This is a genomic window from Lentzea indica, from assembly GCF_012184385.1.
Taxonomy (GTDB): Bacteria; Actinomycetota; Actinomycetes; order Mycobacteriales; family Pseudonocardiaceae; genus Lentzea; species Lentzea indica.
Genome location: NZ_VSRL01000018.1, coordinates 1 through 57,671, shown reverse-complemented (window position 1 = coordinate 57,671; position 57,671 = coordinate 1). Strand labels below are relative to the sequence as shown.

At 67.1% G+C, this 57,671-nt stretch carries 50 protein-coding genes (1 of these 50 running past the window's edge); 25 read left to right on the top strand and 25 right to left on the bottom strand.

Annotated features, from left to right (window positions below):
* Positions 1–300, bottom strand: the beginning of a protein-coding gene (locus FXN61_RS07935; protein WP_167971718.1) for a HAMP domain-containing sensor histidine kinase. The gene continues 699 nt to the left of window position 1, outside the view; the window shows 300 of its 999 coding nt (coding positions 1–300); the start codon lies at positions 298–300; the stop codon falls past the left edge of the window.
* Positions 297–971: a response regulator transcription factor gene (locus FXN61_RS07930; RefSeq protein WP_167971716.1), complete on the bottom strand. Its 675-nt coding sequence runs from the start codon at positions 969–971 to the stop codon at positions 297–299. Before FXN61_RS07930 ends, FXN61_RS07935 begins: the two co-directional genes overlap by 4 nt.
* Before the next feature lie 116 nt (positions 972–1,087).
* Between FXN61_RS07930 and recD2 the strand changes: the two genes are divergently transcribed.
* Complete coding sequence (gene recD2 / locus FXN61_RS07925) at positions 1,088–3,268, top strand: SF1B family DNA helicase RecD2 (protein ID WP_167971714.1); 2,181 nt, start codon at positions 1,088–1,090, stop codon at positions 3,266–3,268.
* Here recD2 and FXN61_RS07920 read toward each other — a convergent pair.
* Positions 3,243–4,007 (bottom strand): alpha/beta fold hydrolase, encoded by a 765-nt coding sequence (locus FXN61_RS07920; RefSeq protein ID WP_167971712.1) that lies wholly within the window; start codon positions 4,005–4,007, stop codon positions 3,243–3,245. The genes recD2 and FXN61_RS07920 overlap by 26 nt on opposite strands.
* A gap of 362 nt (positions 4,008–4,369) precedes the next feature.
* Between FXN61_RS07920 and FXN61_RS07915 the strand changes: the two genes are divergently transcribed.
* The 4 genes from FXN61_RS07915 to FXN61_RS07900 all read left to right on the top strand — a co-directional run bounded on the left by FXN61_RS07915 (position 4,370) and on the right by FXN61_RS07900 (position 9,069).
* On the top strand, positions 4,370–5,647 hold the full coding sequence (locus tag FXN61_RS07915; protein WP_167971710.1) for a M14 family zinc carboxypeptidase: 1,278 nt from the start codon (positions 4,370–4,372) through the stop codon (positions 5,645–5,647).
* Positions 5,648–5,663: 16 nt separating this feature from the next.
* The gene (locus FXN61_RS07910; RefSeq protein ID WP_167971708.1) at positions 5,664–6,749 is read left to right on the top strand and encodes a serine hydrolase domain-containing protein; all 1,086 of its coding nucleotides are present in this window, start codon (positions 5,664–5,666) and stop codon (positions 6,747–6,749) included.
* Between the two features lie 62 nt (positions 6,750–6,811).
* Positions 6,812–7,903: a serine hydrolase domain-containing protein gene (locus tag FXN61_RS07905; protein ID WP_167971706.1), complete on the top strand. Its 1,092-nt coding sequence runs from the start codon at positions 6,812–6,814 to the stop codon at positions 7,901–7,903.
* A 77-nt stretch (positions 7,904–7,980) separates the two neighbouring features.
* Entirely contained in the window at positions 7,981–9,069 is a 1,089-nt protein-coding gene (locus FXN61_RS07900) for a serine hydrolase domain-containing protein (protein ID WP_167971703.1), read from the top strand.
* Between the two features lie 74 nt (positions 9,070–9,143).
* On the opposite strand, the gene FXN61_RS07895 is transcribed toward FXN61_RS07900, so the two are convergent.
* Positions 9,144–10,757 (bottom strand): glycosyl hydrolase family 18 protein, encoded by a 1,614-nt coding sequence (locus FXN61_RS07895; RefSeq protein WP_167971701.1) that lies wholly within the window; start codon positions 10,755–10,757, stop codon positions 9,144–9,146.
* 234 nt (positions 10,758–10,991) lie between these two features.
* On the opposite strand from FXN61_RS07895, the gene FXN61_RS07890 reads away from it, so the two are divergent.
* Positions 10,992–11,822, top strand: coding sequence for a helix-turn-helix domain-containing protein (locus FXN61_RS07890; protein WP_167971698.1), 831 nt, complete (start codon positions 10,992–10,994; stop codon positions 11,820–11,822).
* Positions 11,823–12,009: 187 nt separating this feature from the next.
* Here the strand turns inward: FXN61_RS07890 and FXN61_RS07885 are convergent, their stop codons facing one another.
* Complete coding sequence (locus tag FXN61_RS07885) at positions 12,010–14,418, bottom strand: ATP-binding protein (RefSeq protein WP_167971696.1); 2,409 nt, start codon at positions 14,416–14,418, stop codon at positions 12,010–12,012.
* Positions 14,419–14,622: 204 nt separating this feature from the next.
* Here FXN61_RS07885 and FXN61_RS07880 point away from each other — a divergent pair, with 204 nt between their 5' ends.
* Positions 14,623–15,336 carry a response regulator gene (locus FXN61_RS07880; RefSeq protein WP_167971694.1) on the top strand — a complete coding sequence of 238 codons (714 nt, stop codon included), beginning with the start codon at positions 14,623–14,625 and terminating at the stop codon, positions 15,334–15,336.
* 91 nt (positions 15,337–15,427) lie between these two features.
* The gene (locus tag FXN61_RS07875; protein ID WP_167971691.1) at positions 15,428–16,339 is read left to right on the top strand and encodes a DNA-3-methyladenine glycosylase family protein; all 912 of its coding nucleotides are present in this window, start codon (positions 15,428–15,430) and stop codon (positions 16,337–16,339) included.
* Between the two features lie 38 nt (positions 16,340–16,377).
* Here FXN61_RS07875 and FXN61_RS07870 read toward each other — a convergent pair whose 3' ends face one another.
* Both FXN61_RS07870 and FXN61_RS07865 read right to left on the bottom strand, forming a co-directional pair.
* Positions 16,378–17,259 (bottom strand): serine/threonine-protein kinase, encoded by an 882-nt coding sequence (locus FXN61_RS07870; protein ID WP_167971689.1) that lies wholly within the window; start codon positions 17,257–17,259, stop codon positions 16,378–16,380.
* A gap of 109 nt (positions 17,260–17,368) precedes the next feature.
* Positions 17,369–18,751 carry an HsdM family class I SAM-dependent methyltransferase gene (locus FXN61_RS07865; RefSeq protein ID WP_188134806.1) on the bottom strand — a complete coding sequence of 461 codons (1,383 nt, stop codon included), beginning with the start codon at positions 18,749–18,751 and terminating at the stop codon, positions 17,369–17,371.
* A gap of 52 nt (positions 18,752–18,803) precedes the next feature.
* Here FXN61_RS07865 and FXN61_RS07860 point away from each other — a divergent pair, with 52 nt between their 5' ends.
* Complete coding sequence (locus FXN61_RS07860) at positions 18,804–19,499, top strand: PP2C family protein-serine/threonine phosphatase (protein ID WP_167971685.1); 696 nt, start codon at positions 18,804–18,806, stop codon at positions 19,497–19,499.
* Between the two features lie 67 nt (positions 19,500–19,566).
* The gene (locus FXN61_RS07855) at positions 19,567–19,914 is read left to right on the top strand and encodes an antibiotic biosynthesis monooxygenase family protein (protein WP_167971683.1); all 348 of its coding nucleotides are present in this window, start codon (positions 19,567–19,569) and stop codon (positions 19,912–19,914) included.
* Positions 19,915–19,969: 55 nt separating this feature from the next.
* Here the strand turns inward: FXN61_RS07855 and FXN61_RS07850 are convergent, their stop codons facing one another.
* From FXN61_RS07850 to FXN61_RS07840, 4 genes are all read right to left on the bottom strand, one after another.
* Positions 19,970–21,742 (bottom strand): alpha/beta hydrolase, encoded by a 1,773-nt coding sequence (locus FXN61_RS07850; protein ID WP_167971681.1) that lies wholly within the window; start codon positions 21,740–21,742, stop codon positions 19,970–19,972.
* Positions 21,743–21,919: 177 nt separating this feature from the next.
* Complete coding sequence (locus FXN61_RS55165; protein ID WP_312877593.1) at positions 21,920–22,531, bottom strand: helix-turn-helix transcriptional regulator; 612 nt, start codon at positions 22,529–22,531, stop codon at positions 21,920–21,922.
* Positions 22,528–22,686, bottom strand: coding sequence for a hypothetical protein (locus tag FXN61_RS51630; RefSeq protein WP_246290965.1), 159 nt, complete (start codon positions 22,684–22,686; stop codon positions 22,528–22,530). The genes FXN61_RS55165 and FXN61_RS51630 overlap by 4 nt, the downstream gene beginning before the upstream one ends.
* A 167-nt stretch (positions 22,687–22,853) precedes the next feature.
* Positions 22,854–23,669 carry an oxidoreductase gene (locus FXN61_RS07840; protein WP_167971679.1) on the bottom strand — a complete coding sequence of 272 codons (816 nt, stop codon included), beginning with the start codon at positions 23,667–23,669 and terminating at the stop codon, positions 22,854–22,856.
* Between the two features lie 136 nt (positions 23,670–23,805).
* Here FXN61_RS07840 and FXN61_RS07835 point away from each other — a divergent pair, with 136 nt between their 5' ends.
* Genes FXN61_RS07835 through FXN61_RS07825 form a run of 3 tightly spaced genes read left to right on the top strand, consistent with a single transcriptional unit; the run spans position 23,806 to position 25,477 of the window.
* Entirely contained in the window at positions 23,806–24,333 is a 528-nt protein-coding gene (locus FXN61_RS07835; RefSeq protein ID WP_167971677.1) for a TetR/AcrR family transcriptional regulator, read from the top strand.
* 41 nt (positions 24,334–24,374) lie between these two features.
* Complete coding sequence (locus FXN61_RS07830) at positions 24,375–24,551, top strand: hypothetical protein (RefSeq protein ID WP_167971675.1); 177 nt, start codon at positions 24,375–24,377, stop codon at positions 24,549–24,551.
* Positions 24,551–25,477 (top strand): prolyl hydroxylase family protein, encoded by a 927-nt coding sequence (locus FXN61_RS07825; RefSeq protein WP_167971673.1) that lies wholly within the window; start codon positions 24,551–24,553, stop codon positions 25,475–25,477. The genes FXN61_RS07830 and FXN61_RS07825 overlap by 1 nt, the downstream gene beginning before the upstream one ends.
* Here FXN61_RS07825 and cobF read toward each other — a convergent pair.
* From cobF to FXN61_RS07800, 6 genes are read right to left on the bottom strand one after another with little or no spacing between them, the layout of a single operon-like run.
* Positions 25,456–26,199 (bottom strand): precorrin-6A synthase (deacetylating), encoded by a 744-nt coding sequence (gene cobF / locus FXN61_RS07820; RefSeq protein ID WP_167971671.1) that lies wholly within the window; start codon positions 26,197–26,199, stop codon positions 25,456–25,458. The two genes, FXN61_RS07825 and cobF, sit on opposite strands and share 22 nt — an antisense overlap.
* A gap of 47 nt (positions 26,200–26,246) precedes the next feature.
* Complete coding sequence (locus tag FXN61_RS07815) at positions 26,247–27,464, bottom strand: phenylacetate--CoA ligase family protein (RefSeq protein WP_223165342.1); 1,218 nt, start codon at positions 27,462–27,464, stop codon at positions 26,247–26,249.
* 3 nt (positions 27,465–27,467) lie between these two features.
* On the bottom strand, positions 27,468–27,800 hold the full coding sequence (locus FXN61_RS50555) for a hypothetical protein (protein WP_223165341.1): 333 nt from the start codon (positions 27,798–27,800) through the stop codon (positions 27,468–27,470).
* On the bottom strand, positions 27,773–29,941 hold the full coding sequence (locus FXN61_RS07810) for an acyl-CoA reductase (protein WP_223165340.1): 2,169 nt from the start codon (positions 29,939–29,941) through the stop codon (positions 27,773–27,775). Before FXN61_RS07810 ends, FXN61_RS50555 begins: the two co-directional genes overlap by 28 nt.
* A complete protein-coding gene (locus tag FXN61_RS07805; protein WP_167971669.1) occupies positions 29,938–31,077 on the bottom strand; it encodes a LuxE/PaaK family acyltransferase in 1,140 nt (379 codons plus the stop codon). The genes FXN61_RS07810 and FXN61_RS07805 overlap by 4 nt, the downstream gene beginning before the upstream one ends.
* Positions 31,074–32,201 carry a GNAT family N-acetyltransferase gene (locus FXN61_RS07800; protein ID WP_167971667.1) on the bottom strand — a complete coding sequence of 376 codons (1,128 nt, stop codon included), beginning with the start codon at positions 32,199–32,201 and terminating at the stop codon, positions 31,074–31,076. The genes FXN61_RS07805 and FXN61_RS07800 overlap by 4 nt, the downstream gene beginning before the upstream one ends.
* Before the next feature lie 418 nt (positions 32,202–32,619).
* Here FXN61_RS07800 and FXN61_RS07795 point away from each other — a divergent pair, with 418 nt between their 5' ends.
* A complete protein-coding gene (locus FXN61_RS07795) occupies positions 32,620–36,408 on the top strand; it encodes a CHAT domain-containing protein (RefSeq protein WP_167971665.1) in 3,789 nt (1,262 codons plus the stop codon).
* On the opposite strand, the gene FXN61_RS07790 is transcribed toward FXN61_RS07795, so the two are convergent.
* From FXN61_RS07790 to FXN61_RS07775, 4 genes are all read right to left on the bottom strand, one after another.
* Complete coding sequence (locus FXN61_RS07790) at positions 36,377–37,018, bottom strand: peptidylprolyl isomerase (RefSeq protein ID WP_167971663.1); 642 nt, start codon at positions 37,016–37,018, stop codon at positions 36,377–36,379. The two genes, FXN61_RS07795 and FXN61_RS07790, sit on opposite strands and share 32 nt — an antisense overlap.
* A 26-nt stretch (positions 37,019–37,044) precedes the next feature.
* Entirely contained in the window at positions 37,045–37,707 is a 663-nt protein-coding gene (locus tag FXN61_RS07785; protein ID WP_167971661.1) for a DUF2306 domain-containing protein, read from the bottom strand.
* A gap of 198 nt (positions 37,708–37,905) precedes the next feature.
* On the bottom strand, positions 37,906–38,268 hold the full coding sequence (locus FXN61_RS07780) for a hypothetical protein (RefSeq protein ID WP_167971659.1): 363 nt from the start codon (positions 38,266–38,268) through the stop codon (positions 37,906–37,908).
* A 17-nt stretch (positions 38,269–38,285) separates the two neighbouring features.
* Positions 38,286–38,555 (bottom strand): hypothetical protein, encoded by a 270-nt coding sequence (locus FXN61_RS07775; protein ID WP_167971656.1) that lies wholly within the window; start codon positions 38,553–38,555, stop codon positions 38,286–38,288.
* Here FXN61_RS07775 and FXN61_RS07770 point away from each other — a divergent pair.
* Positions 38,541–39,353 carry a hypothetical protein gene (locus FXN61_RS07770; RefSeq protein ID WP_167971654.1) on the top strand — a complete coding sequence of 271 codons (813 nt, stop codon included), beginning with the start codon at positions 38,541–38,543 and terminating at the stop codon, positions 39,351–39,353. The genes FXN61_RS07775 and FXN61_RS07770 overlap by 15 nt on opposite strands.
* On the opposite strand, the gene FXN61_RS07765 is transcribed toward FXN61_RS07770, so the two are convergent.
* Positions 39,328–41,127 carry a tetratricopeptide repeat protein gene (locus FXN61_RS07765; protein ID WP_167971651.1) on the bottom strand — a complete coding sequence of 600 codons (1,800 nt, stop codon included), beginning with the start codon at positions 41,125–41,127 and terminating at the stop codon, positions 39,328–39,330. The genes FXN61_RS07770 and FXN61_RS07765 overlap by 26 nt on opposite strands.
* A 66-nt stretch (positions 41,128–41,193) precedes the next feature.
* Here FXN61_RS07765 and FXN61_RS07760 point away from each other — a divergent pair, with 66 nt between their 5' ends.
* The 4 genes from FXN61_RS07760 (at position 41,194) to FXN61_RS07745 (ending at position 44,104) form a co-directional block, all read left to right on the top strand.
* Positions 41,194–41,613: a DUF2690 domain-containing protein gene (locus tag FXN61_RS07760; RefSeq protein WP_167971649.1), complete on the top strand. Its 420-nt coding sequence runs from the start codon at positions 41,194–41,196 to the stop codon at positions 41,611–41,613.
* A gap of 72 nt (positions 41,614–41,685) precedes the next feature.
* Positions 41,686–42,111 (top strand): hypothetical protein, encoded by a 426-nt coding sequence (locus tag FXN61_RS07755; protein WP_167971646.1) that lies wholly within the window; start codon positions 41,686–41,688, stop codon positions 42,109–42,111.
* 2 nt (positions 42,112–42,113) lie between these two features.
* Positions 42,114–43,235, top strand: coding sequence for a C40 family peptidase (locus FXN61_RS07750; RefSeq protein ID WP_167971644.1), 1,122 nt, complete (start codon positions 42,114–42,116; stop codon positions 43,233–43,235).
* A 14-nt stretch (positions 43,236–43,249) separates the two neighbouring features.
* Positions 43,250–44,104: a M23 family metallopeptidase gene (locus FXN61_RS07745; protein ID WP_167971642.1), complete on the top strand. Its 855-nt coding sequence runs from the start codon at positions 43,250–43,252 to the stop codon at positions 44,102–44,104.
* Positions 44,105–44,107: 3 nt separating this feature from the next.
* On the opposite strand, the gene FXN61_RS07740 is transcribed toward FXN61_RS07745, so the two are convergent.
* Entirely contained in the window at positions 44,108–46,780 is a 2,673-nt protein-coding gene (locus FXN61_RS07740) for an AfsR/SARP family transcriptional regulator (protein WP_167971640.1), read from the bottom strand.
* 75 nt (positions 46,781–46,855) lie between these two features.
* Between FXN61_RS07740 and FXN61_RS07735 the strand changes: the two genes are divergently transcribed.
* The 5 genes from FXN61_RS07735 (at position 46,856) to FXN61_RS07715 (ending at position 55,002) form a co-directional block, all read left to right on the top strand.
* Positions 46,856–47,317 (top strand): (2Fe-2S)-binding protein, encoded by a 462-nt coding sequence (locus FXN61_RS07735; protein WP_446684931.1) that lies wholly within the window; start codon positions 46,856–46,858, stop codon positions 47,315–47,317.
* The gene (locus FXN61_RS07730; RefSeq protein WP_167971638.1) at positions 47,314–49,146 is read left to right on the top strand and encodes a molybdopterin cofactor-binding domain-containing protein; all 1,833 of its coding nucleotides are present in this window, start codon (positions 47,314–47,316) and stop codon (positions 49,144–49,146) included. The genes FXN61_RS07735 and FXN61_RS07730 overlap by 4 nt, the downstream gene beginning before the upstream one ends.
* Positions 49,147–49,251: 105 nt before the next feature.
* Entirely contained in the window at positions 49,252–51,381 is a 2,130-nt protein-coding gene (locus tag FXN61_RS07725; protein WP_312877592.1) for a bifunctional diguanylate cyclase/phosphohydrolase, read from the top strand.
* 27 nt (positions 51,382–51,408) lie between these two features.
* Positions 51,409–53,382: an APC family permease gene (locus FXN61_RS07720; protein WP_167971636.1), complete on the top strand. Its 1,974-nt coding sequence runs from the start codon at positions 51,409–51,411 to the stop codon at positions 53,380–53,382.
* A 45-nt stretch (positions 53,383–53,427) separates the two neighbouring features.
* The gene (locus tag FXN61_RS07715; protein ID WP_167971634.1) at positions 53,428–55,002 is read left to right on the top strand and encodes a tannase/feruloyl esterase family alpha/beta hydrolase; all 1,575 of its coding nucleotides are present in this window, start codon (positions 53,428–53,430) and stop codon (positions 55,000–55,002) included.
* Here FXN61_RS07715 and pip read toward each other — a convergent pair.
* Together pip and FXN61_RS07705 are read right to left on the bottom strand one after the other, a co-directional pair.
* The gene (gene pip / locus FXN61_RS07710; RefSeq protein WP_167971632.1) at positions 54,999–55,946 is read right to left on the bottom strand and encodes a prolyl aminopeptidase; all 948 of its coding nucleotides are present in this window, start codon (positions 55,944–55,946) and stop codon (positions 54,999–55,001) included. The two genes, FXN61_RS07715 and pip, sit on opposite strands and share 4 nt — an antisense overlap.
* Positions 55,947–56,006: 60 nt before the next feature.
* Entirely contained in the window at positions 56,007–56,549 is a 543-nt protein-coding gene (locus FXN61_RS07705; RefSeq protein WP_167971630.1) for a DUF305 domain-containing protein, read from the bottom strand.
* 257 nt (positions 56,550–56,806) lie between these two features.
* Here FXN61_RS07705 and FXN61_RS55160 point away from each other — a divergent pair.
* The coding region (locus FXN61_RS55160; RefSeq protein WP_167971628.1) for a transposase at positions 56,807–57,671 on the top strand (865 nt) is incomplete at its 3' end.

Here is a 57,671-nt window from a genome sequence, read left to right as displayed (position 1 = left end):
CTCGTCGGAGGACGTCGCCCGGATCGACCGCGAGTAGTCCCCCGAAGCCATCGACCGGGCCGCGGAAGTCATCTCCCGCAACGGAGAAGTCATGCCGTGCGCCAGCAACTGCGACGTCAGCAGCCCCAAGATCAAAGCGATCAGGGTCGTCCGCGGCGGCAACCATCCCGTCACGTAACGGAAGTAGGCGAACGACACGCACCCCGAGACCACGATCACGATCCCGAGCTTGAGCTTGATCGACCGGATCGAGTCGAGGGGACGCGGCAGCAGGTCCAGCAGATCCAGCAACCGCTTCATCGGGGTACCTCCAGCGCGTACCCCACCCCGTGCACGGTCCGGATCAGGTCGGCGCCGAGCTTGCGCCGCAGCGCCTTCACGTGGCTGTCGACCGTCCGCGACGAGGCTCCCTCGTGCCACCCGCACGCCTCAGCCAGCAACCGCTCCCGCGCCTGCACGGCGGAAGGCCGCTCAGCCAGGAACACCAGCAGGTCGTACTCGGTGGGCGTCAGATGCGCCTCGACACCGGCCCTGCGCACCCGGCGGCCCGCCAGGTCGATCACCAGGTCACCGAGCTCCATCGACTGCGACGAAGCAGCCCGCGACACCCGCCGCAGCAGCACGTGCACACGTGCAGCCAGTTCACGCATCGAGAACGGCTTCGTCAGGTAGTCGTCCGCCCCCACGGCGAGCCCGACCAGCAGATCGGTCTCATCCCCCCGTGCGGTCAGCATCAGCACCGGAACCGAACGCGACGCCTGGATCCGCCGGCACACCTCGAGCCCGTCGAACCCCGGCAGCATCACGTCCAGAACCACCAGGTCAGGCACGAAAGAAGCCGCCATGGCGACTCCTGACGGCCCGTCATGAGCCACCGACACCACGAACCCCTCCGCCCGCAGCCTGGCGGCCACGGACTCGGCGATCGTGATGTCGTCCTCCACGACGAGCACCCGGCGCTGACCTGTCATGACGGCGACTTTATGGGCATGTCGTGGAGGACGCCGGGACAAGTTGTGAAGATCGTGTGCAGAAGCCCCACAGTTACCCACCGGTTACCAAACGAGGTGCCCTGTAAGTTCCAGTCATGAACGTCCTCGAAGCGGTCCTGGAAAGGATCACCTACGCCAACGAGGACAACGGCTACACCGTCGCCAAGGTCGACACCGGTCGCGGCGACCTCGTCACGGTCGTCGGTGCGCTGCTCGGCGCGCAGCCAGGCGAGTCCATCCGCATGCGTGGTCAGTGGGGCTCGCACCCGCAGTACGGCAAGCAGTTCCACGTCGACGACTACACGACGATCCTGCCCGCGACGATCCAGGGCATCCGCCGCTACCTGGGCTCCGGCCTGATCAAGGGCATCGGCCCCGTGCTGGCGGACAAGATCGTCACCCACTTCGGCGTCGACGCGCTGGACGTCATCGAGCACACGCCCGAGCGCCTCATCGAGGTCCCGAAGCTCGGCCCCAAGCGCACCAAGCTCATCGCGGACGCCTGGGAGGAGCAGAAGGCCATCAAGGAGGTCATGGTCTTTCTGCAGGGCGTCGGCGTGTCCACGTCGCTGGCCGTCCGTATCTACAAGCAGTACACGGACAGGGCCATCGAGGTCGTCAAGGAAGAGCCGTACAGGCTGGCGAGCGACGTCTGGGGCATCGGTTTCAAGACCGCCGACGTGATCGCGAAAGCCGTCGGCATCCCGCACGACAGCCCGCAACGCGTCAAGGCTGGCCTGCAGTTCACGTTGTCCGAGGCCACCACCGACGGCAACTGCTACCTGCCGGAACAGGCTCTGATCGCGGACGCCATCAAGATCCTCCAGGTCGACACCGGCCTGGTCATCGACTGCCTCGCCGAGCTCGTCGAAGAGGAAGGCGTGGTCAGGGAGGAGTTGCCGGACGACGAGATCGCCGTCTACCTGATCCCGTTCCACCGCGCGGAGATCTCGATGGCAGCGCAGCTCAAGCGCCTGCTGTACAGCGACAACGACCGCATGCCTGGCTTCGCGAACGTCGACTGGGACAAGGCCTTCGCCTGGCTCGGCACGGAACTGGAGCAGCACCAGGCAGAAGCGGTGAAGCTCGCGCTCACCGAGAAGGTCGCCGTCCTCACCGGCGGGCCGGGTTGTGGCAAGAGCTTCACCGTCCGTTCGATCGTCCGCCTGGCGCAGGCGAAGCGAGCCAAGATCGTCCTGGTCGCCCCGACCGGCCGTGCCGCGAAGCGCCTCAGCGAACTGACCGGCCACGAGGCCCGCACCGTCCACCGGCTGCTGGAGCTCAAGCCGGGTGGTGACGCGGCGTACGACCGCGACCACCCGCTCGACGCCGACCTCGTGGTCGTCGACGAGGCGTCGATGCTGGACCTGTTGCTGGCCAACAAACTGGTGAAGGCCGTCCCGCCCGGTGCCCACCTCCTGCTCGTGGGCGACGTGGACCAGCTGCCGTCGGTCGGCGCCGGCGAGGTGCTCAGAGACGTTCTGGCACAGGGAAGTCCTGTCCCGAACGTCCGCCTCACGCACATCTTCCGCCAGGCCCAGGAGTCCGGCGTCGTCACGAACGCGCACCGCATCAACAGCGGTGACTACCCGCTGGTGCAGGGACTTCCGGACTTCTTCCTGTTCAGCACGGACGAAGCGGAAGAGGCCGCGACGACGACCGTCGACGTCGTCGCCAACCGCATCCCGCGCAAGTTCGGGCTCGACCCGCGCAAGGACATCCAGGTCCTCGCCCCGATGCACCGCGGACCGGCCGGCGCGGGCGCCTTGAACACCGTCCTCCAGGAAGCCCTGACGCCGTCCAAGGAGAACCTGCCGGAGAAACGCTTCGGCGGCAGGGTGTTCAAGCTCGGCGACAAGGTCACCCAGATCCGCAACAACTACGACAAGGGCAAGAACGGCGTCTTCAACGGCACTCTGGGCGTTGTCATCGCGTTGGACCCGGTCGAGCAGAAGCTGACCATCCGCACCGACGAGGACGAGGAAGTCGACTACGACTTCTCCGAGCTGGACGAGCTGAGCCACGCCTACGCCATGACCATCCACCGGTCGCAGGGCAGCGAGTACCCGTGCGTGGTCATCCCGATCACGACGAGCGCGTGGATGATGCTGCAGCGCAACCTGCTCTACACCGCCGTCACGCGTGCGAAGAAGCTCGTCGTTCTCGTTGGCAGCAAACGGGCCATCGGCCAGGCGGTGCGCACGGTCGGGGCGGGCCGCCGCCACACGGCGTTGGCCCACCGCCTCAGAACTACACCGACGTCAGATAGTCCGTGATCAGACGTGCCCACGGCATCGCGGACTCCAGCGCGATCGCGTGCCCGGACGCGATGTCGGCGTACTTCGATCCGGGGATGAGGTCCGAGACCTCCTTGCCGAGGTCGCGCGACAGCAGCTGGTCACCGGACGCACCGATCACCAGCGTCGGCTGAGTGATCCGCGGCAGCACGTCGGACAGGTCGATCTTCAGGATCAGCTCGACGTGGGCGGGAGATCCGGTCGGCACGCTCGCGCCGATCAGCTCGGCGAAGCCTTCCGCCTGTGTGGGCGTGAGCCTGGCCAGGTACTCCTTGCTGCACATCACCGAGAGGATGAACCGCGACAGCACCGAGCGGGACCCGTCCAGCAACGACTTCCACTCGTCGATCTTGGCCTTCGTCGCGGCGTCGATCTTCGTGAACGGCGTGCTCAGCACCAGCCCGCGCACCCGCTCGGGGTGCCGTACCGCCGCCGAGACCGCGACGGCGCAGCCCATCGAGTAGCCGGAGACGAAGAACGACTCGTGCCCGGCCCTGACCGCGACGTCCACGAGGTCGTCGGCGAGCTTCTCCAGGTCGAGCGGCCCCGCGGCCTTCGGTGAGCTGCCGGAACCCGGCAGGTCCGGCGCGATGACGGTGAAGTACTGGGTGAGGGTCCCCAGGATCGGGCCGTAGTTGGCCTGGATGCTGCCGCCCGCGCCGTGCACGAGCAGCAGGGCAGGGCCGGTGCCCTTGACGACGGTGGACAGGCCGGACATGGGGAACCCCCGAGTTTGTCAGTCCATGCTGCGGACGATGGTCGGCTCCAAACCCTCGTCGTCGTCCGTGAGGGAACCGCGCCAGGGGAAGCAGTGGGAGATCTCGGCGACGTTGTCGTTGTAGAGATGATCCATGGCTTGCACTCCCGTTGTCTTCCCAAGACTTGTGCGCGGACCTCGCTGTTGTCGAGTCGGTTTCGGCCTGTCAGCACAATAACCGCTGCGATGCTGGTGGAAATCCTATTGATTTTCGTCACAGCGCGCCAAGTGGTCGGATTCCCCGTCTCAAGAACCGGACGGTAATCATCCGGTCGGTCGAACGGACTGGCGGGACTCGTCCAGACGGTCGATCATCGTTGATCATGCGCACCGCCCTGGCCCTGCTCGCCTGTCTCGGCCTTCTCCTGAGCCCGTCACCAGCCCCCGCTGAAGGTCCACAAGCGACGTTTGTGCTGCGTGTGCCCGCTCCGCTCGGTTCAGAGGCGCAACGGTTGCTCGGTCTTGGCTACGACGTCCTGGAGCAGCGCGACGGCGCGGATCTGTTCGTGGTCGGCGGCGCGCAAACCGCCGATAAGCTCCGTTCGGATGGTTTCCGTCCCACTGTTGAGACGGTGATGCCTCCGTCTCAATGGGCTCCGCGCTCTCTCGGAGACACGACTTACTACGGCGGATACCGGACCATTACCGCTCATATCGCCCATCTCGACGAGGTCGCCAAAGCCCATCCGGATCTCGCGACGGTCGTCGACTACGGCGACTCCTGGCGCAAGACTCAGGGCAATGGCGGATATGACCTGAAAGCGGTCTGCATCACGCAGAAACGTCCAGGTGACTGCGCATTGACGCCCACCGCGCCGAAACCACGGTTGTTCGTGATGGGCCAGCTCCACGCCCGTGAAATCACGACCGGCGACATGGCGTGGCGATTCATCGACGACCTGGTGAGCTCGGACCTCACCGCGATGCTCAGCTCGCTGGAGGTCTGGGTCGTCCCGATCGCCAACCCCGATGGTGTCGAGATCGTCGAGTCCGGCGGCGACTCCCCGGTCCTGCACCGCAAGAACGCCAACGGCACCTGCGGCTCCGGCCAGCGCGGCGTCGACCTCAACCGCAACGCCGGCTCGCACTGGGGCGAGGTCGGCACGTCCAGCAACAAGTGCAGTGAGATCTACCGCGGCCCGCGCGCCGACTCCGAGGTCGAAACCCAGGCGCTGGAATCGTTGTGGCGCAAGCTCTACCGCGACACCCGCGCACCCGGCGACACGGCAGCGGCCTCTCCGGACACCACCGGCGCCGTCATCTCGATGCACAGCTACGGCGACTATGTGCTCTTCCCGTGGGGCTGGAGCACGCAGAAGACCGGCAACGACGCTGCTCTGCGCAAGATCGCCCAGGACATGGCCGCGGCGTCGGGTTTCCAGGCCGGCCAGCCCGGTGAGCTGCTCTACAACGCGTCCGGCGCCACGGACGACTGGGTGTACGAGGACCTGGGCGTGCCGAGCTTCGTGTGGGAGATCGGCGCGAGCTCCGGCACGTGCGGTGGCTTCGTCCCGCCGTACTCGTGCCAGAAGGACGTGCATTGGCCGAAAGTGCGTTCGATGCTCGTTTCGGCCATGAAAGCGGCCAAGAAGCCTTACTGACGGCATCTTGGATGCCATGGGGACTCGCTTACTCGCAACTCTCACCGCTTTCAGTCTGCTCTTCACCGGCACGGCGGTCGCCGACGTCACGCAGACCTCGGTCGACCGCAAGATCGTCCAGGAAGGGCTGGACGAGATCACTCGCTTGAGGGCGCAGGGAGCTCAGGTGCGTGTGGCGGACGGTAGGGACCGCTTCACCGCGCGTTCCGGCACCGCGGAGCTGAACAGCTCCCGCCCGGTGCCGATCATCGGCCGGTTCCGCGCGGGCAGCGTCACGAAGTCGTTCACCTCGACCGTGGTGCTCCAACTCGCCGGCGAAGGGAAGGTCGAGCTCGACGCACCCGTTGACCGCTACCTGCCCGGCCTGATCGACAAGCGCATCACCGTCCGCCAGCTGCTTCAGATGACCGGTGGCCTCTACAACTACACGAACTCGCTCTCGTTCGACCCGGAAGGCTTCGAGGAGATCCGCTACAAGCACTGGGAGCCGGAGGACCTCGTCGCCATCGCCACGGTCAAGCCGCTCCAGTTCGAGCCCGGCACCAAGTGGGAGTACAACAACACCAACTACGTCATCCTCGGCCTCCTGATCGAGAAGGTGACCGGCAAGCAGTACGAGAAGGTCGTCGGGCAGCGCGTGCTGAAGCCGTTGCACCTCAACGACACCACGTTCCCCGGCGACGACACGAACATCCATGGGCCGCACGCCCACTCGTACGGACTGGTGAAGGGCCGGCCGGCAGACACCACGTATTGGAACCCCTCGGTCTTCTGGGCCGCCGGTGACGTCATCTCGACCACCCGCGACCTTGACGCGTACTTCTCCGCGCTGCTCACCGGCAGGTTGCTGCGTCCTGCCCAGCAGGCCGAACTGACCAGGACCACGCCCGTCAGCACTGAGTACGGTCTAGGCCTGTTCGTGGAGAAGGCCCCGTGCGGCACCACGATCGTCGGGCACCCCGGCGGCGTGCCCGGCTCCCTGACCTACGCCTACCAGACCCCGGACCTGAAGCGCCGCGTGCAGTTCTCCGCCACTGACGGCCTCGGCACCGGTGATCCGACGCCCGCCTACGAGAAGTTGATCAACGAGATCTTCTGCTGAGCGGGACGCCTAGGGGCGATCCCGGAAGCCAACGCCCCACGGTGTCGGCATCGTGGATTCCCATGGGCATTCCGATGAAAGCCGCATTCGCTGTGGCGACCCTGCTGGTCGCCACCACCGGGGGAACGGCGCTCGCGGACACCACCGCGGGCGTCGACCGCAAGGTCGTCCAGCAAGGACTGGACGAGGTCGTTCAGGCGGGAGTGCTGGGCGTCCAGCTCCGCGTCACGCACGGCTGGGAGCACTTCACCGCCCGCTCCGGCACCGCGGAACTGGGGAGCAACCGCCCGGTTCCGCTCAACGGCAGGTTCCGCGCGGGCAGCATCACCAAGACGTTCGTGTCGACGGTGGTGCTGCAGCTCGTGGGCGAGGGCGAGGTCGACCTGGACGCCCCGGTCGTTCGCTACCTGCCCGGCCTGATCGACCAGCGGATCACCGTCCGCCACCTCCTGCAGCACACCAGCGGCCTCTACGACCACAACAACGCGCTCCCGTTCGACCCGGCCGGCTTCGAGCAGATCCGGTACCGGCACTGGGAGCCTGAGGAACTCGTCGCGATCTCCACCAGCAGGCCGCTGGAGTTCCAGCCCGGCACCAAGTGGGAGTACTCCAACACCAACTACGTCGTCGCGGGTCTGTTGATCGAGAAGATCACCGGCAGGCCGCTCGAGCGGGTGGTCGAGCACCGCGTGCTGAAGCCGTTGCGCCTCAACGACACCGTGCTGCCCAGGGACGACGACCGGATCCACGGCCCGCACGCCCACGGCTACTGGGCGATCGACGGCAAGCCCGTGGACATCACCCGGTTCAACCCGTCCGTCTTCTGGGCGGAGGGCAACATCGTGTCCACGACGAAGGACCTCGACACGTTCTTCGCCGCGCTCGCGGGCGGCAGGTTGCCGGGGCCCGCCCAGCAGCGGGAACTCACCAGGGCCACCGCCGTCAGTCCCGGCTACGGCCTCGGTCTGAGCATCCAGGTCCTCCCGTGCGGCACGACGGCGTGGGGCCACGACGGTGGCGTGCCCGGCTTCGCCTCGCTGGTGCTGACCACGCCGGACACGAAGAAGCGCGCCGTGCTGAGCGCCACCACCTCGGCGCGCGTGGGTGACCCCTCTCCCGGTCTGCAGAAGATCCTCGGCGAAATCTTCTGTTAGGAGCAAGGGACATCCCTGAGGACACTTCAGACCTGGGGCCGATGCGCTCTCAGTCCGACGGCGGCAGGGTTGCTGCCATGGGGATTCGATTGGTAGCCACTGTTACCGCAGCCAGTCTGCTGGCTTTGACCACCGCGGGCGTCGCATCGGCCGACACCAGTGCCGACCGCAAGGTCATCCAGCAGGCGATGGACCAGCTGACGTCGGGCGGGGGAGCGCTCGGCGTGCAGGTCAGGGTGACGGACGGGCGGCAGCGTTTCACCGCCCGCTCCGGCAAGGCCGAGCTGGACAGCGACAGGCCGGTGCCGCTCGACGGCAGGTTCCGCGTCGGCAGCATCACCAAGACCTTCGTGTCGACCGTGACGCTGCAGCTCGCGGGTGAGGGCAAGGTCGACCTGGACGCCCCGGTCGTCCGTTACCTGCCCGGCCTGATCGACAACCGCATCACCGTTCGCCAGGTCCTGCAGCACACGAGCGGCCTCTACAACTACACCAACGCGTTGCCGCTCAACCCGGACGAGTTCGAGAAGATCCGCTACAAGCACTGGTCGCCGCAGGAGCTCCTCGCGATCTCCACGAGCAAACCGCTGGACTTCGAGCCCGGCACGAAGTGGAGCTACTCCAACACCAACTACATCGTCGCCGGTCTGCTCATCGAGAAGCTGACGGGCAAGCCGTACGAGAAGGCGGTCGAGCAGCGCATCCTGAAGCCGTTGCGCCTCAACGACACCGAGGTGCCGGGCGACAACCCGAACATCAAGGGCCCGCACGCGCACGGCTACTGGACGGCGAACGGCAAGCCGTCCGACATCACCCGCATCAACCCGTCCGTCGCCTGGGCGGCCGGTGAGATGATCTCGACGACTCGCGACCTGGACACCTTCATCGTCGCGTTGACGAGCGGCAAGCTGCTCAAGCCCGCGCAGCAGCAGGAACTCGCCAAGACCACGGCCGTCAGCCCGGACTACGGCCTCGGCCTGAGCGTGCAGACGCTGCCGTGCGGCACCAAGGTCGTCGGGCACGGCGGCGGTATCCCCGGATACTCCTCGGATCTGATCACCACGCCGGACAACAAGAAGCGCCTGGAACTGTCGGCCACCAGCGCGCCCGTGAGCGGCGACCCCGGTCAGGCCTACGGCAAGCTGCTCGACGCCGTGTTCTGCTGATTTCGGGCAAACGAAAGGGGAGCTGGGCTGACCAGCTCCCCTCCCGGCGTTGTGAAGGACTTGCCCCGAATGATCTAGCCCAGGGCGTTCTTCATCGCTGTGATCAACTCTCCGTTCGCGGTGTCACCCGTGAGCTCCCAGAAGAACGCGCCGCCGAGGCCCTGGCCACGTGCCCAGGAGATCTTGCTCGCGATCGTCTGCGGGGTGTCGTAGCTCCACCACTGGCCGTTGCAGAACGCATAGGCGGTGCCGGCGACCGTGCCCGTTGCGGGACACTTGGTCTTCAGAACCTTGTAGTCCTCGATGCCCTGCTCGAACGTGCCAGGAGCCGGACCCGTCGCCGTGCCGCCGGGAGCCGCCTGCGTCACGCCCTGCCAGCCGCGGCCGTAGAAGCCGATGCCGAGCAGGAGCTTGCTGGCGGGAACGCCCTTCGAGCGCAGCTTGGAGATCGCGGCCTCGGAGTTGAAGCCGGCCGTCGGGATGCCCGAGTACGACGTGAGCGGGGAGTGCGGGGCCGTCGGACCCTGCGCCGCCCAGGCACCGAAGTAGTCGTACGTCATGACGTTGTACCAGTCGATGTACTGCGCAGCGGGACCGTAGTCGGCAGCGTCGATCTTGCCGCCGGCGGAACCGTCAGCGGTGATCGCCGAGGTGACGAGGTAGTTCGAACCGAAGCGGGCACGCAGCGCCTGCATCAGGTTCTTGTACGCCGCGGGACCGCTCGTGTCGCAGGAGAGACCACAGGCGTTCGGGTACTCCCAGTCGATGTCGATACCGTCGAACAGGTTCGCCCAGCGCGGGTCCTCGAGCAGCTTGTAGCAGGACTCGGCGAACGCCGCCGGGTTCTGCGCGGCCTGACCGAAGCCACCGGACCAGGTCCAGCCACCGAACGAGTACAGCACCTTGATGTGCGGGTACTTCTTCTTCAGCTTCATCAGCTGGTTGAAGTTGCCGCGCACCGGCTGGTCCCACGTGTCGGCAACGCCGTCAACGCTCTCCGCCGCCGTCATGGCCTTCTCGAGGGCGGGGTAGGACTCACCGATGGTGCACTGACCGCCCGACACGTTGCCGAACGCGTAGTTGATGTGCGTCAGCTTGCTCGCGGAACCCGAGGTGTCGATGTTCTTCACCTGGTAGTTGCGCGCCGGGTAGACACCCCACTCCGCGAAGTAGCCCAGGTTGATCTTCCCGGGAGGCGGCGGCGGACCAGTCGTGGTCGTCGTCGTTGTGGTGGTCGTGGTGGTGGTAGACGTCGTGGTCGACGTGGTCGGGTTCGTCCCGCCCGCGTCACACGAGGCGCCGTTCAGCTTGCAGTTCGTCGGCGCACCGAACGTGCCGCTGTACGCGCCGTTGAAGCCGAAGCTCGCCGACCCACCGACACCGATGTTGCCGTTCCAGGTGTTCTTGACCGTGACGGTCTGACCGCTCGTCGTGTACGAGCCGTCCCACAGGGAAGTGACCCGGTGGTTGGCCGGGAGCGTGAACTCGACAGTCCACGACGTCAGGGCCGCCGAGCTGTTGTTCGTGATCGTGTACTTGCCCTCGAAGCCCGTTCCCCAGTCCGAACCTTTGGAGAACGTGGCGGACACGCCACCGGCACCGCTAGCAGCGGGCACGACGACGATACCGAGGACCATCGCGGCGACGGCCGCGAAGAGAGCAGCTAGATGCCATCGGAACTTGGACATCGGTCTCCTCAGTCGCAGGGGTGCCAGAACGATGTGGTCCAGACCACTCAACGGTCAAGGTCTAGACCTCTGCCGTCACTCGAATGGAGCAGTCCGAAAACGGTTCCAGAACGCCGGTTGTCCAGTTTCGGTCTACTTCGTTAACCATTGGATGGGTTCCTAGGCGACGTCCCTTCGGGTTGAGTTCCGGCGGAGCCACTGCACAAAGAGGACGGTCGGCCCTAACTTCGTTCCATGCCAAAGCGTTTCTCCACGGCGCGCGGTCGGGAGTTCGGCGATGGGGTCCGTGCGGCCATCGCTGGAACGGGCCTGACCGGGCGCGAGATCTGCGAGAAGATCGGCTGGGATCCGGGCAAGCTGTCGGACCTGCTGCACGGCAAGGGCGGCTGCTCGGAGGTCGACCTGGCGATCCTGCTGAGCTATTGCCACATCGCTCCGGAGGAGCGTGACCACCTCATGGAGATCTTCGGCGAGACCGACCTGAAGATCTGGTGGCAGCGCTATGCCTACGGCGAGACGTTCAACCTGCGGACCTATCTCGAGCACCTGTGGAAGGCCAAGGAGTTCGTGACCTGGCAACCGCTGGTGATCCCAGGCCTGCTCCAACTACCCGACTACTTGCGTGCGCTGTGCCTGGCCACACCGAAGTTCCCGCGTGACGAGGTCGAGGATCGGGTGTCCCGCCGGCTCGCGATGCAGGAGATCTTCCGGCAGAGGCTCAATTGCACATTCCTCATCCATGAGCAGGTGCTTTTGCTTCCGGTCGGCGGACACGATGTCTTGCGCGCGCAGCTGCACCACTTGCTGGAGATGTCGGTGCGGCCGTATGTCGACCTGCGGATCGTTCCGTTCTCGGTAGGCGCCCACGCCGGGATGTCAGGAAGCTTCGACCTGATGAGGTTCGACCGATTCGAGCCGGTGGTCTTCCTGGAAGGGGAGAAGTCGAACCTCATCGTCGAGCGGAAGGACGCTGTCGACGACTACGAGGAGGTCGTCAAGGCGCTCAAGGGCGTCGCTCTGGACGCTGAAGACTCGCGAAAGCTGATCGCCAAGCTCGCGATGTGAGAGGCGCCTGGCTGTGCCGCAAGAGCAGCAGACTCCACGCTGTCGCAGGGGTCCCCCTCTAGGGGTCCCCTGATTCAATTATCCCAGCCAGGTCTGACAATTTTGGGCTCCTGCCTGACCTCGCTGGTAGGCGCGGCGGCATGGCTGCCGGTCCTGAACTGTCAAGTGTGAGTAAACCTTTACACGGTCAGCCGATCGCCCTCTCGGCTCCCCAAGCCGCGATGTCCTCGCGACTCTGCAGCCCCAACTTCTCGCGCAACCGCTGCAACCGCGAGGCCACGGTCCGCACCGACACACCAAGCCGGTTCGCGATCTGCTGGTTCGTAAGTCCGGTCGAGAGCAGCGCGATCACCCGCCGCTCGTGGTCGTCCAACGAGTCGTGGGCAGCCTCGCACCGATCCAGCCACACCTCGTCCTGGATGAACGCCTCAGTCTCCGCAGCCGTCAACGGCGTAGCGGCAGCGTCCGCGCGCGCGACAGGCAGCATCAGCCGTGCAGTGCGCATAGCCCCAGCAACCTTGCCCGCCCAGAACGGATCCGGCACCACTCCAACCGATCGCCGCATAGCCCGTCCGGTCGCTTCAAGCCGTAGCGCGCGCTCGGCCTGACCGCGCATCAACGCCACCACGGCCAAACCTTCAAGTGCGTCGGGCGCGGTCAACGGGTTGATTCCGTCCATCCGCAGCGCCTCCTGGAAGGCGTGCGTCGCCTCGTCCAGGTCGCCCTGTACCAACGCCACCACGCCGCGTGTGTTCAAGGCAGACGCAATGCGCGCGGGAACGCCCGACGCGCGCGAGATCGGCAACGCCTTCATGACGTTCTTCTCGGCGCGCTCGTGCTTGCCCAATGACAACGCCGTGCGCGCAAGGTCCACCAAACATTTCGCACGCGCCAACGGCTCACCCAACAGCTCCGCAACCCGCAGACACTCGGTGTTGTTCTCGTCCGACGCCTCCCACTCGCCAGAAGACTGCTGCACGGCCGCCAACGTGCTGCGACAGCTCATCGCCAACGCCGGTTGCCCGATGTCCCGCACCAGCCGGGAAGCCTCGCCGGACAGCTCGATCGCCTCGTCGTGATCTCCCTGCTCAGCGGCAAATCGGGCCGCGTGGTTCAGCGCCACGCACCGGTAGTCGTCCCGAGTGGACGGTCGCCGCAACGCGTCCCGCAGCATCACCCGTGCCTGGCCGAGCCGTCCGCGCCGAGCGGCACAGTCGGCCAAAGCCGAAGTCAGCAGCAGCAACCGTTCGTCGGCGCGGTCGGCCGCCCATTCGACGGTGCCCAACAGGCTGTCCACGTGGTTGTCGAGCTTGTGCTGAACATCAGCCGGCACCGACAAAGGCGCGGTGATCAGCACGTCCGACAGGTCCGTGAACCACCGGGCCAGCGCCTCGTAAGCGATGTCCAGCTCGCCGGCCGCCAGCAGCTTTTCCCGAGCGTGCAGCCGAACCGACTCCAGCTGCCGAAACCGGGTCGTGCCGGGGATCGCCGTCAGCAGCGACTTCGCCTGCAGGCGCGACAGGACGTCCAGCACGGGCTCCGCAGACCGTTCCGACGAGCAAACCTCGGTGGCCGCGGCGAGATCGAAGCCGCCGTCGAAGACGGAAAGCCGCCGCAACGCGAACTGCTCGTCCGGCGCCAGCAGCTGGTAGCTCCAGTCGATCGCCTCGCGCAGGGAACGCTGGCGGGACGGCGACTTCCGGCAGCCCAACGTCAGCAGCTCGAGCGGTTCGTCCATTCGGTCGCAGATGTCGATGACCGGCAACAACTGCACCCACCGCGCGGCCAGTTCGATCGCGAGCGGCATGCCCTCCAGTCGTGCGCACAACAGTGCGACCGCGGCGGTGTTCTCCGCGGTCAACCGGAAGTCGGGCTTGCGCTCCCGAGCGCGGTCCACGAACAGCTTCACGGCGTCGGAGCGCGGCGCTGTCGTCGTGACGAGATCTCGGTCCGTTGACGGAACCGGCAAACCTTCAACGTGAAAGCTGACTTCGCCCGTGATCCACAGCGCCTCGCGTGACGTCGCGAGCACCCGCACGGCGGGGCAGCGGTTCAGCAGCAAGTCGGCGAGCTCCGCGCACGTGTCGAGTAGGTGTTCGCAGTTGTCGAGGACCACGACCACTTTCATGTTCACGAGCGTTTCCAAGACCGTGTCGCGCAGCGGCTCGTCCGACTGTGCGGCCACTCCGAGCGCGTCGGCGAGCGCGGGCATGACGTCGCTGGAAGCCGTGATCTCGCCGAGCTCGACGAGGAGGACCCTGTCCGTTCGGCCGCGCCGCAACCGGCCCGCGGCCTCCAGGGCGAGCCGGGTCTTGCCCGCACCCGCACTGCCGAGGAGCGTAACGAGACGGTGCCTGCGCAACAGCTGGTCGAGTTTCGACAGCTCTTGCTGGCGGCCGATGAACGTGTCGCGTGCCGCGGGCAGGTTCGAGAGCACGTGCATGTTCGGCCTGGTGACGGCCGTGGGCGCGGAAACGGTGACACGGCGCCGATACGCCCGTTGGCGGCATGCGTTGGAGCAGTAGGACCTGCGTTGCTCGGAGGTGGCGGGAGGCAGCGTGCCGTCGCACAGGGCGCAACGTCCGGTGCTGATCATGAGTCCCTCTCCTCGAGCCGTAACGGCAGGCTGTTCCTGTCTCGGTCCGGCGAATGCACAGGTCGCGGCTGGTGGCCTGCCGTGTGCAACCCGTTACACGTCTGTGCGCGCGAGACGGTTCGCAACCTGCTCGTTATGCCTGCCTTCCCAAGATCCTCGTTCGGAAACAAACTGGTGACTGGTCCGGTCTGACAGGGAGTGCGCATGACGTTGACGTCGAGCACCTCGTGGGCGAACGCAGGTCTGCAATTGGTGGACAAGCCGCGCACGATCACCGTTGGCATCGCTGACGACGAAGTTCTGGTTCGCACGGGAGTCCGCGGTGTGCTGGAACGTTCCGGCAACGTCGTGGTGGTCGGAGAGGCCGGCGACGGCGGCGGCGCGGTGGAACTCGCGCGGCGCCAACGCCCGCAGGTGCTGCTGATGGACGCCGCGATGCCCGGCATGGAGGGCCTCGCAGCCGTGCGGATGGTGCGCAGGCACGTCCCGGGCACGCAGGTGATCATGCTGTGCACGCCGCAGACCGAGGAGATGCTCTTCCCGGCGTTGCGCGCCGGCGCGGCGGGATTCCTCTTCAAGAACGGCGAACCCGACGCCCTCGTGAACGCCGTGCGCGCAGTGGCTGCCGGTGACGCGATCCTGTCGCCGTCCGCGACGCGCGCGCTCGTCGACCACTTCACCGGCGCCGACTCGGAACGCCGTGACGCCGCGCGCAGCCGCATCAGCCTGCTCACTCGGCGAGAGCAGGAAGTGCTGGTGTACCTGGCGCAGGGCATGGCGAACGCACGCATCGCAAGGCTCATGTACCTCTCAGAAGGGGCGATCAAGGCCCACGTCAGCCGACTGCTGACGAAACTGCGGTGCGACAACCGCGTCCAGGCCGCTCTCATCGCACGCGACGCCGCCCTTCCCTGCTGAACCCGAGTACTGCTGCAACGGCGCAGGAGCCAGACTAGCCACGGATTTTCGCGCCGCGAAGCAGGTCACCCGGTTGGCCCCGTCCATTGTGATGTCGCTTTCCCGCCAGCGTCTCGGTTGGAATGGCGTCATGATGGCGGTCATGCGGCTCGACAAGTTCTCGGAATGCTTGCCCTTTCAAGCACCTTTGTGTCCCGACAACTTGTTCGGCCACCTCATCGCCACCGCCGTTCCCGGCGTGGAGGAGTGGCGGGAAGGCGTCTACCGGCGCACATTGCGACTCCCTTTCGGTTGCGGGATCGCGGCTTTGCAGCCCTTTCCCGACCACGTCGCGTGCACTGTGGAGCTCTCAGATCCTCGCGATTTGGCCAGTGCTCTAGACCTTTGCCGCTTCCTGCTCGACCTCGACGCCGATCCGTTCGAGGTCGATGGTGCGTTGTCCGCGGATCCGCTTCTGGCACCACTGGTGTCGAGCGCGCCCGGTCGCCGCGTCCCGCGCACGGTGGACGGCGCGGAGTTCGCGATTCGCGCCGTGCTGGGCCAGCAGGTCTCGACGAAGGCCGCGCGCACCCACGCCGCCCGTCTCGTTGCGCGTTACGGCACACCGGTCGGCGACCTGTTCCTGTTCCCTTTGGAGTTCGACCCGGCGGACCTGGCGATGCCCGAGTCCCGCCGCCGCACGATGGCAGCTCTTCTGGAGGCGCTTCGGTCCGGTTTGGACCTTTCGCCTGTGGCGGATCGAACGGTTGCGCGCGAGTGGCTGTCCTCGCTGCCCGGCTTCGGCCCGTGGACGGTGGAATCGATTCTGATGCGGGCGTTGGGCGACCCGGACGCGTTCCTGCCGACCGACCTCGGAATCCGTTTGGCGGCAGAGGCTTTGGGCCTGCCTTCGACGCCGGCGGCTCTGGTCAGGCGTTCGGAGGCGTGGCGACCGTGGCGCGCCTATGCGGTGCAACACCTGTGGGCGACCGGTGATCACGAGGTGAACCAGATTCCGGCCTGAGTTGCCGGGGTTTGCTACGCGCTCGCGTACACCGCTCCTCAGGACGTGCTGAGCCGCCGCGTCCGCTGCACGCTCGCGTACATCGCCGCCGTCGACCCGTCCCGCACAAACCCGGGCAACGGCGGCGGATCCTGCGCAAACCCTTGCAAATCCACAAAAACGTCGAGCGCCGTCGCAGGCCGCCCGTCAGGATCCTTGGCCAGCAACCGCTGCACCACCGGGTCGAGCGCGCCCGCCACTCGTCGCGGCGCTACCTTCACGTGCTTGTCGAACACCGCGTACGCCGTCGGCCCGGTGAACAGCTGCTCGCCGGTCAGCATCTCGTGCAGCACGCAGCCCAACGCGTACAGGTCACTGCGCGGTTCGGCGATGCCGCGCTGGATCTGCTCGGGGGCCATGTACGACGGCGTGCCGAGGATCTGGCCGGCTCGGCTGAACGGCGCAACGTCGCTCTCCCTGAGCAGCGCGAGTCCGAAGTCCAGCACCTTGACGGCACCGTCCGGGCACAGCATCAGGTTGGTGGGCTTGAGATCCCGGTGGCAGATCCCGCGTTCGTGCGCGGCCGCCAGCACCGCGGCGGTTTGCGCGGCGATGTTCGCCGCCCACGCCTCGGGTAGCGGGCCGAACTCGCCGACCAGGTCCGCGACCGTCACGCCGTCCACGAACTGCATGACCTGGAACAGGCGCTGGTCGTACGTCCCGAAGTCGTACAGGACAGGGACTCCGGGGTGCTCCAGCTTGGCCACGATCCTCGCCTCGCGCGCGAACCGTTGCTGCACCTCGTCGTCGCTGCCGGGGAGTCGCAGGAGCTTGACCGCCACCCGTCGATCCAGGCGCAGGTCCCGGCCCTTGTGGACGGCACCCATGCCACCCCGCCCCAGCGGCAGGTCGTCGATCTCGTAGCGGTCGGCGATCAGCACCCGCGAAGCCTAACCGCCATCAACCGTTCGCTGGCCCCGCGCGCTTCCTCGTTAGCGAGGGAACGGTAACAGCGTTTCAGGACATATCGATCGGGTGAATCTGACGTGCTCACGCCGGCCTGATCTGTCCGCCGATGAGCCCATTGTAGCCCAAACGAACCAGCGCGGCCGCGTCCTCCAGACCGGTCTCCAGTGCCTTGAGCTGCGCGAACACCTGCCCGTACCGGCGCTGATCCTCGATCGGAAGCAACGGCACCTGCGTCCGCCGCACGTCCAGCCGGGTCGAGCCGGTCGGGGTGCGGGCGAACGCCGCGCGCAGCACGCCTTCGAGGAAGTCGGGGGCGACCTTGCGAGGGTCGATCTCGTACGTCGCTCCGGTGGGGGATGTGACGACGTGCGCGCCGGGCGCGCTGCGGATCAGTTCGCCGATCGTCGTCATCGGTGGAGCGGCCTGTTCCTGCAGCTCGGGCAAGCCGGGCAGCGCGAACGTCGGTTGCGCCGCGAGGTAGGCGGAGACGTCGGTGCCGCTGCGGCGGGAGGGACTGAGGTCGACGTCGTCGTCCAGGAGGTCGATGACCCGCGTGTTCGGCTCGATCGGGCCAGGCGCTTGCAGCAAGGCGATGTGTTCTGGTGCGCGGCCGACGGGGTTGCGCAGCAGCCACAGATCGCGGCCCGGCTGCACGGTCATCACCCCGCGGAGGGCGCCGGCGCGCAACAGGTTGCCGCGGATCCGTTTGCCCGGCCTTCGAGAGGCTGCCGCCGACGGCAACAGCACCGCGACCACGCCGCCTGGCTTGGACAAGGAAAGGCAGTGCTGCACCCAGGCCAGCTCCGGTTCGCCGCGCGGTGGCAGTCCATAGGTCCAACGGGCGTCGCCGACCAGCTCCTCGTGGCCCCACGCGCGGTCGTGCCACGGCGGATCGCAGAGCACCGCGTCGGCACGATGTGTGATCCCGTTGTGCCGCAACGAGTCACCGGTGATGATCTGCGCTTGAGGCATCCGGCGTCGCGCGATGACGGCCGACACGGGGTCGAGCTCCTGTCCGACCTTGTTCCGCCCTCTCGAAGCTTTCAGGAGCGAACCTGTGCCGCACGCCGGATCGATCACGGTGTCGCCGTCGGTCGTGGCCAGGACGATGTCGATGACCTCGGGCGGAGTGGGGTTCAGCAGCCGCGAGTGCGCTTCGAGGTAGCGCTCGTGCAGGAACTCGAACGTCCCGGGATCGGCGTCGACCGCGGCCAGCGCCTCGCCGAGCCGCAGATCGTCGACGGCGCGCAGCTGGGTCCAGAGACGTTCGGCTGGAGAGACCCTGAACGGCTTGCCGTTGCGCCGCAGCCATGCCTCGACGTCGCGCAGCAGGTACAACGGACTGGAGGCCGTCCCGCCGACCGGTGCCGGGAAGTCCTCGAACCGCCGCCGCCAGTTCGACACGGCCGCCCGCCCCACATCAGCGAGGCGCGCGATGTCACCGGCGTTGACCGTCTCATCCATGTTCACAACCGTATTGCTTGTGAAGTGACTTCACAACTGGTCTACTGGAGTCATGACACACGAGCTGCGCATCGCCGTGGCGACCGATCCTGGGCTCGTCCGCGAGCACAACGAGGATTCGGTCTACGTGCGCCCGGACCTGCAGGCCGTGGCGGACGGCATGGGCGGCCACGAACACGGCGAGCTCGCCAGTGCCATCGCGGTGAACGTCCTCGCATCGTGGCAGGGCGACCTCGGCCCGGCGGTGGCCGAGATCGCGCGCAGGCTCGACGCCGAGGCGCCGCAGGGCGCCGGCACCACGCTCACAGCGATGCGCTGGGAGGGCCTCGCCTTCCAGCTCGGTCACATCGGAGACTCCCGCGCGTATGTGCTCAGGGAAGGCGAACTCCGCCAGATCTCCCACGACCACACCATGGTGCAGGCTCTCGTCGACGCCGGCCGGATGACACCGGAGGAGGCCGCGAACCACCCACGCCGCGCGTACGTGTTGCGCGCCCTGCAGTCCGGCAACTCGCATGATCCGGATCTTTCGTGGCACCAGGCCAAAATCGAAGACCGCTACCTGCTCTGCAGCGACGGCCTCACGGACTACGCGGACATCGAGGACATCCACGAGATCCTGCTGTCCACGGGGGACGGTACGGAGGCGGCCTGGCAGCTGATCGCGCTCGCGAACGGCAACGGCGGCCCCGACAACATCACCTGCGTGATCACCGACGTGGCCAAGAAGAAGTGGTGGCAGCGCTAGCCCAACGCCGTCCTGTGAGCCGAAAAGCCAGTGGATCGGTGGGCGCATCCCGCCTTACGGTGGCGCCATGAGCGATCACTCGGAGGCCCCCGTCGAGGCCTTTGAACCTCCGTACTACGTGGCGGTCTTCACCACGGTGCGAACCGAGGACCAGAGCGGATACCGCGAGACCAACGCACGCATGGAAGAACTTGTGAAGGACATCCCCGGCTACCTGGGGATGGACCACGCGCAGACTCCAGGCGGGCTGGGCATCACCGTCGGGTACTTCCGCGACGCCGACGCCCTCACGGAATGGCGGACCAACGCCGAGCACCGCGAGGCGCAGAAGCGCGGGCGAGCCGAGTGGTACCAGAGCTACACGCTGCACGTGGCGAAAGTGGAGCGGAGCCACGGCTTCACGCGTGCGGACTGACCAACAATGGAAACGACCCCCGGCACCGTGCCGGGGGTCGCAGCTTGAAAAGGTGTTACAGGTTGGCTGGCATGCCCGACTCGTCGGCAGCCGCGGTGGCGGAGCCGCTGAGCAGGTCCTTGACGATCTTGTTGGCCTCCTTGACGGCCGGCGTGATCATCTTGATCTTCACCTTGCCGTTGGTGAGCTTGCCGCCGACGTCGTAGGTCTTGTCCTCGTTCGGCAGCGGGAGCGCCTGGCAGCCGGTGAACTGCTTGCGCGGGGTCGCACCGGTCTGGAAGTAGAAGACGATCGGGTCGTCGACGCAGTCCGTGTTGTACGGGAACAGGCCGTGCGAGCCCTCGTTGTCGACGCTGATCAGCTTCGCGTTCGGCAGAGCCTTCGCCGTGGCCAGACCGCCCTCGTACGCCGTGGCGGCGTCGAGCTCGCTCTGCGCGACCAGCAGGCGCGGGAACGTCTTCTTGTCCGGCTTCGGCATCGAGTTATTGGTCGGCCAGTACGCGCACAGCGGCGTGCTCATGAACGGCGCGATGAACGGCGCGTTCACGGTCAGGTCGGCCAGCCAGTAGTTCCAGTAGTGCAGGTTCTGGTTCCACTGACCGTCCTGGCAGCGGATCGCCTCGAACGTGGCGTCCCAGGTCTCGACCTCGGCGGCGGCGGTCGTGGACTTCACCGCGACGCGCTCCTTCTTGGCGATCGCGGCGAGCGCGTTCTCCTTGCCCTTGGCGATGAACGCCTTGTTCTCGACCGAAAGGCCCTGCGTGGCAAGCATCTTCGCGACGAGCGCGGAGACCTTCTCCGAGTCTGTGCCGGCAGGCGCCGAGTCACCGATCACCGCGGCCACCGCCGAGGCGGCCGTCGGGTACTGGGTGGTGTCGTACATGGCCGGGATCACGAACCACGCGACGAACAGCTGGCCGAGGAACTCACGGGTGCCGCCGGTCTTCTCCCACTTGCGGCGGATCTCCATCGGGTCGGTGCCCATGGCGTACGTGGCGTCGTTGCGCGCCATGTAGGGCAGCAGCGCCTCCTGGAACTGGCGGTCGCGGGTGCGCGGCTGCAGGTCCCAGGTCTTCTCGAGGGTCGGCTGCGAGGCGTCGACGGCCGAGTCGAGCAGGAAGCGGTGAGCCTTGCTCGGGAACGTGGCGGCATACCAGGTGCCGAGCCACGTGCCGTAGGAGTAGCCGATGTAGCTCATCTTCTTCTCGCCGAGCAGGACACGGATGAAGTCCATGTCGTAGGTGGTCTGCTCGGTGGTGATGAACTGGGTGAGCGGGTTCTCGAGGCAGCCCTGGACCTTCGCCTTGTTCAGCACGTTGATGTCGGTGCTGTTCGGGACGGTGTAGCTGCACGTGAGCGGCGTGGAGAGGCCGACACCGCGGGGATCGAAGCCGATGAAGTCGTACTGACCGGCGAGGACCGGGGCGCGCAGGGCCATCGCCGGGCCCCACGGCAGGCCGGAGCCGCCGGGACCACCGGGGTTGACGAGCGCGATGCCCTGACGGCTGGTGCCCTTGTACGCGGTCTCGGTCTTGGAGACCCGGATGCCGATCGTGTTGCCGTCACCGGGGTTGTGCCAGTCGCGCGGCACCTGAACGGTGGCGCAGGCCAGGCCCTTGACGGTCTTGAACTTCTTGACGGTCTCCTCGGCCACGCCGGGGAAGCTGCACTCTTCCCACTTGACGGTCTGGGTGGCCAGTGCGCCCGCGAGCGCCTGCGTGTCCGGGTCCTGCTTCGCTGCCGCGCTCGCCGTCGGCGTGAGCACGATGCTCGTGGCGAGCAACACCCCTGTCACCGTGGCGACGCCGCCTCTGAAGTACTTCCTCACGGTGGATCCCTTCCTGCCCCCGCACGGCCGAGTGAGGCCGCGCTTGCATCAAGGGAGGAAAGGGATTTCCCTCGTTTGACACTCGTGAGGGGTGGCAGAAAGTCGCCATGTCTGAAAACTGTCACGAAAGATGTTCACAGAGTGATGAACACTCCTCATGTCCGTGACGATGTGTGACTAGAGCCAACCGCGCCGTGACGCCTGCACGCCGAGCTGGAACCGGGTCTGAGCGCCCAGCAGCTGCTGCAGCCGGCTCACCCGGCGGTGCACCGTCCGTTCGCTGACGCCGAGTTCGCGCGCGATCGACTCGTCCGTCAGGCCCGCGCTGAGCAGCGCCATCAGCCTCCGGGTCGCGGTCGTCGGCTCTTCACGGGTGTCTTCCTGGCTGCCCGGCGTGATCGACACGGCCATCCGCCAGAACGCCTCGAACAACTCGATGAGCGCGCTCAGCAGCACGGACGGGTGAATGAGAAGTGCCACGACGTTCCCGCCGGTGACCGTCGGCACCGCGATCAACGCCCTGTCCGAGTCGGCGATCACGAGCTTGAGCGGCACACCGGGGAACGTCCGCGCCTGCTCGCCCACCGCGATGCTCTCCTGCACCGACGCGAATCCCTGCTCGGTCTGCAGCAACGACGACTCGTACACGACCCGGTACCCGACGCCACGGGCCAGCGCCGGAGGCTGCGCGGGGCTCGCCTCCGGTTGCGGGCTCAGGTACGAACCAGGGTCCAGCGCCCGGATCTCCGTCTTGGCCTGGCTCTGCATCTCCTCGAACGTGCTGATCACCTCGTCCGCCTCCTTGAGGACTCGACGAAGTCGACCTCCTTCGCGCCGTGCTCGGCGTAGGCGGCGGCCAGGACCTCGGCGGTCTCCCTGGCCCTGACGGCCGCGGTCTCGTGGCTCGACGCGATCGCGGCCAGCGCCGAACGCGGCGGGCGCACGTCGTTGTTCCTGATCAGCCCGAGCCGTTCGAGCTCTTCGTGCGCCGCGCCGGGCTCGCTCTTCGCGCTCGCAGCATGGCCAGGTACAGCTGCTCGGCTTCCTGCGACAGCCCCTCGTGCACACGACTCCCCTCGGTGGTGCTGAACCGAAGGTACCTGCTCAGACGCTAGGCAAAGCGGCGCATCGCCCCGAGGAACATCGCGTCGAACGCACGGTCCGGCAACACCCTGCGGGCAAAGAGAATCGGCCGCGCCCCGAAGCCTGCCGCGTACCGCGTCCGCGGCCGCCGTGCCTGTGCCGCCTTCACGATGACGTCCGCGATGACCTTCGGCTCCGAACCGCGGTCGGCCTGGCTGAAGAACGCGGCCAGCTGCCGGACCTGTTCCTTGTACGCGCCCTCTCCTGACGTCTTGTGCAGCTTGTCGAGCGCGATCCCGCTCCACTCGGTCTTGATCGCGCCGGGCTGGACCACCACGACGTCGATCCCGAACGGCTTCAGCTCCAGCCGCAACGAGTCGCTCAGGCCCTCCACCGCGAACTTCGTCGAGTGGTACCAGCCGCCGAGCGGCTCGTAGATCTTGCCGCCGATCGACGACACGTTCACGATCCGCCCGCTCTTCTGCTTCCTCATGTGCGGCACCACCAGCTGCACGAGGCGGGCGAGCCCGAACACGTTGACCTCGAACTGGTACTTGCCCTCGCTGAGCGGCACGTCCTCGAACGCCCCGTACGACCCGTAGCCGGCGTTGTTCACGAGCACGTCGATCCGTCCGGCCTCGGCGATGATCTGCTTGACGCCCGCGACCATCGAGTCGTCGTCGGTGACGTCCATCTCCAGCACCCGGACGCCCTTGGCGGCCAGCCCTTCCATCCGCTGCACCCGGCGCGCCGCGGCATACACGGTGTATCCCGCTTTGTGCAGCTCATCCGCCGTGGACTCACCGATCCCCGACGACGCTCCCGTCACCAGTGCGACCTTCATGACGCTCCACTCCCAACTAACCGGTTGGCTGGACTAACTAACTGTTTGGTTGCTAAATCCAGGCAACCACGTCGGCGCCAGCCTGTCAACCAACTGGTTAGTTGCTTCTACCAACCGGTTGGTTAGAATGCGGAGCGTGGTGAGGGACAAGGAAGCGACCAAGGCGAAGCTGCTCGAAGCGGCGCTGGACGAGTTCGCCGAGCACGGCATCGCGGGCGCGCGGGTCGATCGCATCGCGGCCAAGGCAGGCTGCAACAAGGCGATGATCTACGCCTACTTCGGCAGCAAGGAGGGCCTGTTCGACGAGCTGCTGAAGATCCAGATCGACCGCATGATCGAGGCCGTCCCCATCACGCCCGATGATCTGCCGAACTACGCGGGCCGGCTGTTCGACTCGTACGTGGAGCGGCCGCAGGTGCTCAGGCTCGCGGCCTACCACCGTCTCGAGAACGGCTTCGACGCCATCCCGAAGGCGGAAGCCGAGGCCTACCAGCACAAGGTCGAGGCCGTCGCGAAGGCGCAGATGGAGGGCAAGGTCTCCGCCGCGTTCAACGCCTCGGACCTGCTGGACCTGGTCGTGCACACGTCGATCCTCGCCTTCAGCACCCCGAACGCCACCCGTGAACTCGTCGAACGCGCGGTCAGGCGACTGATCGCCGAGTAGCCTCGACCCCAGGACGAAAACCACAACTGGGGGTGGGGAACGTGCGCAAGGTTCTGATCGCGGGTTCGGTGATCGTCGCGACGGCCATGACCGGAGGAGTCGCGGAGGCGACGCCCGACGGCAACGACGTCCTGATCGCACCGCAGGGCAACGACATTCTCATCGCACCGGACGGCAACGACGTCCTGATGCTGCCGGACGGCAACGACACGCTCTGATGGTCACTCCGGGCGACCGGGCGCCGCTGTTCGCCGTCAGGACCGAGGACGGCGGCTACTGGTTCAGCGAGGAAGCGGGGCAGCGGGTCATCCTGTCCTTTGTGGATGAACTCGACGAGCACCTGCTGGCAGCAGAAGAGAAGCTCGTGTGGGTCGTGCCAAAGCCGTGCGACCCACCGGACGACGTCACGGTCATCGTCGACGACGGCCAGATCGCGACCGCGTACGGCATCGGCAAGGCTTCCGCACTGCTCGACGCCAACCTCCGAGTCGAAGCGATAGTGCCGCAGGGCGAACCGATCCCGGACGTGCCGGACATCGGCCTGGCCGCCCCTGTCCTCACCGTGCCGCGCGTGCTGGAGCCGGAGTTCTGCCAAGAACTCGTCGCCCATTACGAACGGCAAGGCGGCCAAGACAGCGGCTTCATGCGCACGGATGACCAGGGCCGCACCGCAACCGTTCACGACCATGCCCACAAACGCCGCCAAGACCTCACGCTCGAAGACCCGCTCAGGCAAGGCCTCAAAGACCGCGTCGAACGCCGCCTGATCCCGGAGATCCAGCGAGCGTTCCAGTTCAGGGCCACGCGGGTCGAACGCTGGATCATCGCCTGCTACGAGGCCGAAACCGGTGGTCACTTCAAAGCCCACCGCGACAACACCACGAAGGGCACCGCACACCGCAGGTTCGCCGTCACGATCAACCTCAACGACGACTTCGAGGGCGGCGAACTCAGGTTCCCGGAGTACGGCCGCAGAACCTACCGAGCGCGACCAGGCGATGCCCTCGTGTTCTCCTGCTCACTGCTGCACGAGGTCACACCGGTCACGACGGGCCGCCGCTTCTGCACACTGCCGTTCCTCCACGACGAGGCCGCGGAACAGATCCGGCTGCAGAACCTGGATCAGGTCCTGCGCAGCAAGTAGGTGTCCATGATCCAGCCCTTGCGCGCACGGGCTTCCTCGCGCACCGAGCGGATCTGCGCGGCCACGTCCCCGACCCGCCCGGACACCAGGATCTGGTCCGGCATCCCGAGATACGCGCCCCAGTAGATCCACGTGTCCGGGTCAACGCCCTCGAATGCGTACGACGCGTCCAGCATCACGGCCACGTCGTCCACATCGGAGGGCCACCCGGCGGCCAGCCGCCGTCCTGTCGTGATCTGCACGGGCTTGCCGACCTGGTTCAGCGACACGCGGTGCCCGGCCGTCAACGCCGCCACCGACGTGACCCCGGGGATCACCTCGACCTCGAACTCCGAGCCGCGGCCCAGCAGGTCGTCGAGGATCGCCAGCGTCGAGTCGTACAGGGACGGGTCGCCCCACACCAGGAACGCCCCGACCTCGTCCTCGCCCAGCTCCGAGAGCAACGAAAGGCAGACGTCCGCGCGAGCCCGGCGCCAGTCGTCGACAGCGGAGACGTAGTCCGCGGCCGCGCGGTCACGCTCCGGATCCCTGCCCTCGACCCACCGGTACGGCCGCGTCACGTGCGCGGTGAGGATCGACTGCCGCAGGTCGACGAGCTCTTGCTTCACAGAACCCTTGTCCAGCACGAAGAACACGTCGACCGTCTGCAACGCCTTGACGGCCTGCACCGTCAGGTGGTCGGGGTTGCCCGCGCCGATACCGATGACCAGGATCTTTCGCACCGGCACACACTAACTACAACAGGGTCGGCTCCTTCAAGCGCGGCAGGTCAGCACGGGCGTTCGTCGATCAACCGGACGGTCTTCCCGCTGCGGGGATTGACCTCCAGCGCCGAGACCCACTCCACCTCCAGCGGTGCCACGGTTCCTCGCCCCACCTGCAGCTCGAACCGTGGGCTGATCACGTGGACCTGATCGCGCACGGACTCGAAGTCCTGAGCCTCGCCGGCGATCCGCAGCACCAGCTGGTCCCGCGCGTCCACCCGTCGGATCACGACCTGAACGCCGTTGTGCACGATCCCGGCGCGGTCGACGGCCGCCCGCAGGTGGTCGAGGTGCAACGTCACGGGCCCGACCCGCGCGCCCTCGTCGGCCCGCCCGAGCAGCCGGAAGATCCCGTCCTCCTGGTCGACCCACTCCGCCATGTCGCCGACGGGGTAGCGGATCATCGGCTGCAACCGCCTGGTCAGATCGGTCTGGAGCAACCGCCCAGGACGGCCCGGCTCGGTGATCACCTTGCCGGTCTCGATGTCGACGATCTCCAGCACTGAGCTGTCCACAAAGGAGCGAAAGACCCGAGGATCGTCCGAGTCGAGCACCGCCGTGCCGATGATCCCGCCGTCCACGCTGCCGTAGACGAACGACCGGAACTCGGCCTCGGGAAATGCGCTGGCCAGCAGGGCACGCTGATCGTCGTACAAAGCCTCACCGCTAAAGAGGATCAACCGAACCAACGGCAGCGATCCGACCGAGGAGACGACGTGCGCGGCCAGCCGGCACAACGTCGTCGGGAAGCCCGCCACGACGTTGGCGTCGAAGTCCTGCATCGTCGTCAGGGTGAACTCGACAGGAGCACTGCCGGTGATCGGCAGCTGCACCAGGTCGATCGGCGACCGCTGCAGGGCGTTCAACGCGAAGATGAAACTCGAATAGAGCTCGCCGGCCGCGAACAGGTTCGCGATCCGGTCACCGTGCCGCAGCCCGGCCGCGGGCAGAGTCTCCGCGTACGTGCGGCACATCGCGTCCCACTCCTCGGTGCTGTAGAAGGACACCCGAGGAGCCTTGGTCGTGCCGCCGGTCTTGAAGATCAGCCCGTCCGTGTGGGCGCGGGTCAGCACCCGGTTGTCGCGGACGGTGTTCGCGGCCCAGAACGCCGCCTGGTCGACCACCGGCAGGTCGGCCAGCTCGGAGCCTTCGACGCCGTCGTACAGCTCCTCGTAGAACGGGGAGTGCGTGCGGGCATAGCAAATGAGGTCGAGCACGGACACGGTTCACACACTCCTGCTGCTGCGCTGGTCGACGACCGCGATCAACTTGCCGCTGCTCTTCGTCCGCACGAAGTCCGCCAGTGGAACGTTCTCCACACGCACCTTCAGCAACCCGTCCTGCTCGACCGCCTCCGCGACCTCGGCATAACGGGAAAGCAGCGTGATCTGGCTGGCGGCGGGCTCCGGTGCACGCCCGCATTCCAGACGCACCACCAACTCCTCGCCGGACGCGTCCTCGTTGAGCTCGATCTGCAACGCGCCGGCGTAGCTGTGCTCGTCTTCCAGAATCGTGAGGAATCGCCGGTAGTTCAACGTCTGCGCGGCTGCCCTGAACACGTCACCGGTGCGGCCCAGCAGCTCGAACCTCGGTGTGCGGCGGCCGCACGGGCAGTCGCCGGAGATCCACCGGCCGAGGTCGCCGATCTCGTAGCGCTCCAGCCGCTGACCACGCCGGGTGTGCGTGGTGAAGACCAGCCTGCCGGGCTCGGATCCCGAGACGACCGGTCCGTCTCGGGATCAAGGATCTCCAGCGTGTGCAAGCCGGTGAACAGGTGGTGCACCTTGCCGTCGGACGCCTGGCACTGATAGCCGACGGGTCCCGCGTCGACGGTCGCGTAGGCCGCCGAGCGGATTGTCTCGACGCCGAACTCGTCCCGCAGCCGCGCGATGGCCTGCGCGCCGAAGTGCTCGCCCGCGTAGAAGATCTTGCGGATGCCGCCGTACGCCTTCAGCTGCTCACCGTGCTCGGCGAAGAGCCGCTGCACGAACGAGGGCGCGGTCAGCAGCGTGTCGACGCGGTTGTCCACAATGGCCTGAGCGATCGCGTCGAGCTGGTCCCATTCTCCGCCCATCGGGAACTGCACGGCGTTCATCCGCTCCAGCGCGGAGAAGAAGCTGACGAAGCTCGCGTACATGTGCCCGTTGAAGAACAGGTTCATGATCCGGTTGTGCCGCGGGTCGAGTCCGGTGGCCAGCAACGCCTCGGCGCCGACCCACATCTGCTCGTCCCAGTCGGCCCACGTGTACGCGGACAGCTTGGGCGCGCCAGAGCTGCCGCCGCTGCGGAAGTACACGTCCGCAGAACGGTCTTGCAGTGTCTCGAAGTCGGACTTCAACGTCACGGACACCGGCGGAACGGGCAGCTGGCGCGACTCGGCCAGGTCGTCCAGAGACGCGTCCGTGACGAACCTGTCGTCGAGCTGCACGGAGACCCGGTTGCTGTAGCGCTGCAACGCGTAGACGCCATCGTGCGGCTCACCGCTGTAGCCGCCGAGCATCGAGCCCGGCGTGGTGATCCGCTGCACGCCGACGGAGACGAACGCGCGGGCGAGTGCGGCTGTGTCGGGTCGATCCGCCGCGAGGCCGACGGTCTGCAGGTAGCGGCGCATCGGCCGCAGTACGGAGGTGACCTGCTTGCGCGCCAGCGGCTTCACCCACACCGTCCGGTACAGCGGCGACGTGCGCAACGCGGAGCGCACGTCCGCCAGTACCCGCCAGTGCTCGCCGGTGTGCACCTTCGTGAGGCCGAGGTGCTCTTCCAGCTGCGCCACGACGACGGTGTTCGTGATCTCCGCCCACTCCGCCTGCGACGGCTCGCGGGTCGGCTGCCCGGTCAGCTCCAGGACGCCGGCGAACCGCTCGGCGAACGCGAAGACCTGTGCAGGGTCCTCGGTGTCGAGGTAGATCACCTGCGGGCTGGAGCAGGCCTGCTGCTCCAGCTGGCACACGTCCGCGGCGAGCGCGTGCAGTGTGTCCACATCGGACCAGGAGTCACGGGTCAGGTAGGCGAACGACAGCTTCGGGCCCCAGTCGATCACCCGTGTGCCCGGCCGGACCAGCTCGGTGACGCCGTTGATCGCTTCCTCGCCGCCCCACACCGCGACGGCGTCGGCCGCGCCGAGCATGCGCGCCATCCAGTCGGCGTTGCTTGACGAGAAACGCAGCACGATGAGCCGTGCGGCGATCTGGCCGGTCTGGTCGTGCGAGGCCAGTTCGGCGAGCACGTCGGCGGTGAAGCCGGAGTCGTCCGAAGCGACCTTGATGACGTTGAGGTTGCCGGAAAGCAGGCCCTCAACGGCGCTCAGGACGCCCGCCGCGGGTGCGTTGCCCGCAGTCACGTGCGCGAGCAGCCCGAGCGGCACCCAGGCCTCGTACGTGGGCGTGCGGAAGTCGAAGCGGACCATCCGCGCGGGGTCGAGGTTGCCGAGCTCGCGCTTGAGCTTGCGCTCCAGCTCGGGCCTGCTCACCGCGTGCCGCAACGCGTCCAGCGTCTCGTCGATCTCCGTCTCGTCGAGACCCCACGCGACCAGCGCCGCGCGGTGGTTCTCCAGCACCAGCTTCTCCGCGGCCGCGAGCACCACGAGCGGGCTCAGCCGCGGGCCGGTGATGACCTGCTGGGTGCGGTCGTCCAGGGTGTCGAGCCGGTCAGCGATGTCCTTGTCGCCGACCCACTCGCCCTGCCAGAAGTGCCGGTTCATGCCTTGTCCTTCAGGAGCTCTGCTGCGGCGATGGCGCAGGAACGGTTGCGGGAGACACCGGCGCGGCCGAGGATCTCGAACCACGGGGTCTCGTTGCCGCACCCGCACTCCTCAGGTGCGTGCAGTGCGGCGAGGTCACCCATCAGCACGCTCTGCGCGGGCGCCGAGGTGATGTAAGGGGAAACGAACTGGATGTAGCCGGATTCGCCGTGCGGCAACGGCTCCAGCGTCCGGACGTCCCGGACGATCGCGCGCGACCAGGTCGGCACGTGCAGGTTGTGGTGCGCGCACTCGACGTACGGCACGGAGTGCTCGACCGATCCGTAGCTGTCGCGGATCCGCACGTCCGGGATGCCGAGCATCTCGGTGACCTTGGCGCGCAGCTCTTCCTTGCCGATCTGCTTGTCCGCGTTGCCCTTCCAGCCGCCGCCGAACCACACGAGCGAACGCTCGTTGAGCCGCAGCGGCTCCACGCCCATGGCGCGCATGCGGTCGATGGTGAAGCTGAGGAACGCCGGGAACCCGAAGATCCGCACCGGCAGGCCGCTGTCCGCGAACCGTTGCAGGGCACGGATGCTGCCGAACGCGTCGAACTCGTGGCCGGCGCCGGTGTGCGCGAGGCCGTAGTCCACCGACCGCACGGGAGCGAAGTCGGTCATGAACTGGCCCGTGAACGAGCTTCCCAGCTTCACGCTCGGCATCGGCTGGTTGAGGTTGATCAGGTAGTGCACCGGCTCGGTGTCGTCGATGAACCCGTTGTGGTCGTAGATCCGCGCGACCATCCGCTTGCCCGCACGCAACGTCCAGGCGTCCCAGAACATCTGCGACTTCTGCCCGGTCGTGCCGGACGACGTGGCGTGCACGACGACCTCGTCGCGCGGCACCGACAGCACCTCGTGCATCTTGAAGAAGTTGGCGTGCACGTAAGGCTGTTCGGTGATGTCCTTGAGTGGCTTGCCGTTCCACAGGCTGCGGAAGAACTCGTTGCGCTGGGCGTGCCAGCGGTTCGACTCGTTCATCGCTTCGAGGAACAAGGTCTCGTCAGTGTGGTCGTACGGCGCCACGATGTCGCACAGCGCCTGGACAGCACTGAGCGAGGGGTCCGGCACCGTTGCTGGACCGAGGTGGGGGTTCATGAACAGAAAACTCCGTTGGTGTTGAGGAACTTCTGCGTCCACAGCTCGATGTACTGCTCGGTGAACGGCCGGAACGCCTCGTCGATCGTGAGCCCGCGGAAGTCGGGCGGCTGCGGCGTGTGCACCATGACCACGTAGTCGTGGTAGAGGTCGCCGTCCTTGCGCATCGCCGGGTACAGCGCCACCGGCAGGAAACCGAACGCCAGCAACGCACTCAGCTCGTCGAACTCGTGCAGCGGCACCAGCGTCTCGACGTGCGGCGCACCCATTCCTGCCAGCGTGTCGATCACGCCGCCGAGATGCGGCAACAGCTTCTGCGGACCGGGTGTCGCACCGAAGATCGTGCAGTAGCCGTCGTGGCGGTTGAGGTGACCGTAGATCTGGTACTCGCCCTGCTCGTCGGCCAGCAGCACGTTCGGCTTGTGCAGCGGGTAGAACCGGCGCGCCGGGTCGTTGATGTTGCGCTCGAAGTGCCGCTGCACGAACCGCGACGCCTCGATGATCTCCAGTCGTGACGTTTCGGCTGCGGGGATGTCGCTGTCGTCGACGAACTCCGGCAGCGCGGGGAGCCCGATTTTCTCGTGTGTCGTCATGACGAGCTTCTCGAGGCTCTTCGGAACCTTGTGGACCTCGGCCCGCTGGCCGAGGACGCCGTCACGGTGCTTGGCCAGCAACGCCATGGTTTCCCTCTTGGCGTGCTTGAACAGGTTCGGCACGAGCCCGAGCGCGTGGAAACCGTTGCGCAGGCACACTCTCTGCGGCGCGAGGTGAATGGTCCGCGCGGTGCCGTAGACCGAGTCGACCTCGCCGCTCGCGAGCATCCGTTCGGTGATCTGCCCGACCGCGTGGTGCGCGACACCGCCGCCCTGCGCGGCGGGATCCACCACCAGGCCGGCGATCTTGCCGAGACGGTCCTGGGCTTCGACGTGCCCGGTGATCGAGGCGACCACGTGGCCGTCCTTGCGCCACACCAGCCACGTGGTGTGCGCGGCCTCGATCTCCGCCACCATGACGTCGGGGTCGGTGCCCATCGCGATGGGGTAGTTCGCGCCGTGCGCCCGCCGGTAGAGCCTGAGCAGGTCGTCGACGTCGTCGAGCCGAGCCTGCTCGAACTCGGGTGCCACTCCTGTTCCTCCTTCGTTTCCGCGCATGCTGAATGAGCCGATGCACGGAGCTGGCGGGAGCCCGGACCGACTTCTTGCCAATGCTGGGGGTTGACCGTTTCCACGTTACTGGCCGGTACAACCGCCGTTCAGGTGAGGGAACCGCACGAGCTGCGGAATTGATTCCTCGGGGCGAGCGGGATCACACGAACCATCAAATCCCCCTTAATTGCCGATGGTTCTTTCGGGTGAGTCCTAGCTGGTGAGGGGCCTGAAAGGCTGTGATCGAGGTCGCTTTCCCGGCCCCTTTTCCTTCTGTCACATGTCAACACCACGCTCTCTCGCCGCGCTATTCCTTGGCCAAAAGCAACTAGTCGCAGTTTCAACAAAACGGCGACTACCTGAGAGGGTCGGGAAGAACGGTGAGTACCCTTGCGCGATGCTCCGGCTCGAAGTGCGGGACTACCAAGGCCCGACACGGTGGCGATGGCTGCTGACAGACGCTGACACCGGTGAGTTCGTCGGCGACCACCAAGTGGACCTCAACAGGGACGAGTGGCAGTGCGAGGCGTTCTTCAACCTGCACTCCTACCTCTGCACCGCGTCGGCGAGCGACCGCAGGCGGGAGACCGAGGCCGCCGTGGTGGCCCAGATCGGTGCCTGGATCGGAGACCAGGCGCTGGGGCCGGTGGCAGCGGCGGTCGCGCGCGCTGGCGGTGCGGTGAGACTGGAGCTGGACGAACGCACCGAACTGCTCGCCTATCTCCCGTGGGAGCTGGCTCACGTCGATGGGAGAACGCTTGCTGCCGCGCGCGTCACCTTCGTCGTGGACCTCGTCGACCGGGAGGTCCGGCGCAAGCGCGAGGTCGGAGACGCGCTGCGCGTGCTCGCGGTGTTCAGCCTGCCCGAACGCGCTGGAGCGTTGAGCCTGCGGCAGGAACGCGTTGCGCTGGCCCGGCTGATGCTCAACATCGTGAAGGTGCACCAAAAGCGCATAGAACTGCGCGTCATCCAGTACGGCGCCACGCGGGAACAGTTGGCGGAAGCGCTGCTCGACCATCCCGGTTGGGACGTGGTGCACGTGTCCGGCCACGGACTGCCGGCCGGCCTGGTGCTGGAGACCGAGTCCGGTGGCCGCGACAAGATCACCAGTGCGGAGCTGGTCGATCTCCTCGCACTCGCGGCCGAGCAGATCAAGCTCGTGTCGTTGTTCGCCTGCTCGTCGGCGGCGGTGACCGCGGAACGGCACCTGCAGCTGCTCGGTTTCCAGGTGCCGGAACGCTCCGACGACGAGCCGGCGGGAGCAGCGCCGTTGCCCGCGGTCGCGACGGCACTCGTCCGCAGGCTCGACTGCATGGTGGTGGCCATGCGCCACCCGGTCGCCGACGAGTTCGCGATCGGTTTGAGCGAGACCTTTTACGACCTCCTGCTGGGCAAGGGACAGCCAGTGGTGCAGGCGTTGGCGCTCGCTGTGGCCAAGACCGCGACCGAGCTGCAGGGCGTTGTGCCGTCGTTCTCCGTGGCGACGCCGACCCTGTTCGGTGCGCAGGCCGACATGAAAGTCGTGGCTCCGGCGGGCGAACGTGCGGAGTTCCGCATCGAGGGCCGCAAGCTGGCCATGTTCCCCGGCCAACCGGCCCGGCTGGTCGGCAGGGTCGGGCCGATGACTCGTGCCTCAGCCGCGCTGGCTCCGAACAGCGGGCGGTCCTGCGTCCTGTTTCTGGGCATGGCAGGCATCGGCAAGACCTCTGCGGCCGTGGAGCTCGCTTACATGCTCCATCACACGTTCGGCGCGACCGCGTGGTACTCGGCCCCGCCGGACGGACAGTCGATCACGATGGCGTTGTCCGACTTCGTGATCGCGCTCGAAGCTCAGATCCCCGGCCTCAAACTGCTGCACCTGCTCAACGACACCGCCAGCCTGTGTCGCGAGCTCCCCAAGCTCACGGAGATGCTGGAGCACGAGCGAGTGCTCGTGGTCATCGACAACGCCGAGTCGTTGCTGAGCGCCGACGGCAGCTGGCGGGACGAGCGCTGGGGAATGTTCATCGCCGCGTTGTCCGGCCACAGTGGACTTTCCCGGCTGGTGCTGACCTCGCGCAGAACGCCGGCAGGTCTGCCGTCATCCGCGTTGGTCGAGGCGGTGCACGCCTTGTCGTTGCGGGAGAGCGTGCTGCTCGCCCGCCTGCTGCCGAATCTGCGCGCGTTGATGGACGGGCCACACGCGTTGCTCGCCGCCCGCACGTTGGAGACGGTGCGGGGACATCCGAAGCTCATCGAGTTCGCCGAGAGCCTCGCCGGTGATCCGGAGGCGCTGGCAGCACGCCTCAACGACACCGAGATGGGCGATGCCGACTACGCCGACGTGCTTGCTGCGTGGACACGTGCCGCGGTGGACACCCTGCCCCCGGACTCCGTGTTCCTCTTGCGTTTCCTGTGCTGTCTGGAGGATCGCGATCGTAAGCAGCTGGCACACCACGATCTCTGGCCCGGGTTCTGGCAAAGGTTCCACCCGGACGAGGCCTGTCCGCCTTTCGCCACGGTGGTCCGGCCCCTGGCCGAACGGGCGTTGCTCGCAGAGCACGACGAAGGCCTCGACATCCACCCCGGCGTCGCCGAAACATGTCGTGCTGACGCCGAGGTGGAGTTCAGGGCTGAGGTGGACGTTTACGTTGGTGGTAGCTGGATGCTGACGCTCGAAATCGACGCGGCCGCGCCGGTCCACGAGCAGTCCACAATGCTGATCTTGCGTGCGGCGCTCAGCGCCATGCCCTACCTCCGGCGTGGCAGGCAGTGGCTCAACCTCGCCAGGGCCGCGGAATCAGTGCTGGACCAGGATCCTTCTGCCAGAGCCGCTGCGGCCGTCGGCCCTGTCCTCCAGGAGGCGCTGAGCGCTTGCGAGGGCAGCTGTGACGATCTCGGGATCGCCGCCGTCCTGACCAAAGCGGTGTCCCGGACCAATCCCGAAAGCGCCTTCCACATGTCCAAAAGCCTGTTGCGCATGGCTTTGGCAAGAGAAGAGTTCGTGGTCGCGATGGCTGTTGCCAGCGAACTCGTAGGCGCGTGCAAAGTGGGTGGTCAGCCGGATGAGGCGAAGAAGTTCGTCGAGATCATGATCGACTGCGGCCGGCGGGCCGAAGTTGGCGTGTGGACACAGCTGGCAGCCGAGGTGGAACTGCTGAGCGTCACGAACATGATGGGACAGCACGTCGAAGTGCTCAAAGGCGCCTGCGACCTCCTCGCGAGCATGCCGAAGGCCGAAGAGGCTCTCGATGGAGAGCATGTACAGCCTCATGCCATCTATGAAGGCTTGTACGAAGCGGCTGCGGCTGCGGCTACTGCTCTCGGCCGGTGGGATCTCGTGTTGCATCTCAGCGCCAACGTGGTCGATTCGCTGCGGCGCAGAGGTGCGTTGCCGACTGAGGTGGCACATGCCACGCTTCACTACACACAAGCATTGCGCGAGCTCAAGCGGGGAGACGAGGCACTCCGACTGTTGCGTTGGTGCCGCGACGTGCTGGGCACCAGCAGCGTCGAAGACCTCGGGCCGACGTCGATGACGCTGGCGTACGTCGAGATGTCACTCGGCCACAGCGAGCGAGCGACTGGCCGCGCCGGCGACGCGCTCCGGGCCTACTACGCGATGTGGGACTTCGACCAGATCGTGCACAGCCATCGGGTCTTCGCCATGTCGATGGGCAGTTCGGAAGCGGCCAGACGATGCGCGTGGGCGCACGTGCTGGCCGCGGTCCTCGCTGCCGGCCTCAGCCGCAGCTACGACTTCGACACCGTGGCGTTGTGGGGCGCCACGCTCGCGTTCAGCGGGTTCGTCAAGGCTGAGCTCACGCCGTTCGACGAGGTGTGCGCACTGGTCGAAGAGACGGACGGCGTCCGGTTCCGAGAACTGGTCGACCTGTTCAACAAGGACGGGTTGAGCGGGAAGGACCTGGTGGAGCACGCCGTCAGTGCCCTCAACGAGCACTTCGTGGTCTTGCTCGAAAGGTGGAAGCCTTTCGCCGAGGAGGTCGTGGCGAACCTCGAAGACTCCACAGCGCTGGATGCTGTGCTCGCGAAGGTGGAGGAGCAAGCCGTGGTGGACGCCGTGCGCCGCATCCAAGCCGGCGAACGTGATTACAGGCCGTTCGCCGACGTGGACGAGGTGACCAGCGGAGTGGTCCATCGAATTCTGGACCGGCTCAACCCTGAGCTAGTACGTGGAGAATCCTGACCGGCTTCTTCGGTGCACCGTCCAAAGTCCCGTCCGGCTTCGGCACGATTCCGGCCTTCACGATCCGGTCCAGCGTGTCCATGCCGAACGTGACGTGACCCATCACGGTGTACACGGGCTTGATGTTGGCGAACGAGTGCACGATGAAGAACTCGCTGCCGTTCGTGCCGGGACCCTGGTTCCCGTACGCGATCGTGCCGCGCGGATAGGTCTCCTTACCGGTCACCTCGTCGGCGAACCGGTAGCCGGGGCCGCCCTCCTCTGCGCGGTAGATGTCGCCGCACTGCAGGACGCCCAGGCGCGTGGTGTCGGTCAGGCGCCAGCACTGGGACATCGTGTAGAACCAGCTTCGTGCCAGGTGCGCGAAGTTCTCCACGCCGCACGGTGCGTTGGCGCGATCGAGATCGGCCACGACCACCCCGTAGTTCGTCACGATGGTGACCTTCACCGTGCCTTTCGCGGGCACTGTGGACGACGGCGGCCGGACCGGGCGGGCCGCCGGGTTCTCCGGCGTCGGGATGAACTCGCACCGCACGGTCGGGGTGGCCGGTGCCGCGGACGCGACCGGGGCGAGGACGACCATCATCAAGACAGCGAGCAGTAGCCTCATGAGTGCCGACCGTAGTCGCCGAAGCGTCACACGGGAACGCTCTCACGCTGTTCGACCGCGGCCTGGCGCCGTGCGGGCTTGCGTTCCAGCCACCATTGCGAGATCAGCAGCGGAATCGTCCACCCGACCCACGTCGTGATCCCGGCGACCGTGTTCGGCAGCTCCGCCTCGGGTACGCGGTCGGCCAGCAGCAGGAACATGACCACACCCCAGATGCGGTTCGTGATGATCGAGACGGTGAGCGCGAAACTGCGGATCATCCACTTGCGGTGGTCGCGGAACTGACGTCGCCTGGCCGCGCGCCACGCCAGCCACGTGAACGTCAGCCACAGCGGGGCCAGCAGCACGCTGCTCACCTGAGCGACCGGGCCGAACGGGGTCATCCAGCCGATCACCAAGCCGGACAGTCCGGCGGGCAGCACGCCGGCGAACACGTAGACACGGCCGATGCGGCGGTGCCACGCGGGGAACCGGCTGCGGAACCACGGCCAGATCTGCACCACGCACGTGAGGATTGCGACCGACGCGCAGACGACGTGCATCACGAGCAGGGGGTAGTGCGGTCCCCAGTCCGACTGCACGCGCGCCTGCAAGCGGTCACCGGTCAGGTAGGGCGGCAGCGAGAACGCCACGAACGCCACCACCACGAACGCCAACGGGCCTACCCAAGGCTTGCGCAACCACGTCATGGCGTGACGATGACCGCTACCGCTTACCGATCGCGTACCTCTCGCTGACGTCCACGATTTGTCCACTGATTGGCCGTATCCGAGTGCGGCCGAACGGCTCCAAAATGGTGTGGTGATACGCAAGTCGCTGGCCATCGCCCTCGACACGATGCCGGAACAACGACAGGCCATCGCAGATCGTGAGGCCACGGAGGAGACCTACGAGCTCCTCGCCCAGCGGGTCGCTGTGCTCGCCGCCCAGGCGAAGGGCGCCTGCGCGCAGCTCACTGCCATCGACGCGCAGGACTGGTCCGCGCTGCACGGGCACGTGCCCGCCTGCGTCATCTGCAAGCCCCGAAACCCGAGGAAACTGCGGGAACGCGTCGAGTACATGGCGCCGGGACTGGTGGCGCTCCCCGAGGACGACGACCGGCGCTGGCTCGCCTGGCTGAACGCGCCGGGCAGCGGGCCGGTCCAGGTGGCGTTGCGCAAGGTCGCCGAGACGGTGAACCGGATCAACCCCGCGCTCGCCGACCCGCAGGTCGTCAAGGCGGTCGCCGGCGTGACGGGTCTGCTGCTCACCGGCGTCCTTCTGCTCGTCAGCTCGGGATCCGTGCCCGCGAGCCCCGGCGGCCGACGACGTGGCCCGTCGGCCAGCCCGCCCCGGCGACCGGCGCTACCGTGCCCACGAACGGCGACTCCCCGACGTCCGGCCAAGCTCCACCGACAGGCTCGAACACGCCGGGCTCGAACACCCCGAACCCTGGCCAGGCCAACCCCGATGCGCCCCAAGGAGAACAGGGCGCACGGGCGGCCAGGTACGACATCAGGCCACCCGCGCCCCGCACCACGCCGTGCGAGGACGACACCGGCCGGATGTCCGCTTCACCACCGGATCCGCGCCAGGCAGCATCAACATCGACGCGCGGCCGTTGATGTTCCGCGACTTCATCATCACCAACAGGACGAGCTGGTTGGACAGCCGGACGGTGCAGTCGCTGCAGCTCGGGCCGGGCAGCTATCCGTTCCAGGTCGCCGCGCCGATCGCGTTCTACTTCACGATCACCCCGGCGGGCACTGTCGACTACCCTGCCGAGCTCGAAGAGTTCCTGTCCGGCAAGGGAACCCGCACGCTGCGGGTCGAGGGAGTGATCATCACGATCGACGCGCGCGCCCTCAACACCGGGGCGGGCGTGCTGATGGCCTACGCGACGAACCACAACGACTGGATCGTCTGCCGGCGCGTGCGGATTCTGCCTGCCAGGAGTTACGCGGTCCAGCAGGGCGGCGGCCACGTGGTGAGCTTCCAGTTCGAGGTGACGCGGGATGGGCGGGTGCTCTTCGACCCCGGCCTCGGGTTCGTGCGCGGCAACGGAACGTCCACAGTGGAGTTCCTCGGCTACCTGCTGCACGTGGACGCGCGCGCCGCCAACGGCACAGGCCTGCAGGTCCTGCACGTCTGGGGTCTGCCGTTCTCGTTCACCAAGCAGCAGACCGTACGGCTGTTGCCGACCTCGTCGCACTACCTCCAGGTCGTCGGCGGCAAGGTCAGCGACGCGAAGTTCACCCTGCAGAACAATGGTTCGATCACGCTGAACCACGATGCTCTGGCGCTCGACAGCGAGGGAGGCGTCCGCGTCGTCACGGTGACTCGTCCTCTGCAGTGAGGTACAGCTTCTCGGCCTGACGCATCCGCCGCTCCGCCTCCGAAACGAACCCCGACGAGTGCAGCAGCCGTGCGGCGTCGGCAAGAAGCTCCTTGTCCTGCACGCGGACCGCGTGCTCGGCTGCCCGGTCGTACCAGCTGAACGGCGACGACCCGGAAGCCTCGTGGGCCTGGCCCGTGTTCAACAGCCACAGGCCGTCTACAAAGGACTCCAGTGCCGAGGTGTAGCAGCTGATCGCCTCGGCGTACCGGCCGGCCTGCTGGTGGAGGTTGCCCATGCCGTTCCACGCCCGCCCGAGTCGTTTCGCGTCACCGATCCGCGCGCAGATGTCACGAGCCCGCTCGTACCAGCGCATTTCACCGGTGGCCCTGCCCAGGCTCAGGCAGGCCCGTGCTTCGTCGCCGTCCGACACCCGTGCGGCCAGCACCTCCTCGAAGAGGGCCGTCGCCTCCCGCACGCTTCCACTCGCCAGGTAGAGATTGCCCAGCCCCGTCAACGCCCGCGGCTCGCGGCGGATCTCCAACGCGTCCACGTGGCATCCCTCTGCCTCGTCGAAGAGTCCGCGCTCGAAGTACGCGTGCCCCAGATGCGCCAAGGCCAACGCTTCCGCGGGCCTGTCACCCAGCGAACGCGCCGCCTCCACCGCTGCTGTCTGCACCTCCACCGACATCTCGTCGACGAGCCGCGAAGCCAGTGCGAGCCGCCGCCGGTCGTCGGCGACGAAGACCGCGGCGATCGCGTTCGACGTCTCGGTGTCCGCGACCGCCTCGTAATGGTCGAGCAACCGGCCAAGCGCTTCGGGTTCGCGCGGCTCCAACGTCCGCGCGTACTCCCGCAGCAGGCCGTGCATCGCTATCCGGTCGTCGGGCGCGTTTTCCAGCAGGTGCAACGAGAGCAGCCGGTTGCGTGACGGTCGGACGTCACCACCCGCCAGCGCGTTGAGCGCGTCGATCGAGAAATCGTGTTCGAACCCGTCTCCGAGCAACCGGAACACGCGCGCGTCGGCAGGGGTGAGCTGCTGGTACACCCAGTCGAACGCGCGGTGCACCTTGCCGCGCTCGGCGGGGATCTCGCCGACCAGCGTCGCCAGCGTGGCCGTCGTTCGCATGCGCGCGAACCTGGCGGCGACGATCAACGCCAGCGGATGCCGGCCGCACGCTTCGACGAACGCACGCGCCTGAGCGGGTTCCTCGTCGATCCGCGAGCCGAGGTGCGCCCGCAGCAGAGTCAGCGAGTCCTCGACGCTCATCGGCCCGAGGAACACCCCGCCCAGCCGTTCGTGGCTGGTCGCGATCACTGCCGTGCCCTCGCGCTGGAACACCGTCAGGTCGTCGTCCTCGCGCACGTTGTAGAGCACGAACAGGACACGCCGGTCGTCGAGCACCTCGTCCAGGTGTGACGGCGGCTCGGCCTCGTTGTCCAGGCTCGGTCTGCTGAGCGCACGGACGAACCGGGCGAGCGCGTTGTCCATGCCGGTCTTGGCGAGGTCCGCGCTGAGCACGCCGTCCAGGAACCGGTCCGCGACCTCGTGCGCGAGTCGCGTCGCCAGCGTGGTCTTGCCGATCCCCGGCGGACCGCTGACCAGCGCCATGCCGGTCTGTTCCATGACCTCGCGCAACACGGCCAGCTCCTTCACCCGGCCGTGTACCACCGGGTCGGGGCCCAGCCGCAGTGGCGGCCGTCTCACCAGGCTGGGCAGCCTGAACCTGTTGACCATGTCCACCGGGTACTCGCGCACGAGCACGAACGTAGCGCTGTACTGCGGTTCTGACACCTCACTGACACCTGACGGGGTGTAGCTGTCAGGTCGCTGTGAGCGCACCTCAGCAGTGTCAGCGGCATGAAGTCGACAAGCCTGATCGCCGCGGCGGCGCTGACGCTCCTGATGGCGCCGGACGCGCAGGCGGCGTCCTGCAGCGGGCGCAGCTGCAACGACAAGGACCCGGTCGCCACCGGGTGCAGCAGCGGTTCCACGGTCGCGGACACCGCGTCCATGTACACGGGCGGCAAGGCGGAGCTGCGCTGGTCGCCGGCGTGCAGGACGAACTGGGTGCGGATCTCGAACTACTCCGGCGGTGATTCGGCTCTGCGCATCACGGTGTGGTCGAGCAGCGACCACGTCGGCTTCGTCGCGCCGGGAACACCCGGCAACCACTGGGGAAACATGGTCTACGCGCCCGGCTGCGCCCGCGGCGAGGTGCTCTACGTCGACGCCGACGGAGTCCACCGCACCGCCCGCCTCGCGTCGAGCGCCTGCTGAGGGGGTCCGCCGTGACCGGCTACATCACCGACTGACTTTCCGCGCCTGCAAGAAAACCTTTGAGGGAGAAGCATGTTCATCAGGATCGCCGCCTCCGTCGGCACCGCGGCGCTCGTCGTGGGCGCGATGCTCGGGATCGCGTCGCCCGCCAACGCCGAGACCAACCCGAACTGCAGCCGGGTGACGCAGATCGGCAGCACGGCCTACATCAAGTCGGGCGGCACGACCATCGCGTCGGTGAAGCAGTTCAAGGGCTGCAACAAGAACTGGGCCTACACCTACGTGTGGGAGGGCTTCCGCAACTCGCACAGCGGCACCTGGTGGGCCTGCTCCGGCATCTCCGACGGTTCCGGCCTGCGTGACTACAAGTGCGGCGGCAACCACCAGAAGGAAGTCTGGTCCTCCGGCGCCAACACGCTTTCGGAGTGCACCAAGGCGTACGGCCAGCTCGAGTGGTCCAACGGCGAAGGCTCGGCCGCGACTGACCAGCGGTGCTGAAGATGAACCTCCGCAAGACCGTTCTCACGGCGGTCGCTGCCCTGGCCGTGCTGGTGCCTCTTCTGAGCACCGGCACGGCTCAGGCCGAGGTCCGCACGTTCACCGCGACGACCGCCCTCGACGGCCGCACCGTCAAGGACCCGACCGTGCCGGTCGGCAAGAAGCGCGTCGCCGACATGTACCTCAAGGGCCAGAAGGTCAACGTCGTCTGCCAGGACACCGGTCCCGAGTACGGCGGCAAGAAGATCTGGGACCTCACCACCGAGGGCCTGTGGATTCCGGACGGCTACACGAGCAACACCTCAGACACGATGGTGCTGCCGAAGTGCGCCACCTCGAAGTCCTTCCCCGCCAAGGTCGACCTCAACGGCCGCAAGAACAAGGGTGACGGCGCCACCGCACCCGGTTCGGTCGCCGACAGGTACAAGGCGGGCCAGCAGGTTCCGGTGAAGTGCCAGGCGCAGGCCGAGAGCGGCACGATCTGGGACTTCACCACCGACAACCTGTGGGTGCCCGACAACTACGTCAAGACCGGCACCGACGGGTACGTCCAGGGCCTGCCGCGCTGCGACACCGACGGCATCGAGCCAGGCGAAACGCCTCCCGGCAACGCCGTCCACGGCCGCAGCAACGGCCCGGCCGGTCCGACCACCGGCACGAACGCGGAGAAGATCCAGCGGGTGATCGACACCGCGAAGTCCCAGGTCGGCAAGGGATATCTGTACTCCTGGGGAGCGGGTGGCAAGGGCGGTGCCTCCTACGGCGTCCACCACTACCCGGACAACGACCCTTCGCAGGGTGACGACTACAGCCGCCTCGGCTACGACTGCTCCGGCCTGACGCTGTACGCGTTCTGGAAGGGCGCTGGCATGGACATCGGCGCCTGGACCGGTGCGCAGAACATCAAGGGCCGCGCGGTGGCGATCGCCGACCGCAAGCCGGGTGACCTCGTGTTCTGGGGCCGTTCCGACAACGACTCCGACGTCACCACGCACGTCGCGCTCTACCTGGGCGACAACAAGATCCTGGAGGCCTCGCCGCCACGTGACGGCAAGAGCGTCCGCATCAGCGATCTGAACAGCCACGGAACGCCGTACTCCAAGGTCCGCCGGATCTTCGGGTGAGTGAGGGGAAGTTCATGGACATCAAGAGAATGATCTCGGGAGCCGCGGGGCTCGCGATCGGGCTGGGAATGCTGGTGATCGGTGGCCCGCAGGCCACCGCCGCCACCAACTTCGAAATGCCGTTCCCATGTGGACAGACCTGGTCGGGCAACACCAGGACCAACCACAGCCCGGCGCAGGCGGTCGACCTGAACCGCAGTGCGGACGAGGGTGACGCGGTCGTCGCGTCCGCGTCCGGCAAGGTCACGAAGGTCCGCAACGAGGGTGGCCAGAGCTACGGCCGCTGGATCGAGATCGACCACGGCAGCGGCTGGACCACGCGCTACGCCCACCTGTCCGCGCAGCGGGTGTCGGTCGGCCAGAACGTCTCGCAGGGTCAGACCATCGGCAACGTCGGCAACACCGGTGGGTCGACCGGTGCCCACTTGCACTACGAGCAGCTGTTGAACGGCTCGCCGCAGCGCATCAAGTGGAGCGGCAGCACGATCCTGTACTACGGCACCAAGAACTACAAGTCGAAGAACAAGTGCGGTGGCGGTGGCACCACCAACCCGTACACGCCGGAAGAGGCGTGCGGCGACGGCTACAAGGTCATCGACGGCGCGAACGTCACCGGTGCCCGCGTTTCCCTGCTGTACAACGCCTCCAACGGTTACAACTGCGTCGTCGCGATCAAGACCACGAAGATCGGCACCGAGTCCGACGTCGGCGCGTTCCTCGAGGTGCAGGGGTCGCCCCGCACGACTGACCGCGACGAGTACGGCTACTACGCGGGCCCGATCAAGAAGAAGGCGCCCGGCAAGTGCGTCAAGTGGGGCGGCATGGTCGGTTCCTCCAGCTACACCAGTGGCTTCGAGCACTGTGGCTGATCTCTAGCCGACAACACTGTCCAACAGGTTGTCCCTGCGCAGACCGGGTGTGCCGAGCAGTTCGGCCGCCCGGTCCGCGTGCTTTTCCAGCCCTGCCTTGGCGAGCACGAGGTGCGCGACGCCCTCGCCGTACCTGTCGCCGCGGGCGCTGGTGATCTCCAGGCAACGCTCGGCGTCCTTTGTGGCCTGTTCGGTCTCCCCGGCTGCCAGCAACACTTCCGCGCGGCACAGCAGCGCCTGCCATTCGTCGTTGTGCTCGCCCGTCACCCGGCACAGCTCGATGCACTCGCTCAGCGCGACCTCGGCCTCGTCCAAGCGGCCGAGTTTGAACAACGCCTGGCCCTGCGAGGCCAGAGCATACGCCGTTCCAGCTGCATCCCGATGCTTACGGGCGTGCTCGAGGCTTTCGGTGGCGGCTTCGAGCGCCTGCTCGTAACGGCCGGCGACCTGATGCACCTGCGCCAGCGCTGACAACGGAACCCGTTGCGCACCAACGGGTCCGTGCTCGGCGGTGAGCTTGATCGCCTGCGCGAGAGTCGACGAGGCCTGGTCCAGCTCACCCTGTTCGCGTTGGATCGTGCCGATGCCGGCAAGCGCGCGGCCCTGTCCGAACGGGTCGTCGGCACGCGCCTCCAGCACCTCTTCGAGCTGTGCGCGGGCGGTGCCGAACGAGCCGATCCTGCGGTTTGCCGCTGACTGCACCAGAAGCGCCGTCTGCACCGCGGCGGAGGTGGTGATCGTGCGCGCCGCCTGGTCCGCGATCTGGCCGAGCTCGATCAGATCGGCGACGCGGTCTTGTTTGAACAGATGCGGGTACAGCATGTGCGCGATCGCGAGAGCATGCTCCGCCAGCTCCGGCTCCGACATCGTGGAACGGGCCGCCGCCAGCAGGTTCTCGGCTTCGTCCGTCAGCCACTGCAACGGCTCGTCGATGTCCTGCTGGGTGACCGAGTTCGTGAGTGCGCCGTAGGCGTGCGGACGCAGCTTCTTGAGCGCCGCGGTGAGCGTCTCGCGGTAGTGCGTGAGCGCGCGGGTGAGTGCGTCGTGCTTCTCGTCGTTCACGTGCTCGGCGCCGAACAGCCGGAGCAGGTCGTGCACCCGGTACCGCTCAGGTCCGCACGGCTCCACGAGTTTGGCGTCCACCAACGGGTCCAGCGCCCGGTCCACGTCGTCCTGCCCGAGCAGCGCCTGCGCGGTCTGCTCGCTCACCGTCGGCACGTTGAGGCAGCACAACAACGTGAACGCCCTGGTCGAGGAGTCGTTCAGCCCCTCGAAGCTCAGCTGGAAGCTCGTCCTGACCCCGAGGTCGTCGAAGTTCAGCTCGTCCAGCCGATGCCGCTGGTCCGCGAGCCTCTTCGCGAGCGTCGCCGTCGTCCAGTCGGGCCGCGATCGCAGCCGCGCGGCCGCGATCGTGAGCGCGAGCGGCAGGTGGTCGCAGGCCTTCGCGACCTGCTTCGCCGCCGCGCTGTCGTCACCCAGCAACTTCACAGCGTCGTCTTCTGGCAACGGGTCGAGCCGGACGTGCCGTGCGCTGAGCGTCGCCAGCATCCGGCGGCTGGTGATCAGCACGGCCGAACCCGCCTCGCCCGGCAGCAGCGGGCCGACCTGCGCGGCGTCCACCGCGTTGTCGAGCAGGACCAGCACCTTGCGCCTGGCGAGCGTCGACCGGTAGAGCGCGGCGGCTTCCGACGTGTCCGTGGGCACGGCCAGCGGTGGTGTGCCGAGCGCGCGCAGGAACCGCCTGATCACCTCGGCGGGGGAGAGCGGCGAACGTCCTGGCGTGGCGCCGTGCAGGTCCACGTACAGCTGTCCGTCCGGGAAACGCGCGGCCATCGCGTGCGCGGCCGCGGTGGCGAGAGCGCTCTTGCCCTGCCCACCCGGCCCGTGCACGGCGATCACGCGGTCGGTGGAGTCCGTGATCAGCGCGATCTCCGCGCGGCGCCCGACGAACGGGTCCGGCTTGGCTGGCAGCTCCCGCGGCACGGTGGGGATGTCACCCTGCAGGATCGCGGCGTGCAGGTCCTTGAGCTCCTGGCCGGGATCGAGCCCGAGCTCGTCCGCGAGATGCCGGCGCCCCTCGTCGTACGTCCTGAGCGCGTCCGCCTGCCGTCCGCTGCGGTGCAGCGCGACCATGAGCGCGCCCCGCAGCCGTTCCCTGGTCGGATGCGCGGTGACGTACCCCGTCAGCTCGCCGATGACCTCGTGGTGCCTGCCGTCCTTGATCGCTTTGTCGACCCGTCGCTCGATCGCCGCGAGCCGTTCCTCCTCCAGCTGGTTCGCGAGCTGGGTGTTCGTGGTCAGCTCGGCCAGCGCGGGCCCGCGCCAGTACGCCAGCGCCTCGTCCGGATCCTCCGCGTCACGGAAGAGCTGCAGGTCGAGCGAGCGGTCGGGAACGTCGAGCCGATATCCCTGCCGCGACCACTCGAGGCGCACGCCGGGGAGGTCCTTGAGCGCCCTCCTGAGCTGTGACACGTGCACCTGCACCGCCTTGCGCGCGCTGGCGGGCGGATCGCCGTCCCACAAGATCGACATCAGGTGGTCGACGCTGACGGTCTGGCCGGTGTGCAGGAGCAGCAACACCAGGACCTGGCGCGGCTGGCCTGCGGGAATGCGGACGTCCCGCCGCTCGTGCGTGACGAGCAGCGGCCCAAGCACCCCGAACCGAACGCCGTCCACGGCCTTCACGATAGTCCGTTGATCGCAGGCTCTCACCGCATCCATAACAGCGTTGCGGCCGCTACTCTCGGTGAGGTGACGATGCATCGGCTGCGGGTCAACGGGGAGGTCCGGGACGTCGAAGCCGACCCCGGCACTCCCTTGCTGTGGATACTTCGAGATCACCTGGGGCTCACCGGCACCAAGTACGGTTGCGGTGTCGGCGCTTGCGGTGTGTGCACGTCCATAGTGGACGGACAGGCGTTCCGCCCGTGCGAGCACTCCGTGGCGAGCATGAGCGAGCAGGACGTCCTGACCATCGAGGGTGTCGAGGACCACCCGGTGCAGCAGGCGTGGCTGGACGAGGACGTCACGCAGTGCGGTTACTGCCAGCCAGGTCAGATCATGGCGACCATCGCGTTGCTGGCCAAGCACCCCGATCCGACCGACGACGACATCGACGAGGCGTTGCGGAACAACATCTGCCGGTGCGGCACGTATCCCAGGATCCGCAAGGCGATCAGGAACGCCGTCGCGCGGACGCGGGCCGGGTCGTGAACCCCTTCGTTCGCATCGATGCCGGATCCGGCCTGATCACGGTCACCGTGCCGGTTCCGGACACCGGTCAGGGCGTGCGCACCGCCGTCGCCATGATGGTCGCGGAAGAGCTCAAGGTCCCCGTCGAGAGCCTTGCGATCGAGCAGGCGGAAGGCGACCAGGAGACCTACGGCCCGCAGATCTCCGCCAACTCCAACACGATGCAGCGCCTGCACGAGCCGATTCGCACGGCCGCGGCCACCGTCTGGCATCTGCTGGTCAAGGCGGCCGCGCAACGCTGGCGGGTCTCAGAGGACGAGTGCCGTGCGGACAACGGTTTCGTCGAGCACGGAGAGAGCCGGTTCAGCTATCAGGAGCTGGCCGGGGAAGCCGCGCCCCTCACGCCCACCGACGTTGTCCTGACGCCGCAACACGAATGGCGAGTCCTCGGCAACGCCGCGATCAAGCGCGTCGACCAGGAAGCCATCGTCACGGGCAAGCTCGCGTACGCCATCGACCAGCCGGCGGACCTGGTCGCGGTCATCGCCAGGCCACCGTGGATCGGCGCCACCCCAACGGGTTTCGGCGCCACCGGAGTTCGCGACGCCGAGATCGTCCAGCTCGGCAACGGGATCGCCGTTCTCGCCCGTGACGCCTGCACCGCGATCAAGGCCAGGGAGAACCTGCGCACGACCTGGGCCGGTGGCGATCCGGACGCCGACAGCGACGAGTGGCTGGCCGACCTGGAAGCCGCCCTGCCGGAGGGAAAGACTCCACCGGGCGAATACGTGGAGAAGATCTACGTCACACCAATGCTGGCCCACGCGCCGATGGAGCCACCGACGGCGACGGCGACGGTAACCGGTTCAGAGGTCACGCTCTGGGCTCCGACCCAGGCACCTGACCGGGTGCGCACACTTCTCGAGGAGGACTTCGAGACGGTCAGGGTGATCCCGACGCGGGCGGGTGGCGCGTTCGGGCGGAAGTTCGAAGTCGGCTTCGTGCTCGAAGCAGTCCAACTCGCACGGCACACCGGCAAGACGGTGAAAGTGCTGTGGACGAGAGACGATGACATGCGGCACGACTCGTATCGTCCTTTGTCCGTCCATCGCATACGAGCAACGGTCAACGACGAAGGTCTACCCACTTGGCGGGATCACGCCGTTTCCACTTGGCCACTCGCGTCGGCGCTCGAAGTCACGAGCAACCCGCAGATCATGCAGATGATGGCGAACAAGTATCTGTACGACGTGGAGGGCGAGGTCCACTTCGCCATCTGTGCACCGCCGATCAGAACCGGCTTCTGGCGCAGTGTCTACGCAGGTCAGTCCGTTTATGCGGAAGAGATGTTCCTGAGTGAGCTCGACATGCGGCACGACCAGCTCGAACGCCGGTTGAAGCTGTTGACCGACCCACGAGTCAGAAATGTTCTCGAAGCGGCAGCGGAAGCGCACGACGGAGAACCGCGAGCCGTTGCCTGCCATCGTGACTTCGGCTCGGTCGTCGCGGTGATCGCCGGAACGAGACGGGACGGTCGTACGAAAATCACCGCGGCGGTGGACGTCGGACCGGCGCTGCACCCCTCGGGTGTCCGCCAACAGGTCGAAGGCGCGATCATGGACGCGGTCTCGACGGCACAAGGTGCGCGAATCACCGTCAAGCAGGGAAAAGTCGTGCAAAAATCGTTCGCGGACCACCCGTGGGCGAGGATCGGCGACACACCCGAGATCAACGTCGTCGTAGTGGCGTCGGAGGCGCCCGTGGGCGGATTGGGCGAGCTGGCGTACCCGGCTGCCGCAGCGGCACTCGGATTTCTTTCACACGGAAAACAGAACAGTGATTTGCGGTAGCGTCCGTATTAGTGGGTCACCTCATTGGAGTAACGGCGGTGCCGCGATCATCCCAAGTCGGGCATCATCACTGACTTGACCAAGTCGTAGAACGAGGGGTCTCGTGTGACCATCTTCCGTGCCGGCCGGACCGGAGCGTGGTGGATGTACCTGGTGGCGGGTCACCTGCTGCTGGGTGTCTACTACCTGATTCCGGTCAGCCCTGCGGGGACAGCGGGGCAAACGGTACGAGTGGTGCTCTACTGCACGATCAGCGCCTCGGCCGCGGTCGCCACATTCGCGGGTGTCAAGCGCAACCGTCCCCAATGGAGGCGGCCGTGGGTGTTCCTCGCACTCAGCCAGGTCGTTTACGCGATCGCGGACCTGACGTTCTACGCATCGCACTACATCTTCAAGTACACGGTTTACCCGTCGTACGCGGACATCTTCTACCTGGGGCATTACCCGTTGATGGTGGCGGGCGTGATCCTGTTGATCCGCCGCCGCACACCGGGGCTCGACCTGCCGAGCCTGCTGGACGCCGCGGTGCTCGCGATGGTGGCGGGCATGGCGTCGTGGCTCTACGTGATCGGCCCGCAGGCGCGGCTCACGTCGCCCGTGCTGGTGAAGATCGCGTCGCTCGGCTACCCGATGATGGATCTCGCGCTCTTCGTGGTGGCACTGCGTTTAATCTTCGGCGCCGGCCCGCGGCCGCGGGCGTTCATCCTGCTGACGGCCAACCTGCTGGGAATCCTGACCGCGGACACCATCTACGTGTTGCAGCGCCTGGACGGCAGCTACCACGCCGGCAACTTCCTCGACGCCATCTGGTTGTCGGCCAACCTGTGCATGGGCGCCGCCGCGCTGCACCCGACGATGGCGCGGCTCGTCGACCGCGCGCACGTCAAGGACGTCGGCCTGAGCCGCGGCCGGATCATCGCGCTGTCGTCGGCAGGACTCGCGGCGCCGGTGCTGATGCTGATCCACGACGTCGGCGAGTCGTCGCAGGACGTCATGGTGATCGCGGCAGGCAGCGCGCTGCTGTCGTTGCTGATCATCGCGCGGCTCACGGGGCTCGTGGCGGACCAGCGCAAGCTCGCGATCACCGACAGCCTCACCGGCCTGCACACGCGGAGGTTCTTCGAAGCCCAGCTGCCGTTGGAGATCGCTCGCGCGCGCCGCAGCGAAGGCTCGGTCGCGGTGTTCATCATCGACGTGGACCGCTTCAAGTCGATCAACGACAACTACGGCCACCCGGCGGGCGACGACGTGCTGATAGAGGTCGCGGCACGGTTGCGCGCGGCATCTCGATCAGGTGAAGTGCTCGCGCGTTACGGCGGCGAGGAGTTCGCCCTGCTCGTCCCGGACGCCGGTCCCGGCCGGTTGTCCGTGATCGCGAACAGGCTGCGCGAACGCGTCGCGGAGAGGCCGATTCCGGTCAACTCGGGCAACGACGACATCCCATTGTCCGTCACGGTGTCCGTCGGGTCGGCGAGCTTCCCGACGCACGGCGACGGCCCCGACGACATCGTGGTGATCGCCGACCGCGCGCTGTACGCGGCGAAGGCCGCAGGGCGCAACCGGATCGCGGTCGGGCCGGAACCGTTGCCCGCGGTCGACCCGGACACCGACGGCGCGATGGCGGAGTTTCTCTGCCAGGTCGCCGACCGGGTGGACGGGTGGCTGCACCGCTACGACCACAGCCGTTCGGTGTCGCGCTGGGCCGGTGTGGCAGCGGGCGAGTTCGGGCTGGACGCGCCGACGATCAGGGTCGCGCAGCTCGCCGGTCGCCTGCACGACATCGGCAAGATCATCATTCCCGAGGTGGTGCTCACCAAGCCCGGTGCGCTCTCCGAGGAGGAATGGCGGCTGCTGCGCCAGCACCCCGACTTCGGCTACCGGCTCGCGCGGATGGTGCCGGGGTTCGCGGGCGTGGCGCACGTGATCAGGCAGCAGCACGAGCGCTACGACGGCGACGGTTACCCGGACGGACTGCGCGGCGCGGACATCCGTGCCGAGGCGCGAATCCTGTCCGTTTGCGTGGCCTGGGCCGCGATGCGGTCGAATCGTCCACATCAGACCGCGCTCGACGAGAACCGTGCGCGCCGCGAACTGTGGGCGGGGCGAGGCGAGCAGTTCGACCCGGACGTGGTCGACATGTTCCTGGACCTCCACACCCAGGGCAGCATCGGAATGTTGCGTCCGTCCGGTTTGTCCGTTCAGGAGGCTGGATTCCCGGCGGACTTCCGGCCTTGATCAGCGGGTGATGGCATGCTCTGTGCCATGAGCACGGAGTACGCCATCCCCGCGGAGGTGCCGAGCCCGGAACGGCCCGCGCCACCGGGCGGGCCGCTGGGGAAGTGGTTGCTCACGGACCGCGTGGCCCCCAGCGGTCCGGAGAGCACCGAGTCGCACGCCAAGCCGCACTCGTGGTGGAAGGTCATGACGCTGACCGGCGTCGACTACTTCTCCACGCTGTCGTACCTGCCAGGCATCGCCGCTCTGGCGGCCGGCGCGTTGTCGCCGCTCGCGACCTTGCTCATCGTCGCGCTGACGTTGCTCGGCATGCTGCCGATGTATCGACGGGTGGCGAAGGAGAGCCCGCACGGCCAGGGCTCGGTCGCGATGCTGGAGGACCTGCTGCCGTTCTGGCGCGGCAAGGTCTTCGTGCTGGTCCTGCTCGGGTTCGTGGCGACGTCGTGGATCATCACGATCACCCTGTCCGCGGCCGACGCCTCGGTGCACGCGCTGGAGAACCCGCTGGCACCCGAGGCGCTGCACGGCCAGGAGCTGATCGTCACGATCGTGCTGCTGCTGATCCTCGGCGGCGTGTTCCTGATGGGCTTCAGCGAGGCCGTGGGCGTCGCGATCCCGCTCGTGGCGGTCTTCCTCGCACTGAACGCCGTCGTCGCCGCGGTGGGCCTCGTGGAGGTCTTCGCGACGCCGGACGCTCTCGACCGCTGGATCTCCGCTCTCGGCGCGTACGGCGACGGGTTCTTCGGGGTGATCGGGCCGGCGATCCTGGCGTTCCCGCTGCTCGTGCTCGGTCTGTCCGGCTTCGAGACGGGCGTCAGCATGATGCCCTTGGTCGCCGCTTCCGGCAAGACGCCGGAGGAGCAGATGGAGAGCCGGGTGCGCAACACCCGCAAGCTGCTCACCACCGCCGCGCTGATCATGTCGGTGTACCTGATCGCGACGTCGTTCATCACGACCGTGCTGGTGCCGCAGGACAAGTTCGCGCCGGGCGGTCCGGCGAACGGCCGTGCGCTGGCGTACCTCGCGCACGAGCTGCTCGGCGAGGCGTTCGGCACCGCCTACGACATCAGCAGCATCCTGATCCTGTGGTTCGCCGGCGCATCCGCGATGGCGGGCCTGATCAACATCGTGCCGCGCTATCTGCCGTCCTACGGCATGGCACCGGAATGGGGCCGCGCGGTCCGTCCTGTCGTGATCGTCTACACGATCATCTGCATCATCATCACGATCATCTTCAACGCCGACGTGAACGCGCAGGCAGGCGCGTACGCCACCGGAATCCTGGCGATGATGGTGTCCGGTTCGTTCGCCGTTACGGTGTCCGCGTGGCGCAAGAAGCAGCGCGGCGCGACCATCGGCTTCGCCGTGCTGACGCTGGTGTTGCTCTACGCACTGGTGGAGAACGTGATCGAGAAGCCGGACGGCATCACGATCTCCTTCGGCTTCATCCTCGGCATCGTGGTGATCTCATTGGTGTCGCGTGTTTCCCGCACCACCGAGCTGCGCGTCGACAAGATCCAGTTCGATGAGAAGGCGCGTCAGTTCGTGACCGACACGATCGTCCACGACGACCGGATCACGTTGATCGCGAACCGCCGCCAGGCCGGTGACAAGGCGGAGTACGACGAGAAGGAGTCCGAGCAGCGCGGCATCAACCCGGTGCCCGGCACGGCGGACGTGATGTTCCTGGAGATCGACATCGTCGACCCGTCGGCGTTCAGCAACGTGCTGTGCGTGCAGGGATTCGAGGTCGACGGCCACCGCGTCCTGCGTGCTTCCGCGCCTGCCGCGCCGAACGCGATCGCGGCGATCCTGCTGGCGTTGCGCGACTCGACCGGCGTGACTCCGCACGCGCACTTCGAGTGGTCGGAAGGAAATCCGCTGGGACACCTCTTCCGCTACCTGATTCTCGGTCGCGGGGATACGCCTCCCGTCGTACGCGAGATCATCCGCTCGGCGGAGCAGGATCCGTCCCGACGCCCACGCGTGCACGTCGGCTAGCTGAAAGACTTCCCCCTGTACGTCCGTCTACAGGGGGAAGGGCGAATGTCTTTGCATCGCAAGATCTTCATTGCCTGTGTCGCATTTGCGACAGTCGCGGCGGGAACGGCTCCCGCTGTCGCCGCGAGCGAGTCAGCCGATTCGGTGGTCCGGCCGGCGCACTCGTGTGCCGAGCTGGTGGGCGACTACGCCGTGCCGGACGCGAAAACGCAGGTCACGTCGGCAGTGGTGGTGCCTGCCTCAGGTGCCGTGCCGGAGTTCTGCGACGTGCGCGGCAAGATCGAACCCAACATCGGGTTCCAGCTCAAGCTGCCGACGCAGACCTACCGCGGCCGCTACGTCCAGTACGGCTGTGGCGGATTCTGTGGTTTCATCACCGATCCGGTCTTCCCGAAGTGCGGGCCGGCGTTCGGGGACGCGGCGGTGGCGGCGACCGACGACGGGCACCAGATATCGCTTGAGAACCCGTTCGACACGACCTGGGCGAAGAACGACCAGAAGGCGCGCGACGACCTGTTCTTCCGCGCGCCGCACGTGCTGTCGAAGGTGTCGAAGCACGTGATCGGCGAGTTCTACGGCAAGGGACCGAAGAAGTCGTACTTCACCGGTTGCTCCAACGGCGGTCGTGAGGCGCTGGTGCTGGCGCAGCGCTATCCGCACGACTTCGACGGCATCATCGCGGCCGCGCCCGCGTCCTACTACACCGGACTGATCGCCTTCCAGGCGTGGATCGCCCGCAACGCGATCCCGGACGCGAAGGTGATGATCCTGCACGAGGCCGTCATCAAGGCGTGCGACGGGCTCGACGGGCTGGTGGACAAGCAGATCGACGAGCCGCGCCTGTGCAGGTTCGATCCGGCAACGCTCGCGGGTCAGCTGACGGACGAGGAGATCGCACGGGCGAAGCGGCTCTACGAAGGACCGAAAGATCACGGCGTGCGCCTCTATCCGGGAGGTGAGCCGTACGGGTCGGAGCTGGGCTGGCTCTGGTGGATCAACCCGCGGCCGGAGTTCGGTGGCTCGATCGCCGGCCAGCTCGCCGACAACGGTCTGAAGCACCTCCTCTACCCGATCGGGCAGCCGCACTCGTCGCTGGAGCAGTTCGAGTTCACGGTGCGCGAGTTCCGCAGGCTGGTGCCGGAGACCGTGAAGGCGAACGCGTTGTCGCTCGACCTGAGCGACTTCCGCCGCTCGGGCGGCAAGCTGATCATCTGGCACGGTGCCGCCGACCAGGCCATTCCGGCGCAGGGCACGATCGACTACTGGCAGCGGCTCACCGGTGGCAAGCAGCCGGACTGGGCACGGCTGTTCATCGTGCCGTCGATCTCGCACTGCGAGGGCGGCGACACGTTGACGAACTTCGACCCGTTCCGCGAGCTCGTGTCGTGGGTCGAAGGCGGGAAGGCGCCTTCGAAGGTGATCGCGGAGGGGCGTGACGCCGACGGCAACGTCATGCGGACTCGCCCGGTGTTCCCGTATCCGTTGCGGGCCAAGTACGACGGCTCGGGCAGCATCGACGACGCATCGAACTTCGTTGCCGCGCCGGGCTTCCCGACCGTGGACCGAGTCCGATGGGCCGGTGAGGATCTGTACTACCGGCCCGGACCCGTTGCGCCCTAACGGAACTTCTCGACCGCGGCGGTGATGGCGCGGTCCATGCTGTTGCCCTCCATGATGACGTGGCCGGCGTCGTTCAGAATCACGAGTTCGGCGTCCGGCCACCTCTTCGCCACCTCCCACGCCGTGTGCAGCGGTCCGCCGAAGTCGTTGCGGCCGTGGATGAGCACACCGGGGATGCCCTTGAGCCTGTCGAGGTTGTCGAAGATGTGGTTCGGCTCGAGGAAGCAGTCGTTGCCCCAGTAGTGCGAGACGACCCGTGCCAGTCGGTAGCGCGTGACCGGATCCTCGTACCGCGTGCCGACGAAGTCGTTGTCGCCACCGGTGATCGTGGCGAGGTCCCACTTGTTCCAGTCCCACGCGGCCTTCTCACGCGTGGCGGCGTCCGGTGAGTTGAGAAGCTTGTTGTACGCCAACGCGAGGTTGCCGTCGCGGTCTTCTTCCGGCACTCCGCTTTGGAACGCGTCGAAGTAGTCCGGGAAGAACATGCCGAGCCCGCGGGTGATCCACTCGAGCTCTTCTGGCCGCCCGGTCGTGACCGCGGGGATGATGATCTCGCTGACCCGCTCCGGGTGCTGGATGGCGTAGGCGAGGATCAGCGTCGAACCCCAGGACCCGCCGATGAGCAACCACTTCTCGATGCCGAGGTGCTCGCGCAGCTTCTCGGCGTCGTTGATCAGGTGCTGGGTGGTGTTGTGCTCCATGCCGGTGGCCGGGTCGCTGGCGGGCGGGGTGCTCTGCCCGGTGCCGCGCTGGTCCCACAGCACGAGTTTCCAATGATCCGGGTCGAAGTCTTCCCGCCATCGCGGGTTCGACCCGGATCCCGGCCCGCCGTGGAAGACGACGGCGGGCTTCCCGCTGGGGTTGCCGCTCACCTCCCAGTGGATGAGCTGGCCGTCGCCGACGTCGAGCATGCCCTGGTCGTAGGGCTCCACCTGTGGGTACATGTGCGGCAGCGTATTGAGCCGGGGTGGGTGGAGCCGACCGCTTTTCCGCCCCGCGAGGCGTCAGGACTTCTGCTTGGCGGTGATCTGGTCGATCACTTCGGTCTGCGACACGACGATCTTTCCTGCGAGCGCCTTCGAGCCGACGTGCACACCCTTGGCCTGGGCGTTCTTGGCCATGTCGACGCCACTGCGGAGGTGGCGCGAGAGCGCGGCGAGGAACAGGTCGTCGAACTGCTTGCCCTTCGCCGCCTTGAGGCTCTCCACGTCCTTGGCGGTCATCATGCCCGCCATCTTGTGCGTGGCGTTCGCGTCCTCGCCGGGCACCGGGATGTTCCAGCTGCGCAGGTAGGTGGCCATCTGTTCGATCTCACCCGCCTCGACGGTGGCGATCTTGTCAGCCACGTCGATCACGAACTGGTCCTTGGACCTCTCCACGGCGACCTTGGCGATGTCGATCGTTTGCCGGTGGTGGGGGATCATCTGCAACGAGAACGTCGCATCCGCCTCGTTGGCCGCTGGTTCGCCGGTGCTTCCACCTCCGAACGTCGAACAGCCCGTCAGCGCTAGCAGGCCTAGCACGATGATGAGCAGACGCGCACGCATGAAGCCTCCCGTCTCGGTTCCCTGAGGAGGGATACGGGTGGCCGATCTGTCCGGTTCAGTGAAACTTTCGCAACCTAAGCGGTTCAGCCCCAAGTGGTTCAGCGAAGCTGTTGCAGGAATCCTGGTCGTTCACGGCTGGGAGGATTGCGGTCTGTTGTTTCGGGCGCTTGGCGCTGCAAGGAAAGCCCGGTGCTGGCAGGTGACGTTGTCCGAACCCAGGCAACCATCTCGAACACGCGTTCGGTACGGTCGCTCGTGTGAAGCTCGTCGTGCAGGTCAAGCTGCTGCCGACCGCCGAGCAGGCGGCGGCGTTGCGGTCGACTCTGCACGCGTGCAACGACGCCGCCAACGAGGTGTCGCGGGTGGCGTTCGAGACGGGTGTGTTCCGTGAATACGCGCTGCGCAAGCCCACCTACGCCACGTTGAAGGCGCGGGGTTTGGGTGCGCAGGCCGCCCAGCATGTGATCAAGAAGGTCGCGGACGCGTACATGACGCTGCACGCGACCATCCGCAACGGCAACCTCGGTCCTGTGGGCGGCAAGCGTCGGGTGAAGGCCGAGTCGAAGCCGATCGGGTTCCGGTCTGAGGCGGCGCAGCCGTTCGATGACCGCTGCTTGTCGTGGCAGCACGACGCGGGCACGGTGTCGATCTGGACTGTCGCGGGCCGGGTGAAGAACCTGCGGTTCACGGGCTCGCTGGATCAGCTCACGACCCTGCGCGCGCATCGGCGGGGCGAGTCGGACTTGGTGCACAGGGACGGCATGTGGTTCCTGATCGCCACCTGCGACATCGAGGAGAAGCCCGAGCTCGACCCCGTGGACTGGATCGGTGTCGATCGGGGGGTCGTGAACCTGGCGACCACCAGCGACCGGGACAACTTCCAGGGGCGCCGCCTGCAGCGCTATCGGCGCTGGCATGCCCGCAAACGCGCTGAGCTGCAGGCCAAGCGGACGAAGTCGGCGCGGCGCCGGTTGAAGCGCCGCGCCAAGCGTGAAACCCGGCACGCGACACACGTGAACCATCGGATCGCCAAGCAGATTGTGGCTGTTGCCGAACGCACCGGCCGCGGTATCGCCCTGGAAGACCTGGCGGTATCCGTGACCGGGTCACGGTTTCCCGGCA

Coding starts and splice junctions, on each gene's coding strand:
- FXN61_RS07900 (WP_167971703.1), top strand. CDS start 7,981: ATGGGGATTCGATTGGTAGCCACTGTTACCGCAGCCAGTCTGCTGGCT.
- FXN61_RS07750 (WP_167971644.1), top strand. CDS start 42,114: ATGAACCTCCGCAAGACCGTTCTCACGGCGGTCGCTGCCCTGGCCGTG.
- FXN61_RS07825 (WP_167971673.1), top strand. CDS start 24,551: ATGGTCACTCCGGGCGACCGGGCGCCGCTGTTCGCCGTCAGGACCGAG.
- FXN61_RS07810 (WP_223165340.1), bottom strand. CDS start 29,941: ATGAACCGGCACTTCTGGCAGGGCGAGTGGGTCGGCGACAAGGACATC.
- FXN61_RS07760 (WP_167971649.1), top strand. CDS start 41,194: ATGAAGTCGACAAGCCTGATCGCCGCGGCGGCGCTGACGCTCCTGATG.
- FXN61_RS07910 (WP_167971708.1), top strand. CDS start 5,664: ATGGGGACTCGCTTACTCGCAACTCTCACCGCTTTCAGTCTGCTCTTC.
- FXN61_RS07865 (WP_188134806.1), bottom strand. CDS start 18,751: ATGGATGAGACGGTCAACGCCGGTGACATCGCGCGCCTCGCTGATGTG.
- FXN61_RS07885 (WP_167971696.1), bottom strand. CDS start 14,418: ATGATCAGCACCGGACGTTGCGCCCTGTGCGACGGCACGCTGCCTCCC.
- FXN61_RS07755 (WP_167971646.1), top strand. CDS start 41,686: ATGTTCATCAGGATCGCCGCCTCCGTCGGCACCGCGGCGCTCGTCGTG.
- FXN61_RS07860 (WP_167971685.1), top strand. CDS start 18,804: ATGACACACGAGCTGCGCATCGCCGTGGCGACCGATCCTGGGCTCGTC.
- FXN61_RS07715 (WP_167971634.1), top strand. CDS start 53,428: ATGTCTTTGCATCGCAAGATCTTCATTGCCTGTGTCGCATTTGCGACA.
- FXN61_RS07880 (WP_167971694.1), top strand. CDS start 14,623: ATGACGTTGACGTCGAGCACCTCGTGGGCGAACGCAGGTCTGCAATTG.
- FXN61_RS07745 (WP_167971642.1), top strand. CDS start 43,250: ATGGACATCAAGAGAATGATCTCGGGAGCCGCGGGGCTCGCGATCGGG.
- FXN61_RS07790 (WP_167971663.1), bottom strand. CDS start 37,018: ATGAGGCTACTGCTCGCTGTCTTGATGATGGTCGTCCTCGCCCCGGTC.
- FXN61_RS07905 (WP_167971706.1), top strand. CDS start 6,812: ATGGGCATTCCGATGAAAGCCGCATTCGCTGTGGCGACCCTGCTGGTC.
- FXN61_RS07785 (WP_167971661.1), bottom strand. CDS start 37,707: ATGACGTGGTTGCGCAAGCCTTGGGTAGGCCCGTTGGCGTTCGTGGTG.
- FXN61_RS07920 (WP_167971712.1), bottom strand. CDS start 4,007: ATGTCCGGCCTGTCCACCGTCGTCAAGGGCACCGGCCCTGCCCTGCTG.
- FXN61_RS07895 (WP_167971701.1), bottom strand. CDS start 10,757: ATGTCCAAGTTCCGATGGCATCTAGCTGCTCTCTTCGCGGCCGTCGCC.
- FXN61_RS07855 (WP_167971683.1), top strand. CDS start 19,567: ATGAGCGATCACTCGGAGGCCCCCGTCGAGGCCTTTGAACCTCCGTAC.
- FXN61_RS07915 (WP_167971710.1), top strand. CDS start 4,370: ATGCGCACCGCCCTGGCCCTGCTCGCCTGTCTCGGCCTTCTCCTGAGC.
- FXN61_RS07930 (WP_167971716.1), bottom strand. CDS start 971: ATGACAGGTCAGCGCCGGGTGCTCGTCGTGGAGGACGACATCACGATC.
- FXN61_RS07840 (WP_167971679.1), bottom strand. CDS start 23,669: ATGAAGGTCGCACTGGTGACGGGAGCGTCGTCGGGGATCGGTGAGTCC.
- FXN61_RS07795 (WP_167971665.1), top strand. CDS start 32,620: ATGCTCCGGCTCGAAGTGCGGGACTACCAAGGCCCGACACGGTGGCGA.
- recD2 (WP_167971714.1), top strand. CDS start 1,088: ATGAACGTCCTCGAAGCGGTCCTGGAAAGGATCACCTACGCCAACGAG.
- FXN61_RS07805 (WP_167971669.1), bottom strand. CDS start 31,077: ATGAACCCCCACCTCGGTCCAGCAACGGTGCCGGACCCCTCGCTCAGT.
- FXN61_RS07705 (WP_167971630.1), bottom strand. CDS start 56,549: ATGCGTGCGCGTCTGCTCATCATCGTGCTAGGCCTGCTAGCGCTGACG.
- FXN61_RS07720 (WP_167971636.1), top strand. CDS start 51,409: ATGAGCACGGAGTACGCCATCCCCGCGGAGGTGCCGAGCCCGGAACGG.
- FXN61_RS07875 (WP_167971691.1), top strand. CDS start 15,428: ATGTCGCTTTCCCGCCAGCGTCTCGGTTGGAATGGCGTCATGATGGCG.
- pip (WP_167971632.1), bottom strand. CDS start 55,946: ATGTACCCACAGGTGGAGCCCTACGACCAGGGCATGCTCGACGTCGGC.
- FXN61_RS07890 (WP_167971698.1), top strand. CDS start 10,992: ATGCCAAAGCGTTTCTCCACGGCGCGCGGTCGGGAGTTCGGCGATGGG.